A 57671-nucleotide genomic window follows, 5' to 3' on the forward strand; every position below is an offset into this window, starting at 1 on the left:
GGAATAGGGGACACTGTCAATATTGTAAATGCTGATTCTGTAGAACAGCAGAGTAAATTAGGAATAGAACAAGAAACAGATAAGCAAATCATTGTAAAATTCAGAGCGGATTTGAAATTGCCATATGAAGATGGTATTGAAAAACAAATACAATCTCAAACGAACGATAAAGTACTAGAAGATTTTTTTGCAGAATATCCAGATGTAACATTTAATCGTTTATTCACATCTGTAAGCCCGGAACAAATACAAAACCTTGAAGTGAAAGCACCTAATAATGTATCTACAAGTTTATTAAACTACTATATTCTTCAAACTCAAAATGGTGAGCAGGAAGAAGAACTAGTAGATAAGTTAAAGACATCTTCTTTAATAGAAGATGTGTATGTGAAGAAACAAGAAAAAATAACGCCACCGGAAGTACAACCATTAAGTGTATCTTTTAATCCTAATAACAATCCTAGATATAAAAAACAAGGTTACCTTGATGCGGCACCATACGGTATTAATGCGCCTTTTGCCTGGGGAGTCCAAGGTGGTAATGGAAGTGATATAACCTTTGTTGATATGGAATATGGATGGCTATTAGATCATGAGGATTTAATACATCAAAATATTGAATTAATGTCTGGAAGAAATATAGATCAGCATGTTGGACATGGAACGTCTGTACTAGGGATTGTATCCTCTGAGGATAATGAGGTTGGGAATATTGGGATTGCGCCAAAAGCAAAAGCGAAAGTGATTTCTCAAATAAGAGATAACGGACAGTATAATACAGCTGATGCAATATTAAGTGCTGTAAATCAGTTAGAAGCTGGGGATGTTTTATTATTAGAGGCACAAGCTTCCTTTGATGGATATGGTGATAAATATTTACCTGTTGAAATACAACCAGATATCTTTGATGCGATTCGTGCTGGTACAGATAAAGGTGTTGTCATTATAGAAGCTGGAGCAAATGGGTGGAATGACTTAGATCAATTTAAAGATAGAAATGGTAAACAAGTCTTAAATCGTAATAGTAAAGATTTTAAAGATTCAGGTGCAATTATGGTAGGCGCGGGTTCTTCATCTTTCCCTCATGAGCGTATGTGGTTTTCAAATTATGGAAGTCGGATTGATGTGTACGGGTGGGGAGAAAATGTAGATACAACTACAGCCGAGCAAAGTCGAAGTGCTGTAAATCTTTATACTTCAAGCTTTAGTGGAACATCTAGTGCTTCACCCATTATCGCAGGAGCAGCGACTTTAGTACAAAGTATTGCTAAAGAAAATTTAGGACAACCATATAGACCAAGTGAATTAAGAACGATATTAAGTAACCGTAACACTGGAACGAGATCTAAAGATCCATCTTCAGATAAAATTGGTGTTTTACCAGATTTGAAGTCTATACTAGTAGATTTAGGGTATGAACGAAGAGAACCGAACGGTGGGAACGAGTTACAAGTAACAGAAAATGAACCAAATAATGAACGTAGACAGGCAAATAAAGTCTCCTTTCATACACCAATGAAAGGAAAACTAGATAATCGTGATAAGGTAGATGTATTTACTTTCCAAATTGACTCACCCGAAAATATTAAAATTTCTCTACTAAATGAACAAAACATTGGAATGACATGGGTACTTCATCATGAATCAGATTTAAACAACTATGTAGCATATGGTGAAAATGAAGGGAATGTAGTTAAAGGAACTTATAATGCAAAGCCAGGTAAATATTATTTATATGTCTATAAGTATGAGAATAAAGATGGTTCATATGTATTGAACATAAAATAAACAAAAGGGACTTCAGATGAAGTTCCTTTAAATTTTTCTAATTCAGTATATGTGAATGATTTTTTAACTTTACTTCTATGCAATATTTCATATTGATAAAATGTTATTTATTTTTTATGAACTAGCTTATATTATATTCAATAAGTTTAATATAAAACGGAAAAAGGAGGAATAATAGTGAGCAATAAGAAGTTTACTTTGAAATTATTCATATGTAGTATGATATTTATCACATCTGTATTTGCTTTACATGATAAGCGAGTCGTTGCAGCTAGCTCTGTTAATGAGTTTGAAAATTGGTCAAAATGGATGCAACCTATACCTGATAACATCTCATTAGCACGAATTTCAATTCCAGGAACACATGATAGTGGTACGTTCAAATTACAAAATCCAATTAAGCAAGTATGGGGAATGACGCAAGAATATGATTTTCGTTACCAAATGGATCATGGAGCTCGTATTTTTGATATAAGAGGACGTTTAACAGATGATAATACGATAGTTCTTCATCATGGGCCATTATATCTTTATGTAACATTGCATGAATTCATAAGCGAAGCGAAACAATTTTTAAAAGATAACCCAAGTGAAACGATTATTATGTCTTTAAAAAAAGAGTATGAGGATATGAAAGGGGCAGAAGGTTCCTTTAGTAATACGTTTGAAAAAAATTATTTTGTTGATCCTATCTTTTTAAAAACAGAAGGAAATATAAAACTTGGAGATGCTCGTGGGAAAATTGTACTATTAAAAAGATATAGTGGTAGTAATGAATCTGGAGGATATAATAATTTTTATTGGCCAGATAATGAGACGTTTACGACAACTGTAAATCAAAATGTAAATGTAACAGTACAAGATAAATATAAAGTGAGTTATGATGAGAAAGTAAAATCTATTAAAGATACGATTAATGAAACGATGAATAATAGTGAGGATTTAAATCACCTATATGTTAATTTTACAAGCTTGTCTTCAGGTGGTACAGCATGGAATAGTCCATATTACTATGCCTCTTATATAAATCCTGAAATTGCAAACTATATAAAACAAAAGAGTCCTACAAGAGTAGGTTGGATAATTCAAGACTACATAAATGAAAAGTGGTCACCATTGCTGTATCAAGAAGTTATAAGAACAAATAAGTCATTAATAAAAGAATAAAGATGATGAGAGTAAGAAGCGATAAAATACGTCGATTCTTATTGAAAATACAGTGTATCTTGTAAACGAACAATTATCGAGTTATTTCAATTGATGTTTCATTATGAAAAGACTAAACTTTTAAATCGGATTAGTTTTAAATGAAAATCAATATAAATAATCCTGTAAAAAAGCAACTGACCATAAGTGATCAGTTGCTTTTTATTTTTAAAGTGGATGAGCAAAAAAACACAAAAGTGGTTGGTCCGTTTTTTGCAAACATCCATTATGATAAGAGAAGAAAGGTAGTATGTTATTAACGTTTTAAAGAGAAAGTTCTTTATTAAAATAGATTGTCTGTAGAGAGGTGAAAATACAATGAGTTTTGCAATTTCACTAGTCGTTATTATTGTAATTGGATCGCTGTTCGGCACCGTGCTAGTAGCACGAAATGTGGAGGAGAATTACGGCAAGTCTACAAAGAGAAATGTGAAAAACTTATCAACTATTTATATTCTCCTTCTTTTCGTCCTACTTGTAGGGGTAACATGGTATGCGGTAGTGATTTAATAATTTTGAAAGAAAAGGTTTGTATATGATGGAGGAGTATGATTTTGATAAAAAATGAACGTCACGTTTTAATTGTTTTTCCGCATCCAGATGATGAGTCGTATTGCGTGGCAGGTACAATTTTAGCTTATGCGCAGCGAAATGTTCCGCTTACTTATGTTTGCTTAACGTTAGGTGAAATGGGGAGAGCGATGGGAAATCCTTCTTTTGCAACACGTGAATCATTATATGCAATAAGAGAAAAAGAACTAAAGAAGGCTACAAATATTTTAGGGATTAAAGATTTGCGTATGATGGGATACCGTGATAAAACTCTTGAATTTGAAACTCCTGGAGAGTTAAGACGTGTCATACAAAACTGTGTGGAAGAATTGAACCCTTCATTGGTCATTTCTTTTTATCCGGGATATGCAGTTCATCCAGATCATGATGCAACAGGAGAAGCGGTAGCCGAGGCGTTAGCTAATATTCCGGAAAATAAAAGACCAACATTTTATGCGGTAGCTTTTTCAAATAATCATGAAGCGGAAATAGGCCCTCCGCATTTTAAAAATGAAGTGAAAGAATATGTTCCCAAAAAGTTCGAGGCGTTGCAAGCGCATGCATCTCAATTTGCGACGAAAGTAACGGAGCTAAAAAGAGAGTATGAAAAAGGTGTGCGAGAAACAGTTGAATGGTTAGAGGAAGAACCGTTTTGGATATATTCATTTAAGGATAAGAAAATGGGACTGATTCATACTATTATTACTTGAATAAGGGAGGGGGCAACAAGATGGAATGGAAACCAAATCGTACAGATAAGACGCCTGTATATAAACAAATAGCTGATTATATTGAAAGGGGTATTTCTTCAGGTGAGTTTCCTTCTGACAGCAAGTTACCTTCTGAGCGTATGTTAGCAAAAGAATTGCAGGTGAACCGGAGTACAATAGTAGCTGCGTATGAAGAATTAAAATCACTTGGAGTAGTAGAACGGCAAAAAGGAAGCGGAACACGGGTGAATACAGACATATGGGGTGTTTCACATAAACGAATACCGAACTGGGGTAGGTACGTTGAGGATGGATCGTTCTTACCTAATGTGCCACTCGTTCAACAAATTCGAACGGAAACACAAAAAGATGACTTAATTAATTTAGCAAGTGGTGAATTGTCACCAGAGTTAATTCCAAGTGATAGATTCCGAACGATTTTGTCGGAGAAAACATTTATGGAAAACCTAGGTTATGACCATCCACTTGGAAATGAAATGTTGAGAAAAACAATTGCAGCACATGTTCAGCAATATAAACAAATTGAAGCAGATTCGAATTCTATCCTTATTACATCTGGCGCACAACAGGCACTTAATCTTATCGTGCAATGCTTATTAAAACCTGGCGATGCGATTGCAGTTGAAGATCCGTCGTATTGTTTTTCATTGCCGATGTTTAGATCCGCGGGCTTACAAATATTCCATCTACCTGTGGATCAGCATGGAATGAATCCAGATGACTTAATTGATTTGCATAAAAAGCATCGTATTCGCATGGTATTTTTGAATCCAGATTATCAAAATCCAACGGGAACTGTGCTTTCATTAGCAAGACGTAAAAAGATTTTAGAACTGTCTTCTGAATTTGGTATACCGATTGTAGAAGATGATCCGTATAGTTTAACTTCATTTAATGGAGAAGTGAATCCAACATTAAAATCAATGGATCAAAACGGGAATGTTCTTTATATAAGTTCATTATCAAAAATTGTTGCATCAGGATTACGTATTGGCTGGGTAATTGGCCCAACGCGTGTAATAGAACGTTTAGCAGATGCGAAGCAGCAAGTTGATTTTGGTCATAGCGTATTTACGCAGTGGGTGGCAAATCAATTTTTAGAATCAGAAGATTTTCATGCACATATTACAATGCTTCGTGAACAATTGAAAGAAAGAAGAGATGTGTTAATTAGAAAGCTTGAAGAAATATTGGGGGACCAGGTTGGATTTTTTGTTCCAGAGGGTGGAATACATTTATGGTGCAAAGTGCAAGGAACGTTTGATGAATATCATTTATTAGGTGAATCTATACGAAATGGTGTAGCGTTTGTCCCAGGAAGTGTTTTAGGTACTAAAAGTGAATATATTCGTTTTACTTTTGGGAGAGTAGATATCGAACAAATTCAGCTGGGAATGACGAGATTCGCGGAAACGTTAAATGAGATTTCATAATAGAGATGCGTAATATTGAAATGAGGGAAAGAAATGAAGTACGTGACGCTTTTACTTCAAGTAGGCGTGCTATATGTATTTAGTTTAGTTGGTACGTGGATTCAGGGAGAATTCCATCTATCAATGCCAGGAAGTTTAATTGGGATGTTAATGCTGTTTCTACTCCTTTCTACTCGTATTTTACCATTAAAGTGGTTTGAGGAAGGGGCGGAAAAATTAATTGTCTTTTTACCGTTATTTCTAATTCCTTCGACAACAGGGCTGATGGAATACGGGTCTTTTCTTTTCAGTAAAGGGAGTGTTATATTTCTTTTAGTAGTTGTAAGCACGGTAGTAACTTTGATTGTTTCAGGGTATATAAGTCAATTATTAGTAACATCAAAAAAATAAAATCGACAAGGTGCAAGATGCAAATGGTCTTAATTATTATTACTGTAGTAATGTATGTATTGGCGACAAAGTTATATAAAAAAATTCCGTTTCCTTTTACGTTACCGGTGCTAACAGTTACAGCAAGTATGATTTGCTTATTTTTGATTTTTGGTATTTCTCATCAAGAGTATAGGGAAAATGGGGGGAATATTCTTTCCGGTTTATTGAGTCCTGCAATTGTAGCGTTAGCGATACCATTATTTAAAGAGCGAAACATACTTATGAAAAACTTTTTGTCGATACTTATCGGCGTAGCTGTAGGTATAGTGGCTTTAACGAGTATGAATGTAGTGATTGGCGGTATGTTAAATATAGATAAGGAACTCATATTAACGACACTGCCGCAATTAGCGACGATGCCTATCGCTATATCATTAGCGGATCAAATTGGTGGTATTCCATCTATGACTTCTAGTTTCGTAGTTGTTGCAGGAATAACAGGTGCTCTAATCGGACCGACAGTACTTAAGTTTTTCCGAATAACAAGTACGATTGGAAAAGGAGTGGGGATGGGATGCGCATCACATATTATCGGTGTGAGCCGTCTCGTGAAGGAAGGCGAGAAAGAGGCAACAATCGGTTCGGTGACGATGATCGTAACAGGAATACTCATTAGTATATTTATACCGTATGGAACGAAATTTTTATTTTAACATGTAATGGAGATGAGAAAATGACAACATGGTTTATAGTTACTTTATTTATTTTTGGCGCTCTTAAAGTACTAGTTTCTAGTATGCCAACTTCTGTTGTAGAATCAATTATTAGTAGATTTGAATTACATCAAAAACTTGAGGAAGAGAATACCTCTATATCGATAGATGGAAAAAATATAGAGGGAGAAATGAAACTACAAGTTATTCATGAATTTAATGAAGCTTTATTTTTAGATAAACATTATTTCCCGCCGCACGGGGAAGGGACACCGATCGTTATTAACACGAAGAAAGGGAATAAAGAGATTAGGTTTTCTCTATATAGCTATGAGGAACATGTTGATGTAATCAAGCAATATAAGAAGAAAATCGTAGCCTACCGTTTACGTTCAAAAAGTCTTCAAAATCCCGCATCATTAGCAATAACTGAAGATTATGCTTAAGAAGAGATCGTTGTAAAAACGGTCTCTTTATTATAGGAAGAATCTATATAATTATTAAATTTTTTATTCATATCGTAATCCATTTGAAAGGGTATCAATAGCTTTCCAATCGTCAACAACAATTTGTTTATTATTTTTATGAATTATATTGTCAGCTATTAGTTTTTCGATGACTCGATTAAGATGACGGGTAGTTGTCCCAATTAATGAGGCGATTTCATGATGATCTTTAGTATGAATTTCGCGCCCAAATAAATGAGATGGATTTCGGGCTGTACATAAATAACTAGCAAAGCGTGTTTCCACAGGAGCTAGTAAATTGATACGTGAAGCCGTTGTGCAGGTTTGTAGTTTATAAGTGACGTGATGAATGAGCTCTTGAAGGAAGACTACATCGTGTAATAAGTAACTTGTTACATAATTTTTATCGATGAAAAGAAAATCAGTCTGTTGTTCAGAGGTTACATGAGATTGTATATCTACGGACTGAATTAATTCAATATCTCCCATGATAGAAACGGCAGAACAAAATCTTAGTAATAATGCTTTACCTGTAATTACACTTGAGGTTATTTTTGTACGCCCCGACATTTGAATATATAGGCCATCAATCGTTTCGCCTTCGTGTAATACAGCTTCTTTCGCTTCATATCTACGGATTTCAAATGGATGATTGAATTGTTGGAATAGCTTCTTTATGTACTCGTTATTTAAGTAGCTTAATAATAAGGTATTATCTACAATATTTTGCATAATGCTTCTCCTTTTGGGACATCTGTCCTGTCTATTATAAAATAATTCATATACATTAAAAAGAAAGGAGTGATGTATATGAAATTTATTTTTGATATTGATGGTACGATTTGTTTTAAAGGGAACGCAGTAACGAAAGGGATAATTCAGGCACTAGACGTATGTCAAAGTAGAGGGCATGAGATTATATTTGCATCAGCCAGACCGATTAGGGACTTATTACCGGTGCTACCAAGTCATATGCATCATTATTCAATGATTGGTGGGAATGGTGCATTTATTGCAAAGGGAAAGGAGAATATTGAAGTTATAACTTTTAATCCTGGAACGGTAAGTGCTATACATTCAATAATAGAGAAACATAGCCTTTCATATTTGATAGATAGTCATTGGAATTATTCTTATACAGGAAGCGAGAATCACCCTATCTACAAAAACATAGACCCTAATCAATTGGCTAATAATGTACATATTGATGAAATTAAGGAAGTAGTAAAGGTAGTATTATTTCCTGATAATGTTCAAAAAGCATATATTATGAATATGTTGAAAGAACTTCCTATACGTATTTATGAACATGATAATGAGGGAATTGTAGATATAAGCCCTGAAAATATTGATAAATGGATGGGGTTACAACGACTAGGAATAAAAGAGAGGGAATTCGTAGTGTTTGGTAATGATTTAAACGATTTGTCAATGTTTATACACGCTAAGGAAAGTATTTGTGTTGGGAGTCATGAAGTATTAGTGAGCCATGCGTCCACATGTTTAAAAACAGATGAACAAAGTATTGTTAATAAAATAATTGAGTTATCCGAATTATATGCGTAATAATATGTATGTGAAACATAATAAAAAAGAGTACTAAAATGTTTGTTAGCCTTTTAGTATTCTTTTTTATTAATTATGAAATGATATACTTTCCAAATAAAAGAAAAGAAAATCATATAGCCAAATAAAGAATATGTATGATTCCAACCCACACTATGAATAAAGAAACCGAATCTTTCAGCAACCTGTTCAAAAATACTAGCACAAATACCTATTGAAATAATAAATAGAATTCTAGAAACTGCAGATAATGTTTTTGAAATTTGTATGAAAATCGTTGTTAAAATCGGTAGTACAAACAAAGTAAAGCCAATGTTGACTGAAAATATGGATGAGAACGGTCTAACCGGAAAGGAATACATTTGTTTCGCAACGAAGAAAGCATCTAAGCAAGTTCCAATCATCGAAGAGAGTAAGATTGGAACGACTAATGCGAAAAGGTTATTCTTCTTCTCGAAGAAGGACGTTTTTCTTTGCAAGAATGGCGAGTTCAATTTTTTCGAGCGTTTTACAGTAGTCTTCTGTAATTTGTCCATTTATATTTTCCTCCTTATCTACTAAGTAATTTACAACTTGCCAGTCCGTAAACCAATCTTCACTGTCAACTTCTTCATGCTTCATATCTCGCCATGCATAGATGAGTGCAGGACTGTATATACGATGAGCGCCACTACGCAACTGGCATTTCTTTATTCGACGCTTATAAAACTCACGGGAAAAAGATTCATTTACACTTGAAAATAAATGAGGCCAGTAATCTTTCCTTGATCCTGTATGCGGATGGTGCTGGGCCCAGCTTATTATTTGAGATAAAACATGTGTGTCTCGAAATAATAATGAATACAACCTTTTTCCAATTAAGATTCGTTCGTGTAAGGAAGTGAAATGTTTCATTGTATCACCAAATAGTAATACTTTGTGTTTCTTATCATTTTCGTAGAATGGGAAAAGGATATGATTAAACTGAAAGAAATCAAAGAGTTTAAATCCAATACTATTAAGTACAGTCTTTTGAAATTGTATATTTTGTATCACTCTTTTTTCTAAGTAGTTTTGTTCATTAATAATAGTTGCAATGGCTAATGTTTTTTTGTTACCCGTTTTCCAAAAATCGTTCCACATCGTTTCCATAAATGTAGAAACATTTAGGTGAGGGAGAAGGTGAAATAGTTTTTGTGCTCTTTTTACACTTTGTTCATAAAGCAGAAATTGAGGATATACATCTTGGAAAATAAGCCAATTCCCTCTTTCTAAAAAAGAAAAAAATGTGATTTGATCTTTCTCTGATAAAATTTTCGTATATAAATCGCCCTTCAAATCAGTCATATTCCAACCGCCGTTACGTGATACCATATGCCCAAGTAGTGCCCAATGTATTTCTGGATATTGAATGTAAAATTGGTAGTATGCGCGTGTCCTTGTCACATTATTTTTATTTAGCTGTTCTGTTTGTATTTTTATGTTGTTGAGGATGAATTGCTCTTCTTGCGTTAATTTATACATCGTGCCAGAATGAATAAGTTTGCTTTTTTGTTTCAATTCATTTTTTACATCAAATAGGGAGAGAGGCAGGGCTTTGGAAAGTCCGTTATATGTATGATTTGAATTGCTTCGGTACATTCCATTACCTCCCTTTTTCATAAAATTAAACATGATTATTGGCTATGAATCATTCTATTTATTTTATTACGAGTATAAGAAATAAATGAGCGGTGTTTTTTACAAGAATTTAGTTATCATACAAAAAGCATAAAAAATCTTACTGTTGTGAGGTGAAATGAAAAACAGAAACTATGTTTAATAGTTTCTGTTTTTTTATTTTGTCAATTAAATGTAACAAACGACGATTATGATTTAAATCAATTGAAAATAATTCAATGAATTTTATAAATACAATTTTAATTGAAATGTGTAGTAGGAGGAAAAGAAATGCTAAATAAAATAATTTTAATTACTGGTGGTACAGGTTCGTGGGGACATGAACTTATAAAACAACTATTAGAAAAATCACCGAAAGAAATTAGGATTTTTTCAAGAAATGAAACGGTTCAGTTTGAAATGCAGCAACAGTTTATAAATGATGATAGATTAAAATTTATTATTGGAGATATTCGTGATAAAGATCAACTAGCCTATGCTTGCCAAGGTGTACATTATGTATTCCATCTTGCAGCTTTAAAACATGTTCCAGTATGTGAGTATTATCCGTATGAAGCTATAAAAACCAATATACATGGTACACAAAATGTAATTGAAGCATCTATACAGATGCAAGTTGAGAAAGTTATATATGTTTCAACGGATAAAGCAGCCGATCCATCAAATACGTATGGGATGACAAAAGCAATTGGTGAGAAGTTAATGGTTCATGCGAATGTACAAACGAAGAAAACAAAATTCATTTGTGTTCGTGGTGGAAATGTTTTAGGGACGAGCGGAAGTGTGGTACCACTGTTTAAAAAACAAATTAAAAAATCTTCACAAGTAGGGATTACCGATGCAAATATGACTAGATTTTTCTTAACGATTGAAGATGCTGTTGAATTGTTATTTAAAGCCGTATATCAAGGTAGAGGTGGGGAAATCTTTGTTATGAAAATGCCGGCATGTAAAATAACAGATTTAGCAGAAGTGTTAATTGAAGATTCGAAAAAGGAAAACGTGCAGGTAAAAGAAGTAGGGATGAGACCCGGTGAAAAATTAAGTGAAATGCTTTTATCTGAGGTAGAGAGTAAAACAAGTATAAGTTTTGATCAAAATTATTTTGTGGTACTACCGACTATTCCTATAGAAGGGCTTCAAGAATATTATGCTAGCTATCCGCTTGTGGATGTGAAGAGTTTTAGTTCTCAACAAGACTTACTTGCAAAACATGAAGTGAAACAAATGTTATTAAAAGGAGGGTTTTTACGATGAAAAAAAATGCTAGCCTTTTAATAACTGGTGCAAATGGTTTCACAGGACGCCATGCTTGCCAATATTTTTTAGAGCAGGGCTTTCATGTAATTCCTATGTTTCAAAATCGTGCACATAAAGAAATAATTGGGAATGGTATTACTTGTAATTTAACTAATAAGAGCGAAGTATTGAGGGTAATGAAACAAATAAAGCCAGATTATGTATTGCATTTAGCAGGAAGAAATTCGGTGATAGAGTCTTGGACAGCTGCTCTTGAATATGTAGAGGTTAATGTAATAGGGACATTATATTTATTAGAAGCAATTAAGCAAGAAGCACCTCATTGTAGAACATTGGTTATAGGATCTGCTTTGCAAGCAGATAGTATGAACAACATAAAAATTTCAAATCCATATAGTTTAAGTAAAACGATGCAAGTCATTATTGCAGAGGCGTGGAGTGAATTAATGAATTCAAATATTATCATTGCAAAGCCCTCGAATTTAATTGGTCCAGGAGTATCGAATGGTATTTGTTCTATTCTTGCAAAAAAAATGATAACTATAGAGTCGAATAAAAGTGAAGCAATTATTGAAGTAAATAGTTTGAAAGATAGTAGGGATTTTTTAGATGTACGTGATGCGGTTAAAGCGTATCATGTGTTATTACGCGATGGAATAAATGGAAAACAATATAATATTGGATCAGGGGTAAAACGGTCTTTATTAGATGTACTAGAACAATACAAAGAATTAACTCAGCTGAATTTTTCCATAAAAGAAGCAGAGCATAGTGGGAGCGAATCAAATGAGAGTTTAGTAATAGAGGATATAAAAAGGTTAGGTTGGGTCCCAGAAATTCAATTCCATCAATCATTAAAAGATGTACTCGAGTATGCGAAGTGTAGTGAAATCTGCATTCAATGAAAAATAAAAAGGGTGTAAGAAATATATGAATGGCTATAAAACAATAGATAATCAAAATACGCTATTTTTTGTAATTGTTGATACGCTGGACTGGGAAGATGAGGAAGAGCATGTTTTGTGTATCTATGAGGCGATAAATAAATGTCGAGCCTATGTGGAAGGTAAAAAGGATGATAGGAAAAATCCAGTAATAGGTACAGGAACTAGGCCTGTAATTCGAGTCTTTGCTCAGTATGAATGTAGTGAGTATGGAAATGATTTTTATGATCTCATTAAAGATTTTTTGCAGGATATAGGATTTGAGTTAAATGTTTATATAAATAATAGTAAGTTTACTTACATTTAATAGATAAGTATAAAACAAGATTTTTAATGATAAAGGTGGATATAAATTATGAATAAAAAGATTCTCTTTACTGGGGGCGGTACAGCCGGACACGTAATGATTAATATGGTATTGATTCCTAAATTTATGGAAAAAGGATGGGGAGTTGAGTATATTGGATCTCAAAATGGAATTGAAAAACTATTAGTTCAAAATGTGAAATACAATAGTATTTCAACGGGAAAGCTTAGGAGATATTGGGATTGGGAGAACTTTAAAGATCCTTTTAAAATAATAAAAGGTTGCATGCAAAGTTATAAATTGATGAAACGAATAAAACCAGATGTTATTTTTTCGGCAGGAGGGTTTGTGTCCGTCCCTGTAGTAATAGGAGCGTGGATGAATAAAGTACCCGTAATAATACGTGAACCAGATAGTACGTTAGGATTAGCAAATAAAATAGCATTACCTTTTACTACAAAACTATGCACAACATTTCCTCAGACAGGAGAAAATGTAAGTAATGAGAAGAAGGTTTATGTAGGACCAATTGTAAGGGAAGAAATTGAGAGGGGCAACGTATTGCGTGGAAGAAGCTATTGTAAATTTCAGCAAGATAAACCAGTATTGTTAATTATGGGTGGGAGTCAAGGTGCTCAATGGATAAATGATATGGTAAGGGAAAGTTTGGAAACATTACTATTAAATTTTAATATTGTTCATATGTGCGGTAAAGGGAAGGTGGATTCATCTATTGGTATGGAAGGTTATATGCAATTTGAATATATAGGGGAAGAGTTGCCGCATATACTAAATATGGCGAGTGTTGTAGTTTCGAGAGCGGGTTCTACTGCTATTTCTGAATTGCTATTCTTGAAGAAACCAATGTTGCTTATCCCGCTAACTAACAGTTCCAGTAGGGGAGATCAAGTTTTAAATGCTGAATATTTTTCTCGGCAAGGATATGCAGAAGTTATACTCCAAGACAAAGTAAGTATGAATGTATTCATACATGCAGTAAATAAGTTGTATGCAAATAAGGAGAGATATATTCAAAACATGACTGGCCATATGAAAACAAATGATGAGGGGATTCATCAATTAATAGATATAATAAATGAAGTGGTGCAGTAATAGAAATTTAAATAGTAAAAAGGAAAGAAGGTATCTTCTTTCCTTTTTACTATAGTTGTTCAAATTCATTATTACTTATCCTGATTAGCTATGTATTATGGGTGAATTCCACTTTCTAATAGCTCAGTAAATGCATTAGTATGAATAGGTTTACTGTAATAGTAACCTTGAATAAACTGACATTTATTTTTTTGAAGGAAATTCACGTGTTCTTTCGTTTCTACCCCTTCAGCAATGACAGACATTCCTAATGTATTTGCTAATGTGATGATTGTTTTAATAATTTCCATTCCATCGTCACATGTTTCAGACATTGTAATAAATTCTCTTGGGATTTTTAACGTATCGATTGGATATAAAGGTAAGTAAGCTAGCGAAGAATAGCCTGTACCAAAGTCGTCGATTGAAATGTGAATCCCTAAACTTTTTAGTGTGCGCAATTTTATCAATGTTTCTCGCTCATCCATCATTGCAATTCGCTCTGTTAACTCAAGATCAAGAGAACTTGCTGGTAAACCTGTATTTGCTAAAGTAGAAGAAATAGACTTTACAAAATCCTCTTGTTCAAATTCTTTAGCAGATAAATTTACACCTATTTTTAAATGTGAATATCCGAGTGCATGCCAACGTTTCATTTGCTCGCAAGCTTGCTCTAATGTCCATTTTCCTATTGGAATAATTTGTAGTGTTTCTTCTGCAATCGGAATAAACTCGTATGGAGAAATAACGCCTAATTCAGGATGATTCCACCTGATTAAAGCCTCTGCACCAATAATTTTATTAGATTCACTATCAACTTGAGGTTGGTATAAAAGGAATAATTCTTCATTTTGTATTGCGTTTGGTAAATCTTTTTCTAATCGTAATCGTCTTTCAATTTTTTTAGCGATTACATCGTCATAAATAGAGACAGAGTTAAGCTCTTTTGCCTTTGCATCATACATTGCAACATTAGCGTTTTTCAGAAGTGTAGCGGTATCGATTCCGGAATGTGGATAAATTGCGATGCCGATACTTAGTGATAAAGTTAATGTATGCTCATGTATGACAAACGGCTTTTCCATGCATTCAAATAACTGGTTACATAATTGGAATAAGGAATCTTCGTCCGTATAGTTTTCAATTAAAATTGTAAATTCATCGCCACCGATTCTTGACAGATGAGTATGTGATGGAAGACAGGATTGGAATCGCTTTGCTACTTCTTCTAATATGTAATCTCCTGACGAATGTCCCAGTGTATCGTTAATTGCTTTAAAGCGATCTAAATCTAAATATAATAATGCGAACTCACTGTCTGTTGTTCTAGCATTTTTTATAACTCTTATTAATTTCTTATGGAAAAAGGCACGGTTCCCAATTTTCGTTACAGTATCATGGAATGCTAAATATTTTATTTCTTCTTGCTGTTTTTTTAGTGCAGTAATATCTTTCACCATAATATAACTTCCTGAAATTTGTCCGTCTATCATAATAGGGACAATGGTAACGTATAAAAAATAAGTAAAGCCATCTTTATATTGAGAACTAAGTTGTAAGGATGCCGATTCTTGTTGTTTCACTTTTTCTAATGCAGATGCTAGTTTATGTTTATCTTCTTCTAAAATAATCGAAAAACAAGTTTCACCGAGTAACTCATTCGTTGGTGCTCCCAGTAACATACTTCCAGCTTTATTTACATTTAAGAAGATTCCATTTAAATCAATCGTAAAAATAGGGTCAGGATGATATTCATATAGTGATTTGAATTTTTGTTGTTTCTGAGATAGAGCCTCTGATTTATAAACTAAATCAGAAGTTCGTAAAGTAACTTTTTCTTCTAGTTGAGCATTAAATGCTTGTAAACGTTTTGTTAGGGAATTGTTTTGCATACGTACAATAGAATGACGAATGAGTACGAAAATAAAAGTAATACAATTTCCTGTAATGAGAGTTGAAGATGCTGTTTGTTCTTTTAGTGTAAACCCGATTAGTATTGTAACGGCAAGATAGGGGAATACAACTAAAACTTTTTTTCCTAGTTTAGGGTGTACAATAAAGTAATTTTTAGTGCTACTATAATCATCTGAAATAGAACCAGCTATTGCAATAAGTAATATAGGTATTCTATATAAAAGACGTAATAATGTTATCGTTTCTGTTGATAAATGGTTATTTAAGTAAAAATAAATATAGTTAAAAGTTGCAGAACTTATTAATACAAAAATAAAGATATAAATTTTCCGTTTGGAATTAAAAATTGTTGGACGGAAAATGAGACTAACGCCTAGTAGAAGAAATAATAAATCTGCAATTGGATATAGAAATGAAAGGAAAACATCTCCTAGTGAAAGAGAGAATATATTTAAATTTGGTTGATTAAATAAATACCACTCCAATGTGAATATGGAAGTAAGTACGATGCATATATCACAAATAAAGAACGCTTTTTCCCATTTATCGCATTCTTTTAAGATTTTATAGCAGAAAGCGATAAGACAGAAGAGTAGAAAAAACATGTAAAATACATCAGAAATAGTAAAACGATGTATGGGAATTTCGAAGAAGCTATCTTGATATGTATATACTATTTTTCCTAATAAAAAACTCCCAATTGCTATTGTGATACATATCCAAAACGGATTTGAACTAACTTTTTTAGAATATATAGAGTAAATGAGTGATACAAATGTAATGGCTTCAACAATAAGAGAAGCGAAGCGTACGTCTGAATTTGAAAAATGAGTAGGGAGCAGATAAAAAAACATAAAATAGATTGAATAGCATATCAATGTCCCAATTAATATACATAGTTGTAAATTTTTATTTAATTTCAATAAAATCACCTTCTTTAATTATGCACTATATTCGTAATATCTATACATAATAATATTATTTAAGAATTGTATCAGATTTCCTTATAAAAATCATGTTTATAAGGAAAGTGTTAAAAAGTGTAATACTTCTTAAAATTAAAAAAGTGTTGTTTTTAATAATATGTACTTTATCAAGATTTTAAATGGGAATTGTATATTTAGTCATCCTTTGAATTCTATAGGTTTTTTAATAGTTCGCAAGTGAATATGCATAATTGCATAAAGATAATACATTCAATTTTATATAAAATGTTTTTGTTATAAAGTATGAACTAAACTTTTGTATGTATCTATTCTCATACTAATGAGGGATTTCAAAAGGATGTTACGTATATACAATAATACGTAAGCATGGATGAAATTTTTAGTATGGGAGGAAAAGCATGAAGAATTGGGTGAAGTTTCGAATAGCGCGTCCAACTGATCGGTTTGAAAAGGTTATGGAATTCTATGAAAAAGGATTAGGCTTAAAGCGTATAGGTGAATTCTACGATCATGAAGGCTATGATGGGGTCATGTTTGGACTCCCAGATGAAGAGTATCATCTAGAATTTACAAGACATATAGATGGGAGCCCATGTCCAGCTCCGACAAAAGATAATTTACTCGTATTTTATATGAGTGAAGATAGTGAAATGAAAAAAGTGAGTAAAAGGCTGCATGCATTGGGATATGATGAGGTCGATCCTGAAAATCCATACTGGAAAGATAAGGGGATAACGATAGAGGATCCAGATGGTTGGAGAATTGTGTTGATGAAACTAGAAGAATAATGTGTAATGATGCTTGAAGTTCAAGTAGGACGAAATACGTAAAAGAGCTTTCTTTTGAGGGATACACTCATGGAAGGCTTTTTTGTTTGAAATCTGAAAAATAAAATTTGAAGTTATATTCTGGAAAGTTATAAAATAGTAACGTGTATTCCTATTGGTAGGTTATCAAGACATTATAAGGATTATCCAAGAGCGACATTAGCGGTGTTAGATATGGCAGGGCATAATTTACAAATTGAACAACCTGAAGTATTCGAGAGTTTAGTAGGCGAGTGGATTAGACGAACAAATCAACAAAGTTTATAAAAGACGAATGAATATTTTCGAGGAGGAATTATGAGTACATATATCTATATGGTTAGACATGGGGAATCATCAAAATTAGAAGGAAATGAAAGAACGCGTGGGTTAACTGAGAAGGGACATATGGATGCCTGTCGAGTAACTGACATATTAAAAGAGGAGAGGATTGATACTTTTATTTCCAGTCCCTATAATCGGGCTATGTTAACGATAGAAAAAGCAGCTGATTTCTATGAAAAAGAAATAGTAGTATATGAAAATCTCAAAGAGTGTATGTTTTCAAATGAGGATCAGATTATATCAGATAAAGAGGTATATCCACTTGTAAAGAAGATGTTCGCAAATCACGATTTTACACTAACGGAAGGAGAGTCATATAAGGATTGTCAGAGACGGGTAGTGAAAGTGTTAAAGGAAATATTGATGGATTTTCAAGGGCAAAAAATTGTAATTGGTACGCATGGGCTTGTAATGACTTTAATGATGAATTACTTTGATAAGCAATACGGGTTTGAATTTCTTATACATACATCGAAGCCCGACATATATAAGTTGGAATTTAAGGATGAGCAATTAATGAATGTAGAAAGATTATGGATAGGAGATAGAAAGAATCTTTATCAACTATTTTTAGAATCTTAAATCAATAAGTAATTATTCAGTTTCTGAATAATATTATTGGAAGTTGGTTTAAGTAAACAATTTTTAATGTGACAAAACTCCAAACGCTGGATTTATATTCAATTGGAGAAAAAGATGTAGAATTTTGTCTTACGGTCCCCGTTTACTTTTCATTTCATTACATATAGGCTTTGTTGTGTAAAGGAGAAAATCACCTTTACACAAAATTTATAAGGAGGACATTGTGATGAAAAAGATTAAAAAGTTTGCGGGAGTTGCTTTAGCGGGGACGATTGGATTAAGTGGACTACTGTTTTTAGAACCAAGTGTAAGCGCTGCAGAAATACAGCCGGTGAAAGAAGAAAACTTCAATGCAATTGATGTAACGATGAATCAAAGTGAATTTTATGTATTGAGTGGTAGAAGTATTGATGTTCTTTCTGGGGATAAAGAAGCAATTCAGCTAAATAAATACACAATTCATTTTAGTAAACCGGGGAAGTATGTTGTTAGAGTAAACGGTTGTATTTATGATGATGTATATACTTTTATTGTGAATAAATAGTATATATTCTTAAACTGTGAGATGAAAAAAGAAACACCCTATTTGCGTTGAGAATCGTAAATAGGGTGAATTTATTTGGATTAAGCTGTACTTTAAATATGTTCACTAATGTTCTTTTTACTATGTAAAGTATGTAAAAATGTTTGAAACATCTTAAATGATTGTTGAAAGATTGGACTTTGAATAAAGGTGTACAGAAAAGTTACGATGAAAACAGGACCTCCTAGCATAAATCCAATAACTAGTACAACACATTCTACTATAATTCTAGCACGGCTAATAGACAGCCCTGTTTTGTCGGAAATAGTAAGCATGAATCCATCGCGAGGTCCAGCACCAATTCCAGCCGCAACGTACATCCCTCCCCCGATACCTGTAATTGCGATACCAGCAAATAATATGAGTAAGTTTATCCATAAAAAATCATTAGCGTTTGGAAGGATATTTGATTGTAAGAAAAAGTCCATAATGGGACCGATAAGTAGTGCATTTAAAAATGTACCCACATTTATATATTTTCGATCTACTAGTAAAGAAATGAGAACGAGACATAATCCACATATGACACTCCACGTACCAATCGTCAATCCAAACCTTTGGTAGAGAGCCATGTTTAAAACTTCCCAAGGATGTAAACCGAGAAATTTAACTTTGACTGCAAGAGCATTTCCAAGGCCGAAAAAAATTAATCCTAAGAAAAAAAGAAAATAGCGAAAGAGGGTTAGCCTCATCTTTAAACCTCCCATATTGTATAATTATGTATATTACATGTAAAAGTTTTAATGTACAAATATTACGACTTTTTAGCCGTTATTTATAATTTCTAAAATACAAATGAAATATATATATTCACAGTCAAAAAAGTTAAAATATTTTGTCTCAAGGATTATAATAGAGAAAGAAATATAAAAGGGAGTGAATGAGTTTGAAACAAGAACTTATTGAAAGATTTACGAGATATGTAAAGATTGACACACAATCAAATGAAGAAAGTCATACAGTACCAACAACACCAGGACAAATTGAGTTTGGTAAGTTATTATTGGACGAGTTAAAAGAGATTGGGTTAACAGAAGTAACGATGGATGATAATGGGTATGTAATGGCAACACTTCCTGCTAATACGGATAAGGATGTTCCAGTAATCGGCTTTTTAGCACATTTAGATACGGCAACAGACTTTACTGGGAAAAACGTAAAACCACAAATTCATGAAAATTTTGATGGCAATGCGATTACGTTAAATGAAGAGCTAAATGTTGTGTTAACACCAGAACAGTTCCCAGAGTTACCATCATATAAAGGACATACGATTATTACAACAGATGGTACGACACTTCTAGGAGCAGATGATAAAGCGGGTCTGACTGAAATTATGGTTGCAATGAACTATTTAATACATAATCCGCAAATTAAACATGGGAAAATAAGAGTAGCATTTACGCCGGATGAAGAAATCGGTCGTGGGCCAGCGCATTTTGATGTAGAAGCGTTTGGTGCATCATGTGCTTATACGATGGATGGAGGGCCATTAGGTGGTTTAGAGTATGAAAGCTTTAATGCTGCAGGTGCTAAGTTAACGTTTAACGGAACGAATACACATCCTGGAACAGCGAAAAATAAAATGCGTAACGCAACTAAACTTGCTATGGAGTTTAATGGGCATTTACCAGTAGAAGAGGCACCAGAACATACAGAAGGCTATGAAGGATTCTATCATTTACTTTCATTAAATGGTGATGTTGAACAAAGTAAAGCGTATTATATTATTCGAGATTTTGAACGTGAAAATTTTGAGATGCGTAAACATAACGTTGAAAATATTGTGAAGCAAATGCAAGAGAAGTATGGACAAGATGCAGTCGTTTTAGAAATGAATGATCAATACTATAACATGCTTGAAAAAATTGAACCAGTGAGAGAAATTGTTGATATTGCATATGAAGCAATGAAAAGCTTAAATATCGAACCAAACATTCATCCGATTCGTGGTGGAACAGATGGATCACAATTATCGTATATGGGATTACCAACGCCGAATATTTTCACAGGTGGTGAAAACTATCACGGTAAATTTGAATATGTTTCGGTAGATACGATGGAAAAAGCTGTTCAAGTTATTGTGGAAATCGCAAGACGCTTCGAAGAACAAGCTTAAAAAAGAACCAAGTAGTGCGGATGCGCTACTTGGTTTTTTAGTATAATACTCGCCACAAATAAAAGGTTGCGTAAGACTCCCAGTTGGTCCAATTTGCCGCAAAATCTTTTATTTCACGTTTAGTCGGTTTACTTTCAGAACCTGTTATATATTTAATTGCATTGTGCAAACCAACATCGTCAATCGGAAAAGCGGAAGGAAATCGTAAACAGCGCATTAAAACATAATTGGCAGTCCACGGCCCTATACCATGTATAGCAGTTAATTGTTTTTCAGCTTGTTTCACGTCTTGTATTTGCAATAAAGATTCTTTTGATAGTTTTCCTTCTGTAATAAGATTTGCAATACCGATTATATATTCACATTTTCTAGTCGTCATTTTTAAGTTTTTGAGATCTTCTACATGTAAATTGGCAATTGTTTCAGGAGAAGGGAATATCCAATGTTTTCTATCATTCCACTCTACATAACTTCCAAAGTGTTCGACTAATCTTCTTTTTAGTGTATAAGCATATGTGAGGTTAATTTGCTGACCGATAATTCCCCAGGAAAGTGCTTCAAATAAGTCTGGAATACCTAAAGTGCGAAGGCCATAATATTGTTCAATTGGTCTTTGAAGGAGTACATCATGTTTAGCTAATGTATAAAAGGGAGCTAAATCAGTAGTTAAATCAAACCACTCTTTCACATAGTGAGCTACAGCTTCGCATATCGATTCTTCAGATGAATATAATTCTTCTAAAAAACGTATTTGAATATTTCCATCTGTATTCATGCTAATTTCCACTAAAGGATTTACATCCTGAACAGGGATCACTTTATAAATTTTGTTATCTTCAATGTGGAACATACATTCATTGCTAGAACGTGATAGATAGCGTAAATTTTCTTGGAAACTAAATTCTGTTGGAACTACTAAAGTTAATGCGCTAGTATGTTCTGCTGTCATATGCATTTTACCTGCGACTTTTCTAATGTAAGCAATTTTTTCTTCATTGCTAATCCACCTCTAAATCCAGTTAGTTTACCATTCTTTCCAATAATACGATGGCAAGGAATCGTAATGAGAAGAGGGTTGGCAGCAATAGCAGTAGCAACAGCACGTACAGCCGTAGGCTTTTGCATTCTTTCGGCAATTTCTGAATAAGAATATGTTTTCCCATAAGGAATTTCACGTACCGTATTCCAAACAGATAATTGAAAATCAGTTCCGTAAGCATCGATAGGGAATGTAAAAGTTTCTCGTTTACTTTCTAAATACTCGGTAACTTCTTTCGCATATGATTGCAGATAATTTGGATTACAGGCCAATATATATTGTGGCAATTTTTTTCTAGCCCATATATTTAGTTCTTCAAAATTTTCATCTTGTGATCCAATGAAGCATAGCCCATTTTCTGTTGCAGCAATATGAAATTGCCAATTCTTATGTGTAAGTAGCGTCCAATAAATAAATTTATTTTTGTTGGAAATCATTATTATATCCTTCTTTCATTTCTTTCTTTTTTCGATATTCAGTAGGAGTAAATCCAGTTTTCTTTTTAAATAAAGTTGCGAAATACTCGGGGTTTTCTATCCCGACAGCAGTACTAATTTCTTTAATGGATTGATTTGTTTGTAATAGCTGTTCTGCTGCTTTAACAATCCTGAATTGTAGTATATATTCTATTGGACTTATTCCTGTTGTTTTTTTGAAAGTACGTTGTAAATGAAATGGGCTACCATGACACATTTCTGCAAGTATGTCGAGAGTTAATAATTCATCGAAGTGTTTTTCGATATAATTTTTAATTTGTTCTATCCACTCTTCATTAGGTAAAGTGAGCCCATTTGGCTTACAACGTTTGCACGGGCGAAAGTTTTCACTTAATGCTTGCTCTGCATGATGAAAAATTCGTACATTGTTTCTATTCGGTATTCTTGATTTGCATGAAGGCCGGCAAAAGATTCCGGTTGATTTCACAGCATAAAAGAATTTGCTATCACAGGAAGAATCATTATGAATAATTGCTTGCCAATGCTCATTTGTTAACGTAACTCCTTCATTGTGCAAAGAACATCACCTCTGAAATTAGTATAACCTGAATAAAGTGCGTATGTATGTATTCACAAATGTAAGAGCAAGATTACAAAGATGAAGATATGATTGTTTTTCTATTTTGTGATAGCATGAAATTTGGAAATAAACATCAAGAGGAGGACTATAGGTGAAGTTAATTTCGTGGAATGTAAATGGTTTGCGAGCAGTTATCGCAAAAGGTGGATTTTTAGAATATCTTGAGGAATCAAATGCCGATATATTTTGTTTACAAGAGATTAAACTACAAGATGGGCAAATTGATTTAAATCCAGAGGGATATTATACATACTGGAATTATGCTGTGAAAAAAGGCTATTCAGGAACGGCTATTTTCACAAAAAAAGAACCGCTTTCTGTTACATACGGTTTAGGCATCGAAGAGCATGATCAAGAAGGCCGAGTTATTACTGTAGAATTCGAAGGTTTTTATATGATAACGTTATATACACCAAATTCAAAACGTGGATTAGAACGATTAGATTACAGAATGAAATGGGAAGATAATTTCCGGGCGTATATAAAACGATTAGATGAGAAGAAACCAGTTGTTTTTTGCGGTGATTTAAACGTTGCTCATAAAGAAATCGATTTAAAAAATCCAAAAAGTAATCGTAAAAATCCTGGATTTTCTGATGAGGAACGAGAGAAATTCACACGTATTTTAGAAGAAGGATTTATTGATACATATCGTTATCTGTATCCTGATCAGGAAGGCGCATACTCATGGTGGTCGTATCGTATGGGAGCGAGAGCAAAAAATATTGGATGGCGTTTAGATTATTTTGTTGTTTCTGAAAGAATGAAAGACAAAATAACAGAGGCGAAAATTAATAGTGAAGTAATGGGATCAGACCATTGCCCAGTTGAATTACACATAAATTTCTAAAAAAAGAAGTATCTCCCTGACATTAGGCGGATACTTCTTTTTTATTCAGTTTGTTAAAATTTTTCAAATCTTTCTTGAAATAATTGCATATTAAATATATACTTAGTAACGATAATCATTATCAATGAAAAAGGTTATCGATGGATGAGGTGTAAAAGAATTATAGTTTAGGGGAAGTGAACGAGAATGAGTTCTGGATAGAATTATTAATCTAATGAAATATATATGTAAGACAAGTTTCAAATAGTTAAATTTTATTGAGAATATAGTTTGAAAATTCGAGAGGAGATATATAAAGATGAACAAGAAGTTATTTACATTAGGGATGGTTACAGTATTAAGTGTAGGATTAGCAGCATGTAATAGCGCTGATAAAACTTCTGGGGAGCAAAAGCAACAGACAAAAGCTACGGAAACGAAAAAAGACGAAAAAAGAAAAATTACATATTTAGGTAAAGAATATACAGTGCCGGCAAAAGTCGATAAAATTGCGACAGCTAGTTTAGAGTCAATGGAAGATGCAGCGGTACTTGGTATTAAGCCGGTCGGTGCTATTACTGTTGGTGGTAAATTACCGAAGTATCTTGAAAAAGATTTAGAAGGTGCAAAATCTGTTGGTGAGAAGATGGAACCAAATTTTGAAACATTACTACAATTAAAACCAGATGTTATTACATCAAGTACGAAATTCCCAGCAGAAACAGCTGAAAAGTTCACGAAAGTAGCTCCGACATTCCCAGTATCGCACGTTTCAACAAATTGGGAAGATAATTTAAAGTTAATGGGAGAATTAACTGGTAAAAAAGATAAAGCAGAAAAGATTATTAAAGATTACAATACGGATGCTGAAAAAGCAAAAGTAAAATTAGGAGATAAGTTAAAAGACAAAAAAGTACTTGTCATTAGACTAAGAGCAAACGACTTATTCCTATACCCAGAAGGAGTATACTTTAATCCTGTAATTTATAAAGATCTTGGACTAACTGCTCCAGAACAACTTAAAACGGTAAAAGCACAAGAAAAGATTTCTTTAGAAAAATTAGCTGAAGTTAATCCTGATTATATCTTCTTACAATACGAGGCTAGTGAAAATAATAAACCGAAAGTGTTAGAAGACATTGAAAAGAATCCAATTTGGCAAAGTATGAATGCGGCGAAAGAAAAGAAAGTATTTGTAAACGTTGTAGACCCAATGGCACAAGGTGGTACAGCTTGGAGTAAAACAGCATTCTTAAAAGAAGCAGTGAAAAATTTATCTAAATAATACAATAAGTAAGGTGCGTTGAATGATATGCAGAAAACGAATGCGGTACCAGTAACCATTTTATGTATAGCACCCATATTGATTTTATTTACGGTTATACTTTCTATTTTATATGGTGCGAAAAACATTGATGCTCAAACAGTGTGGAATGCATTATTTCATTTTGATTCAAGCAATGTAAATCATAATATTATTATTACTTCACGTTTACCAAGGGTAGTTGCAGCTCTTTTAGTCGGAGCATTTCTAGCCATATCAGGAGCACTTATGCAGGGGATGACAAGAAACTATCTTGCATCCCCTTCTATTATGGGTGTGACGGATGGTGCAGCTTTTGTTATTACACTTTGTATGATTTTTCTTCCGGGAATGTCATCAATCGGTATGGTTTTATGTTCAATGATTGGTTCTGCATTAGGAGCAGGTATCGTGTTTGGTTTCGGTTCGCTCCTTCAAAATGGCTTATCGCCTGTTAGATTAGCGATTATCGGAACAGTTATTGGAACATTTTTAAGTAGTGTATCTGCTGCGATGGCTTCGTATTTCCAAATTTCTCAAAATGTTAGTTTTTGGTTTAATGCAAAGTTAGATCAAGTGGACCCTAATGTAATTATAATCACGATACCTTTTGGGATAATTGGGATAGCTTTAGCATTAGTAATATCAAAATCTATTACCATTCTTTCTTTAGGAGAAGAGGTATCTATTAATCTAGGACAACGTACAAAACTAGTTAAAGCGATGGCGATTTTATCCGTTATTCTTTTAACAGGAACAGCAGTTGCTCTAGTCGGGAAAGTAGGTTTTGTAGGTTTAATTATTCCGCACATTACTCGCTTTATAATTGGGGTAGATTATAAGTGGATTTTGCCATGTGCAGGTGTTATTGGCGGAGTGTTCTTAGCATTATGTGACGTTTTGAGTAGATTTGTAAACTATCCATTTGAAACACCAATTGGCGTCGTTACTTCCTTAATTGGAATTCCGTTCTTCCTTTATTTAATCCGTACAAGAGGGGGAGAGAGACATGCCTAAAAGTTCAAGTCAACGTTTTGGAATGACAATGGGGATTATTATATTTTTAATTTTTGGTGCTATTTATATTAGTTTAACGAACGGTACGTTTGATATTACGATTACGGACGTATTTAAAACACTTTTTAGAATTGATCCAGTACCAGAACATGATCTAGTTATCTTTGATTTTCGTCTTCCACGCATTGTAATTGCTGGGTTAGTAGGATTAGGCCTCGGCGTTGCAGGTGCCGTTATTCAAGGGATTACGAGAAATGGATTGGCAGACCCAGGTATTTTAGGAGTGAATGCTGGAGCCGGAACAGCCATCGTTATTTTTATGTTTTTCTTTCAAGGGCAATTAAAGAGCACAGACTGGATGTCTATTATGATGATGCCAATGTTTGGTTTAGTCGGCGGATTAGGTGCAGCTATCATCATTTATCTATTTTCATGGAAAAACGGTAAGCTAGATTCGCAACGTCTTTTGTTAACAGGGATTGCAATTGGATCAGGATTTGGAGCATTTTCTATGTACTTATCACTCAAAATGAAGTCAACTGATTTCGAAATGGCTGCAGTTTGGGTGTCTGGAAGCATATATAGCGCAAACTGGAAGTATATTGTTGCTATGTTGCCGTGGCTTATCATATTAATTCCGCTTATACAAAAGAAAGCTTATTTATTAGATTTATTTCAATTGGAAGAAACGAGTATTACAAGTTTAGGTGTTTCAGTAGAAAGAGAGAAATCTATTTTACTACTAAGTAGTATCGGACTTGTGAGCGCATGTGTTGCTGTTTCAGGAAGTATTGGCTTCATTGGACTAATGGCACCGCATATAGCGAAAAGGCTAGTTGGTATTCAACATAAATATATCATTCCTACGTGCGGAGTAATCGGAATGTTCCTTGTAATTGCTTCAGACTTTATTGCAAAAACAGTGTTCACACCTGTAGAGTTACCAGTTGGAATCGTTATTTCTATTGTCGGTGTACCGTATTTCTTATATTTACTTTATAAGGCGAAAGCGTAAGAGGAGGAATAAAAGTGAGTATTTTAAGTGCAAAAAATTTAGAAACGAGTTATGAAAAGCTTACAGTGTTTCGCGATTTAAATGTGGAAATACAAGAAGGAAAAGTAACGACAATTATAGGGCCAAACGGGTGCGGTAAATCGACATTGTTAAAAACAATGGGAAGAATTTTAAAGCAAAAGAGCGGTAAAGTATATTTGCAAGGACAGGATTTACATACAATTCCAACGAAAGAAATTGCGAAGCAGTTAGCGTTACTTCCGCAAACTCCAATTGCGCCAGGAGAGCTTAAAGTAGAAGAGTTAATTTCTTATGGACGCTATCCACATCGAAATAACGTAAATAAGTTAACTTCAAAAGATAAAGAAATGATTGATTGGGCATTAGAAATAACGAAAACTTCTGAATTTCGAACGAGACAAATTGCAAATTTATCAGGTGGTCAAAGGCAAAAGGTATGGCTAGCGATGGCTTTAGCACAAGAGACAGAAGTGTTACTACTAGATGAACCAACGACATATCTTGATATGTCTCATCAATTAGATGTATTACAAATTGTGGAGAAATTAAATAAAGAACATAATTGTACGATCGTAATGGTACTACATGATATTAACCATGCAGCAAGGTTTTCAGATGAAATTATTGCAATGAAGGAAGGGGAAATCGTTACAACTGGTAGCCCAGAAGAAATTATTACAAATGAAGTGTTAAAAGAAGTATTTCATATTGATGCGCGTGTCATGATTGATCCGTATAACGGGTCTCCTGTTTGTTTTGGGTACGATAGCGTTGTATCTCAAGAAGAGAAAGTAGAAATATATGTAACGAGTTAAGGAGGGGGAAATAAGATGAATACTACTATTGAAAAACAGCAGATTATAACATTTAATACAGAGCAGTGGAAAATGTATTCAAAACTAAAAGGTAAGGAATATCAAATTCTTATTTCAAAGCCGAAGCAGCCAGCACCAGAGTCAGGATATCCTGTTATATACGTATTAGATGGCAATGCTTTTTTTCAAACATTCCATGAATCGGTTAAAATACAATCAGTTAGAGCAGAAAAAACAGGTGTTTCACCAGCTATTATAGTAGGTATTGGTTATCCAATTGAAGGGGCATTTTCAGGTGAAGAAAGATGCTATGATTTTACGCCTAGCGTAATTTCAAAAGATGCGCCTCTAAAACCAGATGGCAAACCGTGGCCTAAAACAGGAGGAGCACATAACTTCTTTACTTTTATAGAAGAAGAACTGAAGCCTCAAATCGAAAAGGATTTTGAGATTGATAAAGGAAAACAAACGTTATTTGGGCATTCGCTAGGTGGTTTATTTGCTTTACATATACTATTTACAAACGTAAATGCCTTTCAAAATTATTTTATTAGTAGTCCATCTATTTGGTGGAATAACCAATCTGTGCTTGAAAAAGAAGAGAATCTTATAAGTGAATTAAATAGTGCCAAGTTTGAAACGGGGGTATTCCTTACAGTTGGATCACTAGAACGAGAGCATATGGTTGTAGGGGCAAACGAATTGTCAGAGCGCCTTCTCCAAGTAAAACATGATCAGTTTAGATTTACGTTTTATGAAGCTGAAGGGGAGAATCATGCATCAGTTGTGCCGACTTCTTTAAGTAAAGGGTTAAGGTTTATTAGTCACGTATAAATAATGAAAAAAGGTAAGCAAAAGCTTACCTTTTTTCATTATTGTCTAAAGGCAACGTATCCATCAATTAAAAAGCTACTGAAAAAGCGAGTGATGTGAGTAAAGCCACATTCCTCCATAATAGTTAGTAGATTTGTTTCGGAAATAGGAAATATTTCTGTTTCAAAAGAATTTTTAAATCGGTCCCAATCTTTTAATGGAATTTGATTTTGTATCATATGGTTGCGCCAAGCATTTAATTGTGCAGAAAACATACTTGTATGGGGTATACCATTTATTGAAGAGAGAAAGAATGGAGCACCTGGCTTTAGGCGACTACTAATTTCATTAAGTAACTCTTTTTTCTCCTTCATAGTTGGGATGAAGTGAAGAACAAGCATACAAGTAGCAGCGTCAAATAATGGATTGGTTAATAATGAATGAACAGTTCCATGTACAAATTGAATTTGATTTTGCAAGTCTTCGTTTTCAATTCTTTTTTTAGCTAACTGTAGCATGCTTTTAGATGGATCAACACCTGTAAAAGATAAGTTGCTATTTTGTTTACTTATTGAGAGAATTTCTTGTCCACCACCAGCACCTATAACTAGTAAATTTGGATTCATGTTTTCTTTAGGGAGTGTCGTAAATAAAAAATGGTTCACCATTTCATAAAGGGTAAAATATCCAGGGATTTTTAACGGAATTGTTCGTTCATATGTATGTACAGTACGATCATTCCAGCTCATTTTTTAGCCTCCTCTTTTACAATAAGTTTCACTTTATTATGAAATGAAATGGTTAGAGGAAACAATCCCATAAATCTGGGGGGAAATCAAGATGTTTTATGAACAGGCAACGAAAGAAATAACAGTGTTGATGAAAAGTGAGAGATCGATTAGACAATTTCAAAAAGAGTTTTTAAATATTTTAAAAAAGGTAATTCCTTTTGATGCTTCCTGTTTTACCGCTATAGACCCGCGCACATTTTTATCAACCGGGGCATATACAGATCGAAGAATTGAACAACTGCATTCGCAGTTATTTATGAATGAATTTTTAGAGGATGATTACAACAAATTTAAAGACTTAGCACGAAATCCTCCTCATGTTGGTGCGATGTGTATTATCACAAATGATAACCCCATAAAAAGTACTAGGTATCGAAACATTTTAAAACCAGCTGGTTTTATAGATGAAGTAAGAGTGGTTTGTATGAGTAAAGGAAAATGTTTTGGACATTTAAGTTTGTTTCGAGATAAGACAAAAATACCTTTTCAGCATGATGAATGTAAGTATTTATCGAAGGTCGGTTTATTGGCAGGAGATACTTTAAGAACATCCTTTATAATCAGGTCAGAAGAACAAGTGAAAGTAGTAGGAAGGGGCATGATTGTATTAAATGAAAATCTTAGACTAAATTATTGGGATGAAACAGGATACATATGGTTATCAAGCTTTAGAAAATATGAACAATTGAATGAAGATGACATTCCGAGGCCGATACGGGCAGTTTGTTCGAAAGTAAAAGCGAATGAAACTAATAAAGAAGCAACAGTCTGTATAAGTTTAACGTGTAGGGAATTTTTGGTTATTCGTGCGAGCAGGCTAGAAGGTTATAGTAGTTGTCATACAGGATATAGGGTTTTGTTCGAAAGTGCACGGCCAGAAGAAGTTTTTCCATTTCTTGCAGATTCTTATTGTTTGTCTCAAAGAGAGAAAGAAGTGATAGTAGGAATTGTTAGAGGGATGTCAACAAAAGAAGTGGCAAAAGAATTGTGTATTTCTACGTATACAGTTCAGGATCATTTCAAGTCAATTTTTGAAAAGGTCGGAGTAAGCAGTAGAAACGAACTTATATGGGAGCTCTTTACAAAGTTTTGTTTTTCTCAGGAAGAATACTAAAAGAAAAACGGTGTGATTTATTCGGTAGTAACAATCGGAAAGCTCATAAGATTGGTAGCTGTGGGTTAATAATCAGTGGGATTTTTAGTATAAACGAGAAACATTCAAATAAACATTTGAATGTTTCTCGTTTATACGGTATACTACATACATAATCAAATATATATTTGAATAAGAGGTGTTACATATGAAGGAAGAGCATTGTGAACTTTGCTATCATGATGAGAAGAAAGTAAAACATGCAAGTGACATGTTAGAGAAAGAAAATATAAGTAGTGTAGCGAAAATGTTTAAAGCACTTGCAGATGAAACACGTTTGAAAATTGCTTATGCGTTGTATACGGAAAAAGAGCTTTGTGTACGTGATGTCGCAAGTATTATTCATAGCAGTATCGCAACAGCTTCACATCACTTAAGACTATTACAAACGATAGGATTGGCGAAAAAGCGTAAAGAGGGAAAACTTGTTTTTTATTCATTAGATGACTCTCACGTAAATGGATTAATTGAATTAGCGTTTAGTCACAGTAGTGAAATGAAGCATAAAGATCTTGATATGTAATTATGCATTTTCATAAAGATACTTCTTTATGAAAATGCAACTTTAAAAAGAGAGGAGATAATAAGTATGGTAAAGCTAGTTTTAATACGACACGGACAAAGTGAATGGAATGTTGAAAATAGGTTTACCGGTTGGACGGATGTTGATTTATCTAGTAAAGGTTTGGAAGAAGCAAGAGAAGCCGGAGTAATGCTGAAAGCTAATGGTTTCTCATTTGATATCGCATATACATCTGTTTTGAGAAGAGCGATGCGTACTTTATGGATTACTCTCGAAGAAATGGATTTGATGTGGATACCTGTTCATAAAACATGGAAATTAAATGAGCGACATTACGGTGCGCTTCAAGGATTAAATAAGGAAGAAACAGCGAGAAAATATGGGGATGAACAAGTAACCTTATGGAGACGTTCAACAAATGTACGCCCACCAGCACTTACAAAAGATGACGAAAGATATGAAGCAGCACATCCGAAATATAGAGATGTAAAAGAGTATGAGTTTCCTCTTACAGAAGATCTAGAAGATACAGAAAAACGAGTTGTTTCATATTGGAATGAAGAGATAGCTCCTAATGTAAAAGCAGGTAAACAAGTAATTATAGCAGCCCATGGCAATACAATACGTGCTTTAGTAAAACATTTAGATCAAATTTCAGATGAAGATATAGAAAATCTAAACATTCCAACAGGAACACCATTGGTTTATGAATTGGATAAAGATTTAAAACCGATAGGCCATTATTATTTAAATAGGGAAATTTGTATAAAATAAAGACTTTAATATACCCTACCTATGTATTGTATATCTGTAACGGAGGTGAGTTAAATTGCTACATTATACGGTTGTAAATAAAAAGAATTGTGAGGCATGTGGACTATGTACTTCTATAGCACCTGATATATATCAATTAGATGGAAGAGGAAAATCATTTGGTGTATTAGATAACAACCAAGGAATAATGGGTATTCCAAAAACTTTCTTGCAAGCAATGTTGGCGGCAAGTGACGGCTGTCCAACAAGTTCGATTCAGATAAGAAAAGAGCCATTTGTAAATAAAGTGAAAATTTAATAGTGGAATTATGAAAGACAAAACAAAATTAAAAGGAGGCATTTATATGGGACATCATCACGGTCACCAACATCATGGGCATGCTCACGGGCATTCCCATGGACATCATCATTTTGAGGAGAGTAGGAAAGGAAATAGAAAAGGATTAATTACAGCTTTAGTCATTACAGCAACTATTATGTTCCTTGAATTTTTCGGGGGACTAGTTACAAATAGTTTAGCTTTATTATCAGATTCAGGACATATGTTAAGTGATACAAGTTCATTGTTATTAAGTTTAATTGCTATTGGATTAGCAGCTAGAACAGTTACTTCTACAAAAACATATGGATATTATCGTTTTGAAATTTTAGCGGCACTAATTAATGGTATTACGTTATTTGTTGTAGCAGGGCTTATCGTATGGGAAGCAATTGATCGTTTTTTTGAACCGCCAACTGTAGCAAGTGGTCCAATGATGTTAATCGCATCAATTGGTTTACTAGCAAATTTAATTAGTGCATGGGCACTTATGAGACAAGGTGACGTGAAAAATAACGTGAATTTACGCAGCGCTTATTTACATGTTCTTGGAGATGCTTTAGGGTCAGTGGGAGCATTAGTAGCTGGTGTACTTATGTCATTATTCTCATGGTATATTGCAGATCCAATTATTTCAGTAGTTGTAGCTTTATTAATTTTAAAGAGTGCATGGGGAGTAACAAAACATTCTATTCATATACTTATGGAGGGTACACCAGTTGCAATTGAACTAGAGAAAGTGAAGCAAGCGATTAAAGGAGTAGAAGGTGTACGTGATTTACATGATCTTCATATTTGGACAATTACATCAGGATTAGATGCATTAAGCGTCCATGTAATGATTGATAAAAAACAGGATGATCAAAAAGTACTTCAAAATATTATCGATATGTTAAAGCAAGAGTTCCATATTGAACATACTACCATTCAAATTGAAACACTTAACATTAAACATAATGAAATGATTGTCTAGTCAAATGCAAACAAAAGGCTATGGGGAAATTCTCCATAGCCTTTTGTTTGTTCAAGTAGAATTGTCCTTTTTGAAAGTTTTGTTTCAACTTTTCGTCTAAAGAGACAAAAAGTTGTCACAATTCGGTCACAATTAGCATAAACATAAAATAGACGAAATGAACTTATTTCCAAAAAGCTTGATTCATTCCATTCATGATTAATAGAGCTGAAAAAGCATGGATTAAAAGTTCACTATATTCTCAAGGAGGTAGATCGTATGAAAACTATTCTTGCTATCGCTGGGCTTATTTGGGTTTTATCACATGGCATTCCAATTTATGAAGGAGAACAAATTCGCAGTGCTCTAAATAAAAATTTTAATGAATATCATATCATTGATCGGCAAGATAATGTTGTGACAGTTCGTGTAAATGACTGTTTTCATACGGTAACCGTTGAAGGAACTTCAGTAGTGGATGATACAAAAGTATGTGATCAGCAGTAATCATATATAGGAAGAAAAGAGTCTCAATTTATACGTGTATAAATTGAGACTCTTATATTTGTGGATGAATAATAAGAGGGGATGGACAACCCCTGTTTATTATTGTTTCATTTTATCCCGCATTAACGGTCCGTAAAAGCTCGATTGGTTAGGACTAATAATCAGATGGGGATGGACCTCATCGCCATCAACTTAACAAAAGGAAATCCCTTTATAGCTGTCAACCTAACAAAAATAAACTACCCCAGAATGATAAAATTGAGTAACTTGTGCGAAATTTTATCATTCTGGGGTAGTTCTAATAAATTCTTAAGTTAAAGAAGCAATCCTACATGGGTATCACTCAGATAAAGAAGGTGAGACAGCTTGGGAAGAAGTGAAGAAAGACGAGCTTCCTATGAAAGCAAGAGGAAAATAAGTTATGAAATAATCTGTTATTTGTGACGGGAGATTTGCATTGTTTACTTTTTTACAGTGAGAAACGTATGCTGAGGCGCATTGTAGTAAGTCATTCACCGTTAGAATAGATGTTAAAGTTATATGCAGTATTAATTAATATGGAGTGTACCTCGCTTTCTTATATAATTGTTTTATAGTACAATTTCTTTAAGATAGTAAGTTTTATTCTTTTTATTGGAGAATAAGGCCGTAGATAATGATTATTAAAGGATGAGGCGGTATGACAAAAGAAAAACAACCATATGGTACAGTTTTAATAAAAGCTTCAAAAATCTTAGATTTTTTATCTGAAAGTAAAAAACCACAGCCTTTAAATGTGATTGCGCAAGAAACAGGGATGACAAGTTCAACAACATTAAAGATATTAGAAACGTTAGTTATAATAGGCTATGCAAAAAAATATCCTGAAACTAAAAGATTTGGTTTAGGAACCGCTTTAATTTACTATGCAAATCAGTATCTTGCGAATTTAGATATTACCAAAATCACATTTCCATATTTAAAAAAGTTACAAAGTAGTTTAGATGAAACTGTTCATTTAGGAATATTAGAAGAAGATAAAATTTTTTATATTAATAAATTAGAGCCAGAGAGACCGATAATTCGTATGAGTTCACGAATTGGAATGAGTATTCCTTTGTATTGTTCAGCAATGGGGAAGGCTGTACTTGCAGAATTTTCTCAACAAGATTTAGAAAGCTATTTAACAAGGGTAGAATTGAATCCGGTTAATGAAAATACTATAGTTGATCCTCATGTTTTAAAGGAAACTTTAAAAAAGATAGAGCAAATTGGTTTTGCGATTGATGATGCTGAATATGAAGAGGAAGTATATTGTATAGGAGTTTCGTTAACTTTAAATGGGCAAACATATGGTGCATTTAGCGTGAGTATGCCCAAGTATCGTGTTACAGAAGACCTGAAGAAAAAAATGATTCAGTTGATACTAGAAACAAAACAAAGTATTCTCAAAGAACTTGAACAATTGCATGCGTTTATATAGGGGGTTTCATATTAAGGAGCTTTAGTGGTGATTTTTCACTGCTAGAGCTCTTTTTTATTTTTAGAAGCAAAAGAATTGGAACCGACTTGTGAGTTCAGTAAGAACTATGGCTGAATAATGGATTTCTATGTTAGAAAAATAATAAATAATGTTCAAAAAATTTTCACTAAATATCAAAAAAAAATCTTGTAATCCTGCTAAATAATTCATATAATCTATTTATAAATTTCTTTTAAGGAAAACTAATTTCCAAATAAGAAATTAAGAGTGTGAGCTCTTAAAAATGGAGGCACTTTATGAAAAGGGTAACTGTATTAAATAAACTGAATAAGAGTGGCGTAATCGCTGTTTTGAGAGCGCATACAAAAGAAGAGGCTCTTAAAGTTACTGAGGCGGTTATTGATGGAGGGATTACTGGTATTGAAGTAACCTTTTCAGTGCCGCAAGCTGAAGAGGTCGTTCGTAAAATCAGGGAAATACATAGTGATTGTGAAGATTTGGTGATTGGTGCAGGGACTGTGCTTGATGCGATAACGGCTCGTATAGCCATTTTGGCAGGAGCTGAGTATATTGTTAGTCCAGCGTTTGATAAAGAAACAGCAGAGATTTGTAATCTTTATCAAGTTCCATATTTACCTGGTTGTATGACAATTACGGAAATAAGTACAGCATTAAAAGCGGGAGTCGACATTATAAAACTATTTCCAGGAAGTTCGTACAATCCAAGCTTTATAAATGCAGTGAAGGGTCCCCTGCCACAAGTTAATATTATGCCTACTGGAGGGATAAATATTGAGAATATGCATCAATGGTTTGAACGTGGATGTGTAGCTATAGGTGTGGGAGGAGATTTACTAGCTCCTGCTCAAAATGGGGATTATGCTAAAGTCTCAGAACTTGCAAGAGAGTATATGGATAAGTTAGCAGAAATCAGAAAGGGTGCCTAATTATGGGGCGAATTTTAACGCTAGGTGAGATTATGCTTCGTTTATCCACTAATGAAGGAACTAGAATAACTGAAGCTAATTCTTTTAAAGCGCATTATGGTGGTAGTGAGGCTAATGTAGCAATTAATTTAGCGAATTTTAACCACCAAGTTTCTTTTGCTAGTAAGGTACCTTCAAATTTATTAGGTAAAGCTGTTCAACAGCATTTACAAAATTATGGGGTGGATACAAGTAACTTACTGAAAGGTGGTTTACGTTTAGGAACGTACTATCTGGAAAGGGGTATAGGTAAAAGGGCTTCATTTGTTTTGTATGACCGAACCTATTCTAGTTTTGCACAGATGAAAAATGTGGAGTGGAATATAGATCATTTATTCAAAAATGTATCATTATTTCATGTTTCGGGAATTAGCCTTGCTTTATCAGATTCAATGATTGATCTCATTTTAGGATTAATCAAAGAGGCCAAAAAGCGTCAAATTAAGGTGAGTTTTGATATTAATTATCGATCTAATTTATGGAACTATGAACGCGCATCGAAAACAATGAATAAAATTTTACCTTATGTAGATTACTGTTCTGCAGGAAAAATGGATGCTCTCTATTTAATCGGAATTCCTGAAAATAAGACGAAACAATTAGATTTAGAATATTATTATGAGCAAATGCATAAGAAACACCCTAATATTGAAGTCTTTTACTCTACATTAAGGGATGTTCATTCTGCAAGTTCGAATGATCTTCAGGGAACATTATGGAAAAATCATTGTCTGTATACCTCGAAGGTGTACAACATTAACCCTATTGTGGATCGTGTTGGTGGAGGAGATGCTTTTGTTGCTGGGATTTTACACGGATTATTAGAAGAAAAGGATCTGGATTATACAGTTTCATTCGCTACTGCAGCATCTAGTTTAAAGCATACGATTCATGGTGATTGTAATCAGTTTTCTATCTTGGAAGTAGAAGAGTTTATGAGAAATGAGTCGGGAAATATTATTAGATAAAATACTAAAAAATGATAGGAGAATGTATATTATGGAAACACGTTATACACATAGTCCAATGGATATTCGTCATTATTCTACAGATCAACTAAGACAGGAGTTTTTAGTAGAGCGAAACTTTGCACCGGGAGAAGTTATTCTTACATATACACATAATGATCGAATGATTTTCGGGGGAGTAACGCCAACTGAAAAACCTTTGAGTATTGAGTTGTCTACTGAATTGGGAGTTTCATATTTTTTAGAACGCCGTGAATTAGGTGTTATAAATATTGGTGGACCAGGATCTATCATAATTGACGGGATAGAAGAAAGTATGAAAAAACAAGATGGGTACTATATTGGAAAAGAAACAAAGGAAGTGGTCTTTAAGTCAGAAGATCCGTCTAATCCTGCGAAATTCTATTGTGTTTCAGTGCCTGCACATCATAAATATCGAAATGTACGTATAAGCATTGATGAAATTAATCCTATGGAAACAGGGGACTCTGCAACGTTAAATAAGCGAAAAATCTATCAATATATTCATCCGAATGTTTGTGAAAGTTGTCAACTACAGATGGGATATACCATCTTAGAACCAGGAAGCAGTTGGAATACCATGCCTTGCCATACTCATGAACGTCGCATGGAAACGTACTTATATTTTGATATGAAACCGGATACAAGAGTGTTCCATTTTATGGGTAAACCTGATGAAACTAAACATTTGGTAATGAAAAATGAGCAGGCGACAATTTCTCCAAGTTGGTCAATTCATTCTGGTGTTGGTACAAGTGACTATACATTTATTTGGGCAATGTGTGGAGAAAACATTACGTATAGTGATATGGACATGGTCGAGATGGATCAGTTGAAATAGTAGGATTGATACAATTAAAGGAGGACTAGAACATGAACTTAAATGAATTTTCAATGGATTTCTTTAGTTTAAAAGGGAAGGTAGCTATTGTTACTGGGGGAAATACAGGATTAGGTCAAGGATATGCAGTAGCATTAGCGAAAGCTGGGGCAGATTTGTATATTGCAGCATCTGGTGACAATTGGGATGAAACTCGTCAATTAATTGAGGAATGTGGACAACGAGTAGAATTCATTCAAGTAGATTTAACACAAGATGATGCAGCAGAAAAAGTGGTACAAGGTTGTTTAGATAATTTCGGGAAAATTGATATTTTAATTAATAATGCAGGCACAATTCGTCGTGCACCATTGCTTGAATACAAGAAGGAAGATTGGAATGCCGTAATGAGTATTAACTTGAATACTGTTTATTTACTAAGTCAAGCTGTAGCTCGTGTTATGGCAGAGCAAAAGAGTGGGAAAATCATTAATATTGCTTCTATGTTGTCTTTCCAAGGAGGAAAATTTGTACCTTCTTATACTGCTAGCAAACATGGGGTGGCAGGATTAACGAAAGCATTTGCTAACGAATTAAGTAAATATAATATCCAAGTAAATGCGATTGCTCCTGGCTATATAGCAACAGCTAATACTGCCCCAATTCGTGCGGATGAACAACGGAATAAAGAAATTTTAGATCGTATCCCAGCTGAAAGATGGGGAGTACCTTTCGATTTAATGGGTACGGCCGTATTTTTATCAAGTAAAGCGTCAGATTATGTAACAGGCCACATTCTAGCTGTTGATGGTGGATGGTTAGTGCGTTAATTAGTTTAAGCCTTATAGCAAATATTTATTTGTCAATTCAAGAACACCTTGGTTGTTAGAAACATCTGAATATAAAGTGTGGACCTTTATGAAAGGGTATACATTATGTTTGGTAGAGCCGGTAAATTGAATATGTTGATAAGTATAAGGGATAGAATTACTTTATCACGAGTGTTGAATTTGAAAAAATACTAGTTGATTAGAAGGGAAGTTATTTATGGATATACTGATTCTTTCACATGCTGGTGTTGCAAGTGGATTGAAAAAAGCGACACAAATGATTTTAGGGGAGCAAAAAAACTTACACGCTCTTGAATTAACTGAAGAGAATGGGATTACTTATTTTAGTGATCAACTGCAAGAATTCTTGAGGAGATGGAGTGAAAATGAGTCAAATAAGTTGCTTATTTTTGCCGATCTTAAAGGGGGAACGCCCTTTAATCAAGCCGTATTTTGGGCATCAAAATTAAAGTTGAATCAGCGTATTAGCATAATCAGTGGTGTAAACTTACCGATTGTTATAGAAGCGATATATTGTAATCAAGAAAAACCATTAGAAGAGCTGTCAAAAGAATTAATAGATGGCGCAAAAAATGGAATTGATATACCAGAAATGGAGATTGGTAGTGTAGATATTTTAGATGAATAGAGAGGGGAATAGCCAATGGTAAGCGTTGAATGGTGGCAAATTGTTTTAATAACATTATATTCTGGATTCGCCATTTATGATGGGAACAATACAACGTTTGGTTTCGTAAAGCCAACAATGGCAGGTTTTTTCGCTGGGCTAATTTTAGGTGACATTCAAACGGGGTTAATTGTAGGGGGAACTTTAAACTTATTAGTTTTAGGTGTTGGCAACTTTGGAGGAGCTTCTATACCAGATTATATGACAGGTGCGCTATTGGGAACAGCTTTTACAGTTATGAGTGGGCAAGATGCTAAATTTGGAGCGACACTAGCAATCCCGATTGGACTACTAATGGTGCAATTAGATGTTCTGGCTCGTTTTACGAATACTTTTTTCCAGCATAAAGCTGAAAAATTAGTAGCGGAAGGGAAATTTAAAAAGGCATCCTATATGAATCTATGGGGAATTGTCCCAACGTCCTTATCAAGAATGATACCTGTGTTTCTAGCTTTAGTATTTGGTGCCAAGTTTGTCCAAGCTATTGTAGATAATATTCCTAAGTGGCTTATGGGTGGTTTGCAAGTAGCTGGGGGATTGCTTCCTGCATTAGGTATTGCAATTTTATTGAAATATTTACCTATAAAACAAAATATCGCCTTTTTGATTATCGGTTTCTTCTTAGCAGCTTATTTAAAAGTACCTGTACTAGGCGTTGCTTTAATCGGCTTAGCGATGGCAATAATTTATTTCCAAACCTTTATGAAAGAGAGCGATTATGCAACTAATGATGGGGGAATGGGAGATGAGTAAAAATATAGTAGATAAAGATGTAAACAAAGTATTCTGGCGTTGGTATTTCTTCGGTCAAACAGGATGGAACTATGAAAAGATGCAAGGTTTAGGCTATTACTACAGCATTTATCCATTGTTAGAAAGCATATATAGTGAGGAAGAAGAAAAAAAGAGAGCAGCAATAAATCAACTGCAGTTTTTTAACACGAATAATTCTACAGCTCCCGTTATTCTAGGCTTAGATGTAGCCTTAGAAAAAGAGAAGGGAATTGAGTCCATTGATACAGTAGCGTCGCTTAAAACAGGATTAATGGGACCGCTAGCAGGAATAGGCGATACTTTATTCTTTGTAATTCCGACCACTATTGTTGGCTCCATTGCGTCTTACTTAGCACTAGAGGGAAATCCAATTGCTTTGATTTTATGGATCTTATTTGGCTGTGTTAGATTGGGATTTATGAGATTCTTTGTATGGACAGGTTATAAAGAAGGTGCAAAACTTGTTGGTGAGTTAGGGAATCGTTTGAAAAAAATAACACAATCAGCAAATATTCTGGGGATCACCGTTGTAGGAGCATTGATTCCTTCAGTAGTCAAGGCTACTTTTGGTTATGAGTTTACCAAAGGTGAAGTTACTTTGAAATTACAGGATCTTGCAAATCAAATTATGCCTGGTTTAGCACCAGCTCTTGTAGTATTTTTAACGTATTGGTTATTAGGTAGAAAGAAAATGAATTCTACTCGTGTTATCTTTTTATTGATCTTTATAGGAATTATTGCTTATAATTTAAAAATTTTCGTTTAAGGGGCGTGTTTAGTAATGGAAGGAATCGTACATATTAGAGTTGATGATAGACTTATTCATGGACAAGTTGCAACAAGATGGGCAACTGGTTTAAGAGTGAATCGTATTATGATTATCGATGATAAAGTTGCAGTTAATGATGATGAGAAATCAATTTTAAGAATGGCAGCACCAGCTGGTGTTAATACGTCCATTTTAACCTTTGAAAAAGGCCTTAATAATGTGAAGAATGGGAATTATAAGGGGCAAAGAGTGTTATTAATTGTGAAGACTCCTGAAATTTTAGCGCAACTAATGAATGGTGGATTAGCATTGAAAGAGGTAAACATTGGTAATATGTCTAATCGTCCAGGAACAACTCAAATTAAAAAATCAATTAGTATGACGGAAGATGAAAAAGTTGCTGTTCAACAGTTATTAAGACAAGGTGTAAAAGTTACTGCGCAGATGGTTCCAGAAGAATCTGATGCAAGTATTGAAGTATTTTTAAATTGAATAATATGTAAGGGTTAATAAAAACTAAAAACATCACTCGTTTTATGAAAAATGAGTGATGTTTTCATATAGTGAGGTTAAAAGGATAAGAGAGTTTAAATGTAGAGATTGAATTGTTAGGGAGGAGACTAGCATGTCTATACTATCGAAAAATATAGAGCTATTTAAAGAAAAAGGAAAGGCATTAGATCGAAATAGTATAAAAGCAGAATTAGATTGGATATGCGAAAAGCTAGAAAAGAACATAGAACGTTTTGGGACTAGTTACCCATCTGCCTGTGCAACAAATGGAAAATATAGAATAAAGGAAAATGATGATTGGACGAATGGATTTTGGACAGGGATGCTATGGATTGCCTATGAATATTCGAAAAAAGATATTTTTAAATCAATAGCACTAAAAAACATTGAAAGTTTTAAAGATAGACTAGATAAAAATTTTGTTGTAGATCATCATGACCTAGGATTTTTATATAGTTTATCAGTTGTTGCTGGTTATAAGGTGACATCAGATGGATCTTTTACTCCAATTATTATTCAAGCTGCCGATAAACTAATAAGTCGTTTTCATGACAAAGGGAATTTTATTCAGGCTTGGGGAAAACTTGATGATCCTGATGAGTACCGTTTGATTATTGACTCATTATTAAACCTGCCTTTATTGTTTATGGCAACGAAATTGACAGGTGACCAATGTTATAAACATATAGCAGAACAACATTTTCAACAAGTAACGAAAACTATTATAAGAGAAGACGCGTCCACGTATCATACATTTTATTTTGACCCTGTTACAGGAGAAGCTTCATATGGGGCTACCCACCAAGGATATACTAATTCTTCTTGTTGGGCACGTGGGCAAGCATGGGCCGTGCTAGGTTTACCTATGGGGTTTAATTATATGCTTAATCATGTTGATCGAAAACAATATGAAAAAATCACCAATTATTTTATTAGTAAATTATCAAATGGTTTGGTTCCCTATTGGGATCTTACTTTTACAGATGAGGATAATCAGCCGTTAGATAGTTCTGCAATGGCAATTGCCGCATGTGGTTTGCTTGAAGCTCAAGCAAGTAATATGTATGAGGGATCTGCATCCATTGCTCGCGGAATGATTCAAGCACTTAGGGAACAGTGCACGATAAAAAATGATGAGCATAATGAAGGAATCTTACTACATGGTGTTTATGCATATGCAGAAGGAAAAGGAATTGATGAACCTAATTTATGGGGGGATTATTTTTACTTTGAGGCGTTGTATCGTATGTTTAACCCAACGTGGGCAACATATTGGTAAGTATATAAATGTTAATAAAGTAAGGTATCATCATTTGAAATAATGGAGGATAAACTATGAAATCATTTGAAATTGGGAAAGATTTTATGCTAGATGGTGAGCCTATAAAGATTATATCAGGTGCTCTTCACTATTTCAGGATTGTTCCAGAATATTGGGATCATAGTCTTTATAACTTGAAGGCACTAGGGTGTAATACAGTAGAGACGTATGTTCCGTGGAATATACACGAACCAAAAGAAGGGGTATTTAATTTTGAAGGTATGGCAGACCTTGTGAAATATGTACAATTGGCTCAAAAATATGGATTAATGGTTATTTTACGTCCTACTCCATATATTTGTGCAGAATGGGAATTCGGTGGATTACCTGCTTGGTTACTAAAATATAAAAATATACGAGTTCGAAGTAATACTAACTTGTTTCTAAATAAAGTGGAAAACTTTTATAAAGTTCTTCTACCAATGGTAACCCCATTACAAGTAGAGAATGGTGGACCTATTATTATGATGCAAGTAGAAAATGAATATGGTTCATTTGGAAATGACAAAGAGTATGTAAGAAATATAAAAAAAATAATGAGAGATTTAGGTGTAACGGTTCCACTTTTCACTTCAGATGGTGCATGGCAAGAGGCTTTAGAATCAGGGAGCCTGATTGATGACGATGTTTTAGTAACGGGTAATTTCGGTTCACGCTCTAATGAAAATTTAAATGAGCTTGAAAGTTTCATTAAAAAAAATAAAAAAGAATGGCCATTAATGTGTATGGAATTTTGGGATGGCTGGTTTAACCGATGGGGTATGGAAATTATTCGACGTGATGGCAGTGAATTAGCAGAAGAAGTCAAGGAACTATTGAAAAGGGCTAGTATTAACTTCTACATGTTTCAAGGTGGTACTAATTTTGGATTTATGAATGGTTGTTCATCGAGGGGAAATGTGGATTTACCACAAATTACTTCATATGATTATGATGCATTGCTAACAGAATGGGGAGAACCAACGCCAAAATATTATGCTGTTCAGAAAGCTATTAAAGAAGTTTGCCCAGATAGAGAACAATTGGAACCGCGTATTTTACCACGTGCAAATTATGGGGATATTAAATTGAATCGTAAGGTATCACTGTTTTCAACGTTAGAGAAAATAGCGAAGAAGAGAGACAATTCTTATACATTAACAATGGAAGATATTGATCAGCAGTATGGGTATATTTTATATCGAACATTTTTAAAAGGACCAAAAAATATAGAAAAATGTAAGGTAATAGATGCTAGAGATCGTGTTCATTTGTTCCTTAATGAACAATTAGTAGACACCCAATATAGGGATGAGATTGGTAGAGAGGTATCGTTAGATTTAACTAAGGAAGAAAATACGCTGGATATTTTAGTAGAAAATATGGGACGTGTTAATTATGGGGCACGGTTGTTGTCTTCTACGCAACGAAAAGGTATCTCCTCAGGTGTAATGATTGATATACATTTACAATCAAACTGGGAACATTATGCATTAGAATTTGATAATCTTGATGAGATTGATTTCAACGGTCAATGGGAACCTAATACACCTAGTTTTTATGAGTACTCATTTAATGTACAAGAATTAAAAGATACATTTTTAGACTGTAGTAAGTTTGGAAAAGGATTTGTTGTTTTAAATGGGTTTAATTTAGGAAAGTATTGGGATGTAGGTCCAACGGGTTATTTATATATCCCCGCTCCGTTATTAATAAAGGGAGAAAACAAGTTGATTGTCTTTGAAACGGAAGGGAATTATGAGGAAGAACTTTATTTAAGAGAAAATCCAATTTATTTAGATATAAAATAAGCATTTCTAGTATTTTGTTAGATATTTTTTAGCGTTATAATGGGCAGCTTTGATGAAGGAATTAGGTAAAGCGTACAGTTTAAAAAACAATGTAGATTATTACGTTTTTAGCTGATTCATAGGCTTATTTTTCATAATATACAAACTTTTCAAAGGGGTATTATTTGAAATGAAATCTTTAAACAGGGAATAAATGTATCGTTTATTACTAAAGTGATAAAGGAGAACGGTTTCATGAAAAGGATAATATTATGTATATTTGTTTTAAGTTTTGTTATGGAGTCCTTCAGTTTAAATGCAGTCGCAGAAACAGAAGAAAGTGCTAAAATGATATCAAATTGGAAAAAGATACTTGTTGGTGAACCTTTTACAAATGAAGATGAAATTTTAAAAAACATCGTTTTGGATAAAGAAAAGGATTTACAAGATAATGTGTTAAGCAATCTAAACAAAGATGACGATAATTCTTTTTTATTTAAGAATCTTCAAGACTGGAAGCAGAATTCCGCACAAATCACAGAAACAGTGAAAAATATCGAGAAAATGGCGGTACTTTATCAGACACCTAATTCGATATACTATCAACAAAATACATTACAAAAAAACATTATGTACGCAATAAAATACTTCAATGACCAAATGTATAATGAAGAAATCAAAAATACATATGGAAATTGGTGGGATTGGGAGATTGGAACACCGCAGTCATTTAATAATATTTTGATATTAATGTGTGATGATTTAACTGAGGTGGAGCTAAGCAAGTATATAATGGCAGTTGATCGTTTTGTACCGGATCCAACCAAAAGGTTAAATGGAATTAAAGAAACTGGAGCTAATTTACTAGATAAAAGTTTCATAGTCATGGTGAGAGGTGTTCTGAACAATAATAGTGATAAAATTCAACTAGGAATAGATGCGACAAATGATGTTTATAAAATAGTTCAAAATGGTGATGGATTTTATAAAGATGGATCATTTATACAGCACACATATAATCCGTATACTGGTGGGTATGGGGAAGTGTTACTTGCGAGAAGTGCTGATATTCATGAATTGTTTAGTGGAACAGACAGATTGACGAATGTACAAGGAATTAAAAAACTTTATACGTATATTGAAACTACCTATTTACCAGTTATGAAACAAGGTGAAATATTTGACATGACGCGTGGCCGAGGCATGTCTAGACAAATTTCCTCCTCTAGTATTGTAGGGAGAAATATGCTTTATGAAATACTTGTAATTAGTTCACAAAATCAAGACTTATCATATCGAGGAAAATATGCCCGTTATGTAAAAGAAGCTATATTTCAACATAACAGTCAGGAAAGTTATTATAATGGGTTATCCATTCATAAAACACAAACATTTCAACGTTTAATGAGTGATAGTTCAATTAAACCAGATTTTGGTGTGAGAGATACAAATAATATGTTAAGCACGATGAATCAGATGACCCATCAAAAGAAAGACTTTGCAGCTGGATTGAGTTTATTTGGTAAACAAATCAGTTCTTTTGAATATGGGAATGGGGAAAATATGAAGGGATTTTACATGGGAACAGGGATGTTGTATTTGTATAACAATGATATCGGCCAATACGATAATGACTATTGGGCAACTATAGATATGACAAGACTTCCTGGCACAACAACAGATCATAAATTAGGCAATTTAATTGATTGGAAAAATTATAATAACCCTAAGTCGTGGTCAGGAGGCGTTTCGGATGGACAGATTGGTTCAGCTAGCATGTATTACACCATGCAAAATGTTACTGGAAGTTCATTAGAAGCAAAAAAATCTTGGTTCTTTCTTAAAGATAAAATTGTAGCAATGGCTGCAGGAATTAATTCAAAAGAGAATGCTGATACAGAGACAATAGTTGAGAATAGAAGATTAGAAAAAGATGGTTCAAATCTTCTGGAAGTGGAGGGTACAGAAGTAGCTCTTGATCAGGGTACCCTATTTAAGGGAGCTTCTTGGGCCCACCTTAAAGGAAAAAACAATCAGTCTGATATTGGTTATGTGTTCCCTCAATCTGAAAATATATATGCTGAAAAGAAAGAGCGAAGTGGAAAGTGGTCTGATGTAAATAAAGGGGGATCGAGCGATCAGGTAAGTAACATATTCGCAACATTATCAATACCTCATGGAAAGTCCCCGTCAGGTGGAGAATATGTATATGTAATTCTTCCTGGTAAGAATCAAGAAGATACATCTACTTACGCAAAAGAAATAGACGTATCGATACTTTCTAATACACCAACGCAGCAAGTGATTTTTGATGATGCTGATGATATATGGATGGGGAATTTTTTTGAGATAGGGAAGGTGAATGAAGTAGAGGCTAAAACTAGGGGGGCAATTGCAATAAGCTATGAAGGTAGTGGCGTAAAAGTAGTGGTGGCTGATCCAATGAAAGAGCAAGCTAAAGTAATCTTTACTATACCTAAAAAAATAGGTTACAAGGTAGCAGAAAAGGACGATGAGATAACTGTTAAGGAAGATGCAAACTCTTGGATAATAGAAATGGATAGTTCGGATAAAAGTGGGAAAAGCTCTCAAGTGTATTTTGAACAGTAAAGGTTATAAATTATATTTTGATGTGTAGATTGTGTAATGGCATCCATCTAAAACATAAATAAAAGTCAAGAGCTATTTTGATAGCCTTGACTTTTATTTATGTCTGCAAAATACGTAGCTTGTTTTGGATTTTTAAAAATTTATTCTTATAATCATTAAACATGTAGTTCGGAACTTTTATGAAGAAATTTTTGTACCTTAACAAAATTTATTTCATTTTCTTAGGTGGCCTGTGAAATAATTTCTTGTTTCCCAAGTAATAACTTCAAACTTGATAAAGAAATGGATTGAAAATCATCTTTCGACATACGTTTTCGGTAGTGCGTAGGTGTTTCCTTAGTCACCTTTTTAAATATGCGACTAAAGGCTGCTAAACTATGAAAACCCACCTGATAAGATATATTTTCTACCGATTCATTAGTCATTGAAAGTAAATACGCTGCGTGATTAATACGCATCCTTATAATCCAGTCCTTCATGCTCATCCCAAAATGATTTTGAAATACCCGAGAAAGATGGCTTCGATTGACCGCGAGGTGATTGGCTACATCACTTACGGTAATCTCCTCTATATAGTGTTCTCCAATATATATCATTGCTTCAATTGCGAGTCGTGAAACCTTTTGCTTTACTCCTGTTGAGATTGAACCACCATCTGTAAGGATTAATCTTAAAAAACGATAGGTTAGCTCATTTAACTTTAATTCATCTTCTAATGTACTGTAGGAGCAATTCATACACTCCAAGATAATCTCCAAATATTGTTGAATATTAGTTGAGGTAACAGTATAGTTATCACCTTTTAAATTTGAAAAGTTAATAATTTCTTCTGCAACCTTCCCACCAAATGAAAGCCATGCATACAACCATGGTTCCTCAGCGTCCGAACGATAAAAGGTAGACTCTCCTGGAGGAATAAGAAAAAGATCACCTTTCTTTAATGAATATTTTTTATCTTTTACATAGTACTTTCCTTTTCCATCCAACACGACATGAATAATATAGCTGTTACGTACAGCAGGACCAAATGCATGAAAAGGTAGTGTTTTTGAAAAACCACAAAAATCAAAATAAAGTTCGCTCGAGAAGTGATGGTGTTCTTTTTTTATAAATACTGCTTGTTCCATGTGTCTCTCCCTTCTTCGAGATTACTATAACCAATATGCCATTTGAAGAAAGAAATGCAACAAAAGGTTAAATTAAGGTCACAAAAGGATATAAAACAGAAAACGCTTTCTTGTTAAACTATACATGAAAAAGAAAATCATAGGAAGATTAATGTAATTTGTAATTTTATATACATAAAATCGAAAACGTTTTCTTTCGTTATTAAAACTAAGAGGACGGGAATTTTACCAACTCAGTTGAATATGGACAATGGAAAAATGGCACTCGAAATGAAGCTGTGACATTATTAATTCGTCCATTACTCGATAAAATTGCTGGAGCTTTATCACAAACTGAATCGTTGGGTTTGTAGCTGTTACTTCTGGGATGACTGGTAATGCTACAGCAGCAGATATTACTGCTCATGGTGCTTCAACATCCCATCTTTATGCGTTTTATCTTCCAGCAGTACTCATGATTTTTCCGCTATTTTTTGCATGGAAGGTTATATTGACAGAGAAAACGCATGTATAAATTGTCAAAGAACTAGAAGTGAAGCTAATCCATCATGAGCAAGCAATGGAAGATGTTAATTCTAGTGCTGCACTGGCTCATTTTCATTCTAAATAAAGGAGGGTGATATCTGAAATGAATATTACAACAAAAGATTTCGGTGCTGGCTATACGAGTATTACTATTACCAATCTGTACGGCCTGCAATTGACAGTTTCAGACCTAGGAGCTCGTATTACGAGTTTAAAGGTACCGACAACGAATGGCTTACGTGAGCTTATACTTGGTTTTGATACGGCAAAGGAATATCTAGAAAAAGATTTATATATTGGTGCCTCAATCGGACGTGTAGCTGGACGAATTCGAAATGGAACTTTTCAAATAGATGGGGAAATCTATAGAGTACAAGTTGATGAGAAAACCGGGAACACTTTACATGGCGGTACTCCAGGATTTGAAAGTAAAAAGTGGCAATATTGTGTCGTCGAGAATAATGATGAGACCTCAGTGATATTTCATATGTTGAGCCCCCATGGTGAAAATGGTTTTCCAGGGAACCTTGATATTGAGATACGTTATACCTTGACTAACACTAATGTTTGGAAAGTAGAAACTAGAGCGACAAGTGACAAAGATACCTTATTCAATCCAACAAATCATGTGTACTTCAATTTAACTGGTGATGTAGCACAATCCGTAAATGAACATAAATTGTGGGTGGATAGTGATAGATTTGCACCATTAGATTTGGAAAGTGTTCCAATTGGTGTGAAGTTGCCTGTAGAAGGGACTGCATTTGATTTTAGAAAGCCAGTTAAACTCAAAGAAACTTTCAGTAGTAATTTTGTTCAAAAAGAATTAGTGGATGGAATTGATCATCCATTCTTCTTGAATCGACCTGAACTATCACATAGTTCAGTGAAACTCACTAGCCCGGATGAAGTGGTTTCTATTGAAATAGCTACAAAAGAGCCCAGTGTCGTCATCTTTACAGCAAATTTTGGTGAGAATACTCCACTCATGCATGGTAAGCAACTTGCAAACCATGGCGGAATTACTTTTGAAACACAGGTTTGTCCAGGTGCTGAACAGTTTTCTGATTTTGGGGATATGGTTCTTAGGGCGGATTCAACTCATCAAACGGTAACAGAATTTCATATTATTTGAGGGTATAATTTTTAATAGTTTCTTTAAATATGAAACATGTATAGAAGGATTAGATACTGCAATCGGAACTTATTTAAAATACGATGTTGTGTCTAGAAATGATGTTGAACGGTTAGAAGTGGTCGAATGAATAAGCGGATGGCTCCTATATTTAAAACGAATGCAAAAGGGAGGTTTATATTTATGGAAAAGAAACGTGGGCTAACTTTAAAATTTGCTGAGATATTTGGAAATCTAGAAACAAATCAATATTTTTCTCCAGGACGTATCAACTTAATCGGGGAACATACAGACTACAATGGTGGTTATGTATTCCCAGCTTCTATTACATATGGGACTTATGGAGTGGCCAGGCGTCGTGAGGATGATAGAGTATTAGTTTATTCAACGAACTTTGAGGAACTTGGAGTGATTAGTTTTACTGTGAATGAATTAAATTACGATAAAAACGATAATTGGGCGAATTATGTAAAAGGAGTTATTTTAACGCTGAAAGAAGCAGGGTATAAAATAGACTCTGGTTTTGAATTATTAGTTGAAGGGACGATTCCAAATGGAGCGGGTCTTTCGAGTAGTGCTTCACTTGAATTACTTGTAGGCGTAGTATTAGAAGACCTGTTCAACTTAAATGTGACGCGACTTGAATTAGTGAAAATGGGTAAAAAAGTTGAGAATGAATTTATTGGTGTGAACTCTGGCATCATGGATCAGTTTGCCATTGGATTTGGTGAAGAAGACAAAGCAATTCTTCTAGATACTAATACGTTAGAGTATGAAATGGTACCAGTGGTTTTGAATGACTATGCTATTGTAATTATGAATACGAATAAGCGCCGAGAACTAGTAGATTCAAAATATAATGAACGCCGTGCTGAATGTGAAGAAGCACTCGCATGTTTCCAAACAAAGTTAGAAATTAGGGCACTTGGAGAACTAAGCAAAGCAGAATTTGATGCAAATCAAAATCTTATTGGGAATGAAATCTTAATGAAACGCGCCAAGCATGCAGTTTATGAAAATGAGCGTACAAAAAAAGCAAAAGAAGCTCTTACTGCAAATGATTTAGAAGAATTCGGAAATCTATTGAACGCTTCTCATGCATCTTTAAGAGATGATTATGAAGTTACTGGGCTGGAATTAGATACATTGGTAGCCACTGCACAAAAACAAGAGGGTGTACTTGGGGCACGTATGACTGGGGCTGGGTTTGGTGGATGCGCTATTGCATTAGTAAAAGAAAGTAAAATCCATGCTTTTAAAAACAATGTTTATGAGGAATATCTTAAAGTTGTAGGATATGCGCCTGTCTTTTATGTAGCACACATTGGTAGTGGAACTACAGCAATCGGATAATGAATGGGGTGAAAAAGATGGAAACAAACCAAGCAATTTATGATTTTACTACACTTGCAATTGATAATGGAGCCATTGAAGAAAGTGACCGAATTTATACGCACAATCAACTATTACGTTTGATTGGCGAATCGGACATGGGTGAGATTAATAGCGTAGTCGAAATGGACCGACATGTTCTGTTAAATACACTTATAGATAAAGCGATAAAAAATCTAAAAATCTCTAAAAATCAAGTTAATTGTGAAATGTTTGAAGCGCTTTTAATGGATGTGATTACGCCACTTCCATCTAAGGTTAATGCGAATTTTCAGAAGGCATATCGTAAAACTCCTAAACAAGCAACGGATTATTTCTTTGAACTTAGTAAACGAAATGATTACATAAAGACACGTGCGATTGAAAAAAATATTCAATATGTAGCAAAATCAAAATATGGCGAACTGGAGATTAATATAAATTTATCCAAACCAGAGAAAGACCCCAAAGAGATCATGGCAGCTAGAAATACACCGAAGGGTAATTATCCAAAATGTTTACTTTGTATTGAAAATGAAGGATATTTCGGCCGCTTGAACCATCCGGGTAGAAGCAATCACCGAATCATTAATATTGAGCTAGATGGAGAAGAGTGGGGGTTTCAATATTCACCATATGCCTACTTTAACGAACACTCCATCGTACTATCTAAAAAGCATCGTCCAATGAAAATTTCTCGTGAGGCATTTTCTCGTTTGTTTAGTTTTGTAGAAATAATGCCACACTACTTTATTGGTTCAAATGCGGATTTACCTATTGTAGGAGGGTCTATTTTAAGTCATGACCATTATCAAGCTGGACGCCATAACTTTCCAATGGCAAAGGCTAACATTCTTAAAACATTTGAATTACCTGCCTATCCAAATACTTCTTGTGGTATCGTCAACTGGCCAATGAGTGTGATTCGTCTTTCTTCCCTAAATAAAGAAGAACTAATTAATGCCAGCACCTATATCCATGAAAGTTGGAAGAACTATTCAGATGAATCCTTACAAATTCGTGCGCAATCAAAAAATGGTACAAAACATCATACAATTACACCAATTGTACGGCGACGTAAAGAAAAGTACGAAATTGACCTTGTACTTCGTGATAATAATGTGAGTGAGGAATACCCTGATGGAATTTTTCATCCACATCCAGATGTACAACATATTAAAAAAGAAAATATAGGACTTATTGAAGTTATGGGCTTAGCAATTCTCCCCCCGCGTTTGATTGTGGAGCTTTATGAAGTGGAGCTGTATTTGTTAGATAAGGGGGGAAATGTTCCTAAAATTCATCAAAAATGGGCAGATGGATTAAAAGCCCAGGGGGGATATACAGAAGAGAACATTAAAAGATTTCTTCAAATTGAAGTTGCAAAGAAATTTGAACGCGTCTTAGAAGATGCTGGTGTTTATAAGGTGAATAAAGAGGGGAGAGCAGGGTTTGATTGCTTTATTAAAGAATTACAAAGTATAAATCGATAGGTGATGACTAGGTATCAGTATTTGTTTTAAGTCGTGCAAGATATTACCGTGCTACTGTATAACAATGAATCTAAGGATAAAATTAGTGGTTTTAATTGATGAGTTTATAGAGGTAATGCCACACAACTATCAACATAGTATATTGAAGTTTTGTTTTTTCATAAACGTTTATTGACATAACGATTTTATGTTGATAGAATTCAATTCATAAAATATAAAAAATTTAATAGATTTTGAATCAGATGAAAATTAAATCTGATTTCTCTTATCCAGAGAGGTGGAGGGACTGTGCCCTATGAAACCCAGCAACCATCAACTTTTACATTGAAATGGTGCTAATTCCTGCAAAGCAAATGCTTTGAGAGATGAGAGAAAGGGATAGTATCGATATATGTATACAAACCTTTCTGCTCATTCTAAGGGCAGAAAGGTTTTTTTGTTGTTCGACTGTGAGTGAAGACTATTCTGAAGGGAAATAGAGCGATTTATCCCGCTTTAATGGGCAGTAAGACCCCCACCTCCAAATTCAGCGAAAGCAAAGAAGTTAGGTGGGGGTCGGGCTGCCCATAAAAGTCCGATTGGTGAGGGCTAATAATCAGTGGGGGATGAAGAAAATCCTCACTGATTAAAGTTTCACTTTATACAGTCCGTGTGCAGGAGGAATAACGATGTGAAAATCAATGAACCAATTTGTGCATGTCCTAGTGTTGTTCTAATAAAATGGATTATTGAGTTGTTACAGCGTGAATTAATAAATAAATACATAAAAGAAGAAGGGTGTTTACAACATGAAAAAACTATTACTATCAGGACTTATTACAACGGCAATTTTTGGTTTAACTGCTTGTGGAGGAAAAAGTGAAGATAAGCTTGTTGTTGGTGCTTCTAATGTACCTCATGCAGTTATTTTGGAAAAAGCAAAACCATTACTTGAGAAAAAAGGTGTGGAACTAGAAATTAAAAAATTCCAAGACTACGTATTACCAAATAAATCATTGGCAAATAAAGAATTAGATGCAAACTATTTCCAAGGTATTCCATACCTAGAGAAAGAAATGAAAGACAAAAAATATGATTTTGAAGTAGCTGGAAAAATACATATTGAACCAATCGGCTTATATTCTCAAAAATATAAAAATCTAAAAGAGCTTCCAGATGGTGCAACAATTATTATGAGTAATGCAATTACTGATCATGGACGTGGTTTAGCGATTTTACAAAAAGAAGGTATTTTAAAAATTAAAGATGGTATAGATCCTGTAAAAGCAACCGTAAAAGATATTGCGGAAAATCCAAAAAATTTGAAATTCAAAACAGACATTGAGCCTGGTTTATTAACACAAATGTATAAAAATAAAGAAGGTGATGCTATTTTAATTAATGCTAACTATGCAATTGATGCAAAATTAAATCCAAGAAAAGATGCAATTGCGATTGAAGGTAAGGATTCTCCGTATGTAAACGTAGTTGCAGTTCGTAAAGGTGACAAAGATAAGAAAGAAATTAAAGCACTTGTAGAAGTATTGCATTCGAAAGAAATTGAAGATTTTATTAATAAGGAATATAACGGTGCTGTTATTCCTGTAAAAGAATAACTTTGAAAACTAAGGAATTGAGCTTTTTACAACTACGTATTTTATAACTGGTGAAAATTAATTATTATATTAAGGGCTACTAAGGTAGCCCTTTTTATTTGCAACGAAAATTTGTCAGGGAATATACATTAATGGAGAATTTAGTTGAAGAATATAGCACAAAAGTGATTAAACATTTTACTTTATTAAATTTTGATGTAGAATGTATTGTTTTTTGAAAAAAAGAAAGGGTATTATGATAATTGACACTGAGAAGCTAATAAATTGTTAAGAATAAGCATAGAGCGGAAATATACTCATATGGGGTATCATACATAGATAATTAGTGCTATAATTGGTATACTCGTAAAAGCAATTGTTTTATTGGATGAAGAGAAACTTTAAGAAGGTGATAATATGGATCATAAAGAGCATGAAGCAGTAACACATAGATCAGAAAAAGAAAAAGAACAAATTATAAATAGATTAAAGAGAATTGAAGGACAAGTCCGCGGTATTCAAAATATGATTGAAAATGATCGTTATTGCGTGGATATTTTAGTGCAAATTTCAGCGATTAATGCAGCGATGAAAAAAGTAGGAATGGGCGTATTAAAAAATCATACAAGTCATTGCGTTTCAGGTGCTATTAAAGATGGTAATGGTGACGAAGCAATTGAAGAATTAATGACAGTATTTGAACGTTTTTCAAAAGCGTAAAAACAAGCTAGTATGTGACTGGCTTGTTTTTTTGTTTACTTTTATATAGGATTTCGAGGTATTCGTGTGAAAAAGTGTGTGTAAAATAAACTTTTAGAAAATAATTGAAAAATCATGATACAAAACCATTGATTACCTTAGGGGGGTATGGTAAAATGTAATTGTGATTAACAAACAACGAAGAAACAAGAGGAGGATTTTAAATGGAACAGTTAACATTACAAGTTGAAGGTATGTCTTGTGGACATTGTGTAAATTCAATTGAAAGCAGCGTGAAAGAACTAAACGGTGTTGAGCAAGTGAAAGTTCAATTAGCAGAAGGAACTGTTGAAGTTACTATCAACTCATCAGTTGTAACGTTAAAAGATATCGTTGCAGTAATTGAAGATCAAGGATACGATGTTCAATAATTATTTTTAGATATGGAAATAAATCGTACTTTATAGGAAGTACGATTTATTTTGTTAATAATTATACCTTATGAGGGTATATAGAGGTGAGAGACATGAATGAACAAAAAGAGGCCAATCTTCAAATATCAGGAATGACATGTGCGGCATGTGCGAATAGAATTGAAAAAGGTCTGAAAAAAGTAGAAGGTGTTCATGATGCAAATGTAAATTTTGCACTTGAAAAAACAAAAATAATGTATGATCCCCAAAAAACAAATCCGCAACAATTTAAGCAAAAAGTTGAATCGTTAGGATATGGAATTGTCAGCGATAAAGCTGAGTTTACTGTTTCAGGGATGACATGCGCAGCATGTGCCAATAGAGTAGAAAAGCGTTTAAATAAGTTAGAAGGTGTGAACGGAGCAACAGTGAATTTCGCTTTAGAATCAGCTACAGTAGATTTTAATCCTGATGAAATTAATGTAAATGAGATGAAGAGTGCAATTACGAAATTAGGATATAAATTAGAAGTGAAATCAGATGAGCAAAATGGATCAACTGATCATCGCTTACAAGAAATTGAGCGACAAAAGAAGAAATTTATCATTTCGTTTATTTTATCATTTCCATTATTGTGGGCAATGGTAAGTCATTTCTCATTTACATCGTTTATTTATTTACCTGATATGCTTATGAATCCTTGGGTGCAGCTAGCTCTTGCAACTCCAGTTCAGTTTATCATTGGTGGGCAGTTTTATGTTGGGGCTTATAAAGCGTTACGTAATAAAAGCGCTAATATGGATGTTCTCGTGGCACTTGGAACGTCTGCAGCGTATTTCTACAGTGTGTATTTAAGTATTAGGTCGATTGGTTCTTCGGAACATATGACAGACTTGTATTTTGAAACGAGTGCAGTACTTATTACATTAATTATTTTAGGTAAATTATTTGAGGCGAAAGCAAAAGGACGCTCGTCAGAAGCAATTAAAAAATTAATGGGATTACAGGCGAAAACCGCTACTGTTGTACGAGATGAAACAGAAATAAAAATTTTAATTGAAGAAGTGGTAGCTGGTGATATCGTTTATGTGAAACCAGGGGAAAAAATCCCGGTAGATGGGGAAATTGTAGAAGGAAAGTCAGCAATTGATGAATCGATGTTAACAGGAGAGAGTATCCCGGTTGATAAAACAATTGGGGATGTAGTAATCGGTTCTACAATAAATAAAAATGGCTTTTTAAAAGTGAAAGCAACTAAGGTAGGAAGAGATACTGCATTAGCTCAAATTATTAAAGTAGTAGAAGAGGCTCAAGGTTCAAAAGCTCCTATTCAAAGGGTAGCAGATCAAATTTCAGGTATTTTCGTACCGGTTGTAGTTGTGATTGCTATTATCACATTTGCAGTGTGGATGCTATTTGTTACACCTGGTGATTTTGGCGGAGCACTTGAGAAAATGATAGCCGTACTT

General features: G+C 33.9%; 59 protein-coding genes, 3 pseudogenes and 1 riboswitch (2 of these 63 cut by a window edge). Of the genes and pseudogenes, 52 read left to right on the plus strand and 10 right to left on the minus strand.

Going from position 1 to position 57671, the window contains the following annotated elements:
* The 9 genes and pseudogenes from MR115_RS22715 to MR115_RS22755 all read left to right on the plus strand — a co-directional run.
* Window positions 1–1788 carry the 3' portion of a S8 family peptidase gene (locus tag MR115_RS22715; protein ID WP_242242875.1) on the plus strand. Its footprint begins 54 nt before the window's first position, so the window shows 1788 of its 1842 coding nt (coding positions 55–1842); its start codon lies beyond the left edge, outside the window; the stop codon is at window positions 1786–1788.
* A 177-nt stretch (window positions 1789–1965) separates the two neighbouring features.
* On the plus strand, window positions 1966–2955 hold the full coding sequence (gene plcA / locus MR115_RS22720; protein WP_242242876.1) for a phosphatidylinositol diacylglycerol-lyase: 990 nt from the start codon (window positions 1966–1968) through the stop codon (window positions 2953–2955).
* Window positions 2956–2986: 31 nt separating this feature from the next.
* Window positions 2987–3099 (plus strand): annotated as a pseudogene (locus MR115_RS22725) (GntR family transcriptional regulator); the annotation flags it as partial.
* Between the two features lie 213 nt (window positions 3100–3312).
* Window positions 3313–3504, plus strand: a complete 192-nt coding sequence (locus MR115_RS22730) for a hypothetical protein (RefSeq protein WP_061678165.1) — start codon at window positions 3313–3315, stop codon at window positions 3502–3504.
* 47 nt (window positions 3505–3551) lie between these two features.
* Window positions 3552–4256: a bacillithiol biosynthesis deacetylase BshB2 gene (gene bshB2, locus MR115_RS22735; protein ID WP_242242913.1), complete on the plus strand. Its 705-nt coding sequence runs from the start codon at window positions 3552–3554 to the stop codon at window positions 4254–4256.
* 20 nt (window positions 4257–4276) lie between these two features.
* Window positions 4277–5710, plus strand: coding sequence for a MocR-like pyridoxine biosynthesis transcription factor PdxR (gene pdxR / locus MR115_RS22740; protein ID WP_242242877.1), 1434 nt, complete (start codon window positions 4277–4279; stop codon window positions 5708–5710).
* A 33-nt stretch (window positions 5711–5743) separates the two neighbouring features.
* Window positions 5744–6100 (plus strand): CidA/LrgA family holin-like protein, encoded by a 357-nt coding sequence (locus MR115_RS22745; RefSeq protein WP_242242878.1) that lies wholly within the window; start codon window positions 5744–5746, stop codon window positions 6098–6100.
* A 23-nt stretch (window positions 6101–6123) separates the two neighbouring features.
* Window positions 6124–6795, plus strand: a complete 672-nt coding sequence (locus MR115_RS22750) for an LrgB family protein (RefSeq protein ID WP_242242879.1) — start codon at window positions 6124–6126, stop codon at window positions 6793–6795.
* A 20-nt stretch (window positions 6796–6815) separates the two neighbouring features.
* Window positions 6816–7241: a YfmQ family protein gene (locus MR115_RS22755; protein WP_061678161.1), complete on the plus strand. Its 426-nt coding sequence runs from the start codon at window positions 6816–6818 to the stop codon at window positions 7239–7241.
* A 63-nt stretch (window positions 7242–7304) separates the two neighbouring features.
* Here MR115_RS22755 and MR115_RS22760 read toward each other — a convergent pair whose 3' ends face one another.
* Entirely contained in the window at window positions 7305–7994 is a 690-nt protein-coding gene (locus MR115_RS22760; protein WP_061678160.1) for a Crp/Fnr family transcriptional regulator, read from the minus strand.
* Window positions 7995–8072: 78 nt separating this feature from the next.
* Between MR115_RS22760 and MR115_RS22765 the strand changes: the two genes are divergently transcribed.
* Window positions 8073–8828 carry an HAD-IIB family hydrolase gene (locus MR115_RS22765; protein ID WP_063260381.1) on the plus strand — a complete coding sequence of 252 codons (756 nt, stop codon included), beginning with the start codon at window positions 8073–8075 and terminating at the stop codon, window positions 8826–8828.
* Window positions 8829–8881: 53 nt separating this feature from the next.
* Here the strand turns inward: MR115_RS22765 and MR115_RS22770 are convergent, their stop codons facing one another.
* Together MR115_RS22770 and MR115_RS22775 are read right to left on the minus strand one after the other, a co-directional pair.
* A complete protein-coding gene (locus tag MR115_RS22770) occupies window positions 8882–9364 on the minus strand; it encodes a CBO0543 family protein (RefSeq protein WP_242242880.1) in 483 nt (160 codons plus the stop codon).
* Complete coding sequence (locus MR115_RS22775; RefSeq protein WP_242242881.1) at window positions 9270–10448, minus strand: DUF2515 domain-containing protein; 1179 nt, start codon at window positions 10446–10448, stop codon at window positions 9270–9272. Before MR115_RS22775 ends, MR115_RS22770 begins: the two co-directional genes overlap by 95 nt.
* A 309-nt stretch (window positions 10449–10757) precedes the next feature.
* Between MR115_RS22775 and MR115_RS22780 the strand changes: the two genes are divergently transcribed.
* From MR115_RS22780 to MR115_RS22795, 4 genes are read left to right on the plus strand one after another with little or no spacing between them, the layout of a single operon-like run.
* Window positions 10758–11744: a UDP-N-acetylglucosamine 4,6-dehydratase family protein gene (locus MR115_RS22780; RefSeq protein WP_242242882.1), complete on the plus strand. Its 987-nt coding sequence runs from the start codon at window positions 10758–10760 to the stop codon at window positions 11742–11744.
* Window positions 11741–12652, plus strand: coding sequence for an SDR family oxidoreductase (locus MR115_RS22785; RefSeq protein WP_242242883.1), 912 nt, complete (start codon window positions 11741–11743; stop codon window positions 12650–12652). The genes MR115_RS22780 and MR115_RS22785 overlap by 4 nt, the downstream gene beginning before the upstream one ends.
* Window positions 12653–12677: 25 nt before the next feature.
* Complete coding sequence (locus tag MR115_RS22790) at window positions 12678–12998, plus strand: DUF6572 domain-containing protein (protein ID WP_242242884.1); 321 nt, start codon at window positions 12678–12680, stop codon at window positions 12996–12998.
* Between the two features lie 48 nt (window positions 12999–13046).
* On the plus strand, window positions 13047–14111 hold the full coding sequence (locus MR115_RS22795) for an undecaprenyldiphospho-muramoylpentapeptide beta-N-acetylglucosaminyltransferase (RefSeq protein WP_242242885.1): 1065 nt from the start codon (window positions 13047–13049) through the stop codon (window positions 14109–14111).
* 95 nt (window positions 14112–14206) lie between these two features.
* Here the strand turns inward: MR115_RS22795 and MR115_RS22800 are convergent, their stop codons facing one another.
* Window positions 14207–16927: a sensor domain-containing phosphodiesterase gene (locus tag MR115_RS22800; RefSeq protein WP_242242886.1), complete on the minus strand. Its 2721-nt coding sequence runs from the start codon at window positions 16925–16927 to the stop codon at window positions 14207–14209.
* 422 nt (window positions 16928–17349) lie between these two features.
* Between MR115_RS22800 and MR115_RS22805 the strand changes: the two genes are divergently transcribed.
* The 4 genes and pseudogenes from MR115_RS22805 to MR115_RS22820 all read left to right on the plus strand — a co-directional run bounded on the left by MR115_RS22805 (window position 17350) and on the right by MR115_RS22820 (window position 19228).
* A complete protein-coding gene (locus MR115_RS22805; RefSeq protein ID WP_242242887.1) occupies window positions 17350–17739 on the plus strand; it encodes a VOC family protein in 390 nt (129 codons plus the stop codon).
* Window positions 17740–17896: 157 nt separating this feature from the next.
* A pseudogene (locus MR115_RS22810) lies at window positions 17897–18045 on the plus strand (alpha/beta fold hydrolase); the annotation flags it as partial.
* 30 nt (window positions 18046–18075) lie between these two features.
* Window positions 18076–18684 (plus strand): histidine phosphatase family protein, encoded by a 609-nt coding sequence (locus tag MR115_RS22815; protein ID WP_242242888.1) that lies wholly within the window; start codon window positions 18076–18078, stop codon window positions 18682–18684.
* A gap of 226 nt (window positions 18685–18910) precedes the next feature.
* Entirely contained in the window at window positions 18911–19228 is a 318-nt protein-coding gene (locus tag MR115_RS22820; RefSeq protein WP_242242889.1) for a hypothetical protein, read from the plus strand.
* A 92-nt stretch (window positions 19229–19320) separates the two neighbouring features.
* On the opposite strand, the gene MR115_RS22825 is transcribed toward MR115_RS22820, so the two are convergent.
* Window positions 19321–19959, minus strand: a complete 639-nt coding sequence (locus MR115_RS22825; RefSeq protein WP_242242890.1) for a YczE/YyaS/YitT family protein — start codon at window positions 19957–19959, stop codon at window positions 19321–19323.
* Between the two features lie 194 nt (window positions 19960–20153).
* Between MR115_RS22825 and pepT the strand changes: the two genes are divergently transcribed.
* Complete coding sequence (pepT, locus tag MR115_RS22830; RefSeq protein WP_242242891.1) at window positions 20154–21386, plus strand: peptidase T; 1233 nt, start codon at window positions 20154–20156, stop codon at window positions 21384–21386.
* Between the two features lie 37 nt (window positions 21387–21423).
* Here the strand turns inward: pepT and MR115_RS22835 are convergent, their stop codons facing one another.
* From MR115_RS22835 to MR115_RS22845, 3 genes are read right to left on the minus strand one after another with little or no spacing between them, the layout of a single operon-like run.
* Complete coding sequence (locus MR115_RS22835; protein ID WP_242242892.1) at window positions 21424–22335, minus strand: DNA-3-methyladenine glycosylase 2; 912 nt, start codon at window positions 22333–22335, stop codon at window positions 21424–21426.
* Complete coding sequence (locus MR115_RS22840; protein ID WP_242242893.1) at window positions 22332–22862, minus strand: methylated-DNA--[protein]-cysteine S-methyltransferase; 531 nt, start codon at window positions 22860–22862, stop codon at window positions 22332–22334. Before MR115_RS22840 ends, MR115_RS22835 begins: the two co-directional genes overlap by 4 nt.
* Complete coding sequence (locus MR115_RS22845) at window positions 22843–23439, minus strand: bifunctional transcriptional activator/DNA repair enzyme AdaA (RefSeq protein WP_242242894.1); 597 nt, start codon at window positions 23437–23439, stop codon at window positions 22843–22845. Before MR115_RS22845 ends, MR115_RS22840 begins: the two co-directional genes overlap by 20 nt.
* Window positions 23440–23593: 154 nt before the next feature.
* Here MR115_RS22845 and MR115_RS22850 point away from each other — a divergent pair, with 154 nt between their 5' ends.
* The 6 genes from MR115_RS22850 (at window position 23594) to MR115_RS22875 (ending at window position 29336) form a co-directional block, all read left to right on the plus strand.
* Window positions 23594–24352: an exodeoxyribonuclease III gene (locus MR115_RS22850; RefSeq protein WP_242242895.1), complete on the plus strand. Its 759-nt coding sequence runs from the start codon at window positions 23594–23596 to the stop codon at window positions 24350–24352.
* 298 nt (window positions 24353–24650) lie between these two features.
* Window positions 24651–25616: an iron-hydroxamate ABC transporter substrate-binding protein gene (locus MR115_RS22855; RefSeq protein WP_242242896.1), complete on the plus strand. Its 966-nt coding sequence runs from the start codon at window positions 24651–24653 to the stop codon at window positions 25614–25616.
* Between the two features lie 27 nt (window positions 25617–25643).
* Window positions 25644–26651 (plus strand): FecCD family ABC transporter permease, encoded by a 1008-nt coding sequence (locus MR115_RS22860; RefSeq protein ID WP_242242897.1) that lies wholly within the window; start codon window positions 25644–25646, stop codon window positions 26649–26651.
* Window positions 26644–27666 (plus strand): FecCD family ABC transporter permease, encoded by a 1023-nt coding sequence (locus MR115_RS22865; RefSeq protein ID WP_061678140.1) that lies wholly within the window; start codon window positions 26644–26646, stop codon window positions 27664–27666. The genes MR115_RS22860 and MR115_RS22865 overlap by 8 nt, the downstream gene beginning before the upstream one ends.
* A 14-nt stretch (window positions 27667–27680) precedes the next feature.
* The gene (locus MR115_RS22870) at window positions 27681–28502 is read left to right on the plus strand and encodes an ABC transporter ATP-binding protein (RefSeq protein ID WP_242242898.1); all 822 of its coding nucleotides are present in this window, start codon (window positions 27681–27683) and stop codon (window positions 28500–28502) included.
* Between the two features lie 15 nt (window positions 28503–28517).
* Window positions 28518–29336 (plus strand): alpha/beta hydrolase, encoded by an 819-nt coding sequence (locus MR115_RS22875; RefSeq protein ID WP_242242899.1) that lies wholly within the window; start codon window positions 28518–28520, stop codon window positions 29334–29336.
* 38 nt (window positions 29337–29374) lie between these two features.
* On the opposite strand, the gene MR115_RS22880 is transcribed toward MR115_RS22875, so the two are convergent.
* On the minus strand, window positions 29375–30064 hold the full coding sequence (locus MR115_RS22880) for a class I SAM-dependent methyltransferase (protein WP_242242900.1): 690 nt from the start codon (window positions 30062–30064) through the stop codon (window positions 29375–29377).
* A gap of 91 nt (window positions 30065–30155) precedes the next feature.
* Here MR115_RS22880 and MR115_RS22885 point away from each other — a divergent pair, with 91 nt between their 5' ends.
* The 19 genes and pseudogenes from MR115_RS22885 (at window position 30156) to MR115_RS22975 (ending at window position 47865) form a co-directional block, all read left to right on the plus strand.
* Window positions 30156–31220: a helix-turn-helix transcriptional regulator gene (locus MR115_RS22885; RefSeq protein ID WP_242242901.1), complete on the plus strand. Its 1065-nt coding sequence runs from the start codon at window positions 30156–30158 to the stop codon at window positions 31218–31220.
* A 187-nt stretch (window positions 31221–31407) separates the two neighbouring features.
* Window positions 31408–31782 carry an ArsR/SmtB family transcription factor gene (locus tag MR115_RS22890; protein WP_061678136.1) on the plus strand — a complete coding sequence of 125 codons (375 nt, stop codon included), beginning with the start codon at window positions 31408–31410 and terminating at the stop codon, window positions 31780–31782.
* Between the two features lie 66 nt (window positions 31783–31848).
* Window positions 31849–32556, plus strand: coding sequence for a 2,3-diphosphoglycerate-dependent phosphoglycerate mutase (gpmA, locus tag MR115_RS22895; protein ID WP_242242902.1), 708 nt, complete (start codon window positions 31849–31851; stop codon window positions 32554–32556).
* Window positions 32557–32611: 55 nt separating this feature from the next.
* Entirely contained in the window at window positions 32612–32854 is a 243-nt protein-coding gene (locus MR115_RS22900; RefSeq protein ID WP_242242903.1) for a ferredoxin, read from the plus strand.
* A 46-nt stretch (window positions 32855–32900) separates the two neighbouring features.
* Window positions 32901–33848, plus strand: coding sequence for a cation diffusion facilitator family transporter (locus MR115_RS22905; RefSeq protein WP_088028741.1), 948 nt, complete (start codon window positions 32901–32903; stop codon window positions 33846–33848).
* A 258-nt stretch (window positions 33849–34106) separates the two neighbouring features.
* On the plus strand, window positions 34107–34334 hold the full coding sequence (locus MR115_RS22910) for a hypothetical protein (RefSeq protein WP_071716246.1): 228 nt from the start codon (window positions 34107–34109) through the stop codon (window positions 34332–34334).
* Between the two features lie 316 nt (window positions 34335–34650).
* Window positions 34651–34752 (plus strand): annotated as a pseudogene (locus tag MR115_RS22915) (nitroreductase); the annotation flags it as partial.
* Between the two features lie 261 nt (window positions 34753–35013).
* Window positions 35014–35796 carry an IclR family transcriptional regulator gene (locus MR115_RS22920; protein ID WP_088028742.1) on the plus strand — a complete coding sequence of 261 codons (783 nt, stop codon included), beginning with the start codon at window positions 35014–35016 and terminating at the stop codon, window positions 35794–35796.
* A 296-nt stretch (window positions 35797–36092) separates the two neighbouring features.
* A complete protein-coding gene (locus MR115_RS22925) occupies window positions 36093–36743 on the plus strand; it encodes a bifunctional 4-hydroxy-2-oxoglutarate aldolase/2-dehydro-3-deoxy-phosphogluconate aldolase (protein WP_088028743.1) in 651 nt (216 codons plus the stop codon).
* Between the two features lie 2 nt (window positions 36744–36745).
* Complete coding sequence (locus tag MR115_RS22930) at window positions 36746–37750, plus strand: sugar kinase (protein WP_097816791.1); 1005 nt, start codon at window positions 36746–36748, stop codon at window positions 37748–37750.
* Window positions 37751–37781: 31 nt separating this feature from the next.
* Window positions 37782–38612, plus strand: a complete 831-nt coding sequence (gene kduI / locus MR115_RS22935) for a 5-dehydro-4-deoxy-D-glucuronate isomerase (RefSeq protein WP_088028745.1) — start codon at window positions 37782–37784, stop codon at window positions 38610–38612.
* 32 nt (window positions 38613–38644) lie between these two features.
* A complete protein-coding gene (kduD, locus tag MR115_RS22940; protein ID WP_088028746.1) occupies window positions 38645–39421 on the plus strand; it encodes a 2-dehydro-3-deoxy-D-gluconate 5-dehydrogenase KduD in 777 nt (258 codons plus the stop codon).
* A gap of 217 nt (window positions 39422–39638) precedes the next feature.
* Window positions 39639–40070, plus strand: coding sequence for a PTS sugar transporter subunit IIA (locus MR115_RS22945; RefSeq protein WP_242242904.1), 432 nt, complete (start codon window positions 39639–39641; stop codon window positions 40068–40070).
* Between the two features lie 15 nt (window positions 40071–40085).
* Window positions 40086–40862, plus strand: a complete 777-nt coding sequence (locus tag MR115_RS22950) for a PTS mannose/fructose/sorbose/N-acetylgalactosamine transporter subunit IIC (RefSeq protein WP_030027385.1) — start codon at window positions 40086–40088, stop codon at window positions 40860–40862.
* Complete coding sequence (locus MR115_RS22955; RefSeq protein ID WP_205753015.1) at window positions 40828–41649, plus strand: PTS system mannose/fructose/sorbose family transporter subunit IID; 822 nt, start codon at window positions 40828–40830, stop codon at window positions 41647–41649. The genes MR115_RS22950 and MR115_RS22955 overlap by 35 nt, the downstream gene beginning before the upstream one ends.
* A 15-nt stretch (window positions 41650–41664) precedes the next feature.
* Window positions 41665–42144 (plus strand): PTS sugar transporter subunit IIB, encoded by a 480-nt coding sequence (locus MR115_RS22960; protein ID WP_088028749.1) that lies wholly within the window; start codon window positions 41665–41667, stop codon window positions 42142–42144.
* Between the two features lie 133 nt (window positions 42145–42277).
* Complete coding sequence (locus MR115_RS22965) at window positions 42278–43444, plus strand: glycoside hydrolase family 88 protein (protein ID WP_242242905.1); 1167 nt, start codon at window positions 42278–42280, stop codon at window positions 43442–43444.
* 56 nt (window positions 43445–43500) lie between these two features.
* Window positions 43501–45276 carry a glycoside hydrolase family 35 protein gene (locus MR115_RS22970; RefSeq protein ID WP_242242906.1) on the plus strand — a complete coding sequence of 592 codons (1776 nt, stop codon included), beginning with the start codon at window positions 43501–43503 and terminating at the stop codon, window positions 45274–45276.
* A gap of 234 nt (window positions 45277–45510) precedes the next feature.
* Window positions 45511–47865, plus strand: a complete 2355-nt coding sequence (locus tag MR115_RS22975) for a polysaccharide lyase 8 family protein (protein WP_242242907.1) — start codon at window positions 45511–45513, stop codon at window positions 47863–47865.
* Between the two features lie 221 nt (window positions 47866–48086).
* On the opposite strand, the gene MR115_RS22980 is transcribed toward MR115_RS22975, so the two are convergent.
* Window positions 48087–48992 carry an AraC family transcriptional regulator gene (locus MR115_RS22980; RefSeq protein ID WP_242242908.1) on the minus strand — a complete coding sequence of 302 codons (906 nt, stop codon included), beginning with the start codon at window positions 48990–48992 and terminating at the stop codon, window positions 48087–48089.
* 367 nt (window positions 48993–49359) lie between these two features.
* Between MR115_RS22980 and MR115_RS22985 the strand changes: the two genes are divergently transcribed.
* The 8 genes from MR115_RS22985 to MR115_RS23020 all read left to right on the plus strand — a co-directional run.
* Complete coding sequence (locus tag MR115_RS22985; protein WP_242242909.1) at window positions 49360–49506, plus strand: hypothetical protein; 147 nt, start codon at window positions 49360–49362, stop codon at window positions 49504–49506.
* Between the two features lie 114 nt (window positions 49507–49620).
* A complete protein-coding gene (locus tag MR115_RS22990; protein ID WP_097816784.1) occupies window positions 49621–50652 on the plus strand; it encodes a galactose-1-epimerase in 1032 nt (343 codons plus the stop codon).
* A gap of 183 nt (window positions 50653–50835) precedes the next feature.
* Entirely contained in the window at window positions 50836–52005 is a 1170-nt protein-coding gene (locus tag MR115_RS22995) for a galactokinase (protein ID WP_242242910.1), read from the plus strand.
* Between the two features lie 17 nt (window positions 52006–52022).
* Complete coding sequence (galT, locus tag MR115_RS23000; protein WP_242242911.1) at window positions 52023–53516, plus strand: UDP-glucose--hexose-1-phosphate uridylyltransferase; 1494 nt, start codon at window positions 52023–52025, stop codon at window positions 53514–53516.
* Between the two features lie 262 nt (window positions 53517–53778).
* A riboswitch (SAM riboswitch) is annotated at window positions 53779–53888 on the plus strand.
* Window positions 53889–54304: 416 nt separating this feature from the next.
* Window positions 54305–55111 (plus strand): methionine ABC transporter substrate-binding lipoprotein MetQ, encoded by an 807-nt coding sequence (gene metQ / locus MR115_RS23005; RefSeq protein WP_071721449.1) that lies wholly within the window; start codon window positions 54305–54307, stop codon window positions 55109–55111.
* Between the two features lie 396 nt (window positions 55112–55507).
* Entirely contained in the window at window positions 55508–55810 is a 303-nt protein-coding gene (locus tag MR115_RS23010) for a metal-sensing transcriptional repressor (RefSeq protein WP_000349636.1), read from the plus strand.
* Window positions 55811–56013: 203 nt separating this feature from the next.
* The gene (gene copZ / locus MR115_RS23015) at window positions 56014–56220 is read left to right on the plus strand and encodes a copper chaperone CopZ (RefSeq protein ID WP_016135194.1); all 207 of its coding nucleotides are present in this window, start codon (window positions 56014–56016) and stop codon (window positions 56218–56220) included.
* 95 nt (window positions 56221–56315) lie between these two features.
* A protein-coding gene (locus MR115_RS23020) for a heavy metal translocating P-type ATPase (RefSeq protein ID WP_242242912.1) crosses the window boundary here: on the plus strand, window positions 56316–57671 show its 5' portion. The gene runs 1065 nt beyond the window's last position; the window shows 1356 of its 2421 coding nt (coding positions 1–1356); its start codon is at window positions 56316–56318; its stop codon lies beyond the right edge, outside the window.

Origin of the sequence: Bacillus cereus group sp. BfR-BA-01309 (genome assembly GCF_022664315.1) — a bacterium.
In the GTDB taxonomy this organism is placed as follows: Bacteria; Bacillota; Bacilli; order Bacillales; family Bacillaceae_G; genus Bacillus_A; species Bacillus_A mobilis.

Coding starts and splice junctions, on each gene's coding strand:
- MR115_RS23010 (WP_000349636.1), top strand. CDS start 55,508: ATGGATCATAAAGAGCATGAAGCAGTAACACATAGATCAGAAAAAGAA.
- MR115_RS22775 (WP_242242881.1), bottom strand. CDS start 10,448: ATGTACCGAAGCAATTCAAATCATACATATAACGGACTTTCCAAAGCC.
- kduD (WP_088028746.1), top strand. CDS start 38,645: ATGAACTTAAATGAATTTTCAATGGATTTCTTTAGTTTAAAAGGGAAG.
- MR115_RS22955 (WP_205753015.1), top strand. CDS start 40,828: ATGCAACTAATGATGGGGGAATGGGAGATGAGTAAAAATATAGTAGAT.
- MR115_RS22950 (WP_030027385.1), top strand. CDS start 40,086: ATGGTAAGCGTTGAATGGTGGCAAATTGTTTTAATAACATTATATTCT.
- MR115_RS22995 (WP_242242910.1), top strand. CDS start 50,836: ATGGAAAAGAAACGTGGGCTAACTTTAAAATTTGCTGAGATATTTGGA.
- MR115_RS22765 (WP_063260381.1), top strand. CDS start 8,073: ATGAAATTTATTTTTGATATTGATGGTACGATTTGTTTTAAAGGGAAC.
- MR115_RS22820 (WP_242242889.1), top strand. CDS start 18,911: ATGAAAAAGATTAAAAAGTTTGCGGGAGTTGCTTTAGCGGGGACGATT.
- pdxR (WP_242242877.1), top strand. CDS start 4,277: ATGGAATGGAAACCAAATCGTACAGATAAGACGCCTGTATATAAACAA.
- kduI (WP_088028745.1), top strand. CDS start 37,782: ATGGAAACACGTTATACACATAGTCCAATGGATATTCGTCATTATTCT.
- MR115_RS22745 (WP_242242878.1), top strand. CDS start 5,744: ATGAAGTACGTGACGCTTTTACTTCAAGTAGGCGTGCTATATGTATTT.
- MR115_RS22855 (WP_242242896.1), top strand. CDS start 24,651: ATGAACAAGAAGTTATTTACATTAGGGATGGTTACAGTATTAAGTGTA.
- MR115_RS22780 (WP_242242882.1), top strand. CDS start 10,758: ATGCTAAATAAAATAATTTTAATTACTGGTGGTACAGGTTCGTGGGGA.
- MR115_RS22990 (WP_097816784.1), top strand. CDS start 49,621: ATGAATATTACAACAAAAGATTTCGGTGCTGGCTATACGAGTATTACT.
- MR115_RS22945 (WP_242242904.1), top strand. CDS start 39,639: ATGGATATACTGATTCTTTCACATGCTGGTGTTGCAAGTGGATTGAAA.
- MR115_RS22905 (WP_088028741.1), top strand. CDS start 32,901: ATGGGACATCATCACGGTCACCAACATCATGGGCATGCTCACGGGCAT.
- MR115_RS22985 (WP_242242909.1), top strand. CDS start 49,360: ATGACTGGTAATGCTACAGCAGCAGATATTACTGCTCATGGTGCTTCA.
- MR115_RS22755 (WP_061678161.1), top strand. CDS start 6,816: ATGACAACATGGTTTATAGTTACTTTATTTATTTTTGGCGCTCTTAAA.
- MR115_RS22910 (WP_071716246.1), top strand. CDS start 34,107: ATGAAAACTATTCTTGCTATCGCTGGGCTTATTTGGGTTTTATCACAT.
- MR115_RS22815 (WP_242242888.1), top strand. CDS start 18,076: ATGAGTACATATATCTATATGGTTAGACATGGGGAATCATCAAAATTA.
- gpmA (WP_242242902.1), top strand. CDS start 31,849: ATGGTAAAGCTAGTTTTAATACGACACGGACAAAGTGAATGGAATGTT.
- MR115_RS22825 (WP_242242890.1), bottom strand. CDS start 19,959: ATGAGGCTAACCCTCTTTCGCTATTTTCTTTTTTTCTTAGGATTAATT.
- MR115_RS22930 (WP_097816791.1), top strand. CDS start 36,746: ATGGGGCGAATTTTAACGCTAGGTGAGATTATGCTTCGTTTATCCACT.
- MR115_RS22835 (WP_242242892.1), bottom strand. CDS start 22,335: ATGACAGCAGAACATACTAGCGCATTAACTTTAGTAGTTCCAACAGAA.
- MR115_RS22795 (WP_242242885.1), top strand. CDS start 13,047: ATGAATAAAAAGATTCTCTTTACTGGGGGCGGTACAGCCGGACACGTA.
- MR115_RS22860 (WP_242242897.1), top strand. CDS start 25,644: ATGCAGAAAACGAATGCGGTACCAGTAACCATTTTATGTATAGCACCC.
- MR115_RS22975 (WP_242242907.1), top strand. CDS start 45,511: ATGAAAAGGATAATATTATGTATATTTGTTTTAAGTTTTGTTATGGAG.
- MR115_RS22885 (WP_242242901.1), top strand. CDS start 30,156: ATGTTTTATGAACAGGCAACGAAAGAAATAACAGTGTTGATGAAAAGT.
- MR115_RS22965 (WP_242242905.1), top strand. CDS start 42,278: ATGTCTATACTATCGAAAAATATAGAGCTATTTAAAGAAAAAGGAAAG.
- MR115_RS22840 (WP_242242893.1), bottom strand. CDS start 22,862: ATGATTTCCAACAAAAATAAATTTATTTATTGGACGCTACTTACACAT.
- MR115_RS22920 (WP_088028742.1), top strand. CDS start 35,014: ATGACAAAAGAAAAACAACCATATGGTACAGTTTTAATAAAAGCTTCA.
- metQ (WP_071721449.1), top strand. CDS start 54,305: ATGAAAAAACTATTACTATCAGGACTTATTACAACGGCAATTTTTGGT.
- MR115_RS22980 (WP_242242908.1), bottom strand. CDS start 48,992: ATGGAACAAGCAGTATTTATAAAAAAAGAACACCATCACTTCTCGAGC.
- MR115_RS22925 (WP_088028743.1), top strand. CDS start 36,093: ATGAAAAGGGTAACTGTATTAAATAAACTGAATAAGAGTGGCGTAATC.
- MR115_RS22890 (WP_061678136.1), top strand. CDS start 31,408: ATGAAGGAAGAGCATTGTGAACTTTGCTATCATGATGAGAAGAAAGTA.
- MR115_RS22770 (WP_242242880.1), bottom strand. CDS start 9,364: ATGGACAAATTACAGAAGACTACTGTAAAACGCTCGAAAAAATTGAAC.
- MR115_RS22970 (WP_242242906.1), top strand. CDS start 43,501: ATGAAATCATTTGAAATTGGGAAAGATTTTATGCTAGATGGTGAGCCT.
- MR115_RS22730 (WP_061678165.1), top strand. CDS start 3,313: ATGAGTTTTGCAATTTCACTAGTCGTTATTATTGTAATTGGATCGCTG.
- MR115_RS22760 (WP_061678160.1), bottom strand. CDS start 7,994: ATGCAAAATATTGTAGATAATACCTTATTATTAAGCTACTTAAATAAC.
- MR115_RS22880 (WP_242242900.1), bottom strand. CDS start 30,064: ATGAGCTGGAATGATCGTACTGTACATACATATGAACGAACAATTCCG.
- MR115_RS22785 (WP_242242883.1), top strand. CDS start 11,741: ATGAAAAAAAATGCTAGCCTTTTAATAACTGGTGCAAATGGTTTCACA.
- MR115_RS22750 (WP_242242879.1), top strand. CDS start 6,124: ATGGTCTTAATTATTATTACTGTAGTAATGTATGTATTGGCGACAAAG.
- galT (WP_242242911.1), top strand. CDS start 52,023: ATGGAAACAAACCAAGCAATTTATGATTTTACTACACTTGCAATTGAT.
- MR115_RS22790 (WP_242242884.1), top strand. CDS start 12,678: ATGAATGGCTATAAAACAATAGATAATCAAAATACGCTATTTTTTGTA.
- MR115_RS22875 (WP_242242899.1), top strand. CDS start 28,518: ATGAATACTACTATTGAAAAACAGCAGATTATAACATTTAATACAGAG.
- copZ (WP_016135194.1), top strand. CDS start 56,014: ATGGAACAGTTAACATTACAAGTTGAAGGTATGTCTTGTGGACATTGT.
- MR115_RS22865 (WP_061678140.1), top strand. CDS start 26,644: ATGCCTAAAAGTTCAAGTCAACGTTTTGGAATGACAATGGGGATTATT.
- MR115_RS22805 (WP_242242887.1), top strand. CDS start 17,350: ATGAAGAATTGGGTGAAGTTTCGAATAGCGCGTCCAACTGATCGGTTT.
- MR115_RS22960 (WP_088028749.1), top strand. CDS start 41,665: ATGGAAGGAATCGTACATATTAGAGTTGATGATAGACTTATTCATGGA.